The following is a 57,671-nucleotide window of genomic DNA, read 5'->3' as shown; positions in this document are numbered from 1 at the left end:
CTGGTCGCCGCCCTGCTCACTCCGCGCCCGCCGTCACTGATGGTGTTGAACGAACCGGAAACCAGCCTGCACCCGGACCTGCTACCGGCGCTGGGGCGGTTGATCATCGAGGCGTCGAAACATACCCAGGTCTGGGTGGTGTCCCACGCCAGCCGACTGATCGCCACGCTGGAGGAACACCCCGAGTGCAACTGCCTGCACCTGGACAAGGAGTTGGGCCAGACGCGTATCCGCGACCAGGGCATGTTCGATGCCCCAGCCTGGCATTGGCCGGATTGAGAGTACCGACGGGCGCGAGCTCGTCGTAGGAGCGGAGCTTCTCCGCGAAGCTTTTGCCACGGCGTTACCGGCGGGATTCGCGGACAAGGTCCGCTCCTACAGATGGGGGTGTGGTGCTCTTCGTAGGAGCGGAGCTTCTCCGCGAAGCTTTTGCTACGGCGTAACCGGCGGGATTCGCGGACAAGGTCCGCTCCTACGGGTGGGCGGGTGGTGCTCTTCGTAGGAGCGGAGCTTCTCCGCGAAGCTTTTGCCACGGCGTTACCGGTGGGATTCGCGGACAAGCTCCGCTCCTACGGGGGGGGGGTGGTGCTCTTCGTAGGAGCGGAGCTTCTCCGCGAAGCCTTTGCTACGGCGTTGCCGGTGGGACTCGCGGACAAGGTCCGCTCCTACGGGTGGGGGGGTGGTGCTCTTCGTAGGAGCGGAGCTTCTCCGCGAAGTCTTTGCCACGGCTTTACCGGCGGGATTCGCGGACAAGGTCCGCTCCTACGAGAGCTCGATTCCTGGCGGTTTCGCGGGGGTATGTAGGTGAAGAAGGATTGTGAGCATTGGGCGAGCGTACGTCCCATGGTCGAACGCCTTGCAGAGCGCCCCAAGACGGAACGGTCTGTTGGATGGGCAAAAGCCAAGAACTCGCCGGGCCCCAGGCCCGGCGATCTGCCGAAAGTCTCAGCCGATAGGGGCGGAGGACCGGCGAATAGGACTAGTCAGTAAAGAGAGAACCGGGAGGGTCGCGGACGGTGCCCGTGGGTAAAAGCGGGGTAATGCGTGTTCATTTTGCATCTGTGTTGTGGTTGAGCACTCCGCACACGCTTCTTTCCACGGAAGAGAGGCGGAACCGTGCAAGGGTGGAAATACCGGTTACACAGACCCGGCCGGGACGAAGCCCGCCTTGCACCGCCCACCATAGACTGCATGCAGGGAGCACATGAGTCGCCCACTACGTTGCCATGGAGCTACCGCGTCTGTGTAAACAACACCGGGTTTACACGCCAAGGCCACGACAATCGTCGCGACCTGGAGACCTTACCGACGTGAATACAGGCGCAGCAATGCGCGATGCTATAGGCCCGTCCGATGCCTGTGCGGGATTTTTCCCGAGTACGTTGTCGCAATTGCGCAGGAAAATTGCCCCCCAAAGGCTTCGCCCTTCACCGTTATTTCACAGCCATGCCTCGATCATTTCCGGGGCAGGCCAGAGCAATCGGGGCAGCAGCTGTCACTCCCCCAGATAACGCCTGGCATTGGGCGGATTGAACGCGTTGCCTACTGGTAGCTGAAGGTGAAAGTCGCCACGCTTTGCACGTTGCCTGGCACCAGGTCTCCGGTGCGCACATAGCGCGCCGCCAGCGGCACTGTGAGTTTTCCATCCGGCGCCGCACCCAGCGCGATCTGATTCAGTGTTCCGGGAGCGCTGGAGTCCGGGCCGAAGTTCACTGGCGCACCGTCCTTGAGCACCTGAATAGCCACGCCCGACGCCGTCGACCCCGCCGCCAGTCCGAGCCGGTCGGAAGTGTTGGACGTGTTCTGGTTGTCGGTCAGCGTCAGATAAACATTGGAGCCCGACTGGCAGTTGAGCTCCAGGGAGAAATTGCTGACCCTTGGGGAAACGCTGCTCACGCTGGGCAATTCCTTGGGCGTGACGGTGCCCATGTCAACGGACACTGTCTTGGTCGCCACCTGACAGGAGGTGCTCTGGACCACGAAGTCATTGCCGGTCAGCCGGATGTATTCCACACCACTCTCACCCACGAAAAGACTGCCAACGACGCCATTGTCCTGGAAGCGATAGGTCCCGGGGGTAATGGCGCCTGTCTTGATCAACTCCACTGTCACCACCTGATCAGCCGCGAAAGCCGGCTTGGTGTTGGCGGCGTTGGAGCGTCTGACATCCAGCGGACCAAAATCGGTCAGGCTGGCGTGATAACCAATGCCACTGGATGTGGTGGTTACCATTCGGTTGGTCTGAACGGCAGAGGCCCTGTATGCCCAGTAGGTATTCCCCCCGCTGCCATCACAGGTCGCGTACTGCACTCCAGCATTGCCACCCGGCACCGCAAAGGTCGTGCTCCGCAGCACTGCTCCATTAGGAGCGTTGGCCGGTACGGTGATAGGTCCGCCCATCGACAGTGAAACGATACCGCGCGCGCCGTATACCGAACAGCTTGCGGCTGCCGTTCCTGTTATCAGCAGTCCTGCACCGAGCACACTCAACTTCAGCAGCGGATGACGACACGGCATTCAGTAGACCTCATCAAGGCGGATATCAGGATCGGGCAGTCAACGCTCGGACTTGGCGACTAATCCCAGCATAGGCAGCGGGTTGCCTCGCGTGCCGGATGTTCTTTCAATCAATCTGTACTTTCACGGGCCGCCACCAGAGTGGAGAGAACCCAGTGAAGCCCCTCATTTGGTATCCCCATTAGCCCGCGCACACCGCGTCGATGGTTTCGAGGGATGCATCCTTGCCGCCGGCCTGCGTCGCCGGGACGCTGTAAGTGATGCTGCAACGCTTGCTACCTTCACTCGCGAGCAGAACGTGCAGCTTTCCACTGTCGCCGTCCACGCGGACGAAGATCTTGCCGCCCTGCCCCACCACACCGACTTCCTGATTCTTCTCGTTATAGACACTGGCGCCGAAAGGCAGCGGACTTCCGTCGCTCTGGCGGCTCTGGATGAGCAGTGCGTGGCCGCTGACGGTGTCGAACTTGACCATTACCACGGAGCCACTGCGCGGCACGACATCCTGCGCGGTGCTCTTGAGTTCGATGTCATCGGACAGGCCTTTGGGGTCCAGCTCCAGGGTGTTGACCCGGTAAGCCGTCAGGTACGGCACCACGGCCTGCCCCTGGCCATCGAGCTTGACGTTGCTGGCATTGGTGACCTGCGCACCGGCGGCGCCGGGGGCGTCGATGATGGCGATGCTGTCACCCAGGGTCTGGCCGAAGGTCACGCCGTTGGGATGAGCGACCACGGAGCCGGCGATACCCGCCGAGACCTGGCGATAGTCGCTGCCTTGGCTCATGGAGCCATTGAGGGTGCCGAACGAGCTACGGTACTGGGTGTTGCCACTCAGGCTGGCGGCGCCCTGGCTATCGGCCGGGCTGTCGTAGGCGCCGGTGACGCCGTAGTTGATCTGGCCATCCTTGCCGGCAGTGCCGCTCAGCGTGCTCTGCATGTTGCTCGCACCGCTGCTGCTGTGGCTGACGCTGCTGGTGAGGTATGGGCGGTTGCCGCCGACCTTGCCGATGGGCAGGGAGACGCTCAGCAGCACCTGGTTCTCGGATTCGCCAAAGGCGTCCTGGGTCCGGGAGGCGCTGACCGATGCGCTGCCCCAGTTCCAGCTGTGGTTGTAGCCGGCCTGGAACTGGGTATCGGAGCCCGTGTCGTTCCAGTAGTTCTGCACCGAGCCGCTGACGAAGAGATAGCCGCGGCCGATGCTCTGGCTGACGTTGATCTCGCTGCGGCTGCGAGCCCGGCGGATGGCGTCGGCGCCGCCCTCTTCATCACCGTATTCGCGGAGCTGGTCCTGGGCGTTCAGGGCATCGTCGACACCGAAGTAGCCGTCGGTGGAATACCGGTGGGCGGCGACGGTGAAGTGCGTGCCGGTGCTCTGCAGCACCTTGTTGTAACTGATGCGCACCGAGCGGCCAGTGAAGTTCTGGCCGTCGAGATCGGTGCTCGATTGTGTCAGGTCGGCGCCAAAGGCTCCGTATTCAGTGTTGAGCACACCTCCCAGCAGCACCGAGGCGTAACCCTCAGTGAGCGTGCTGCCGGTGTAGGCGGTGACGCTGTTGGTGATGCCGCGCTGGTAGGTGCCCTGGGCGATGTAGGGGCTGTAGCCATAGGTGAGGTCGCGCACCTGGCCGAGGCTGAAGGTGTAGCGCGACACACCGGGACGCAGGGAACGGGCCACGGAGGAAAACGGCACGGTGAAGTGGCTTTCCTGGCCGTTGGCTTCGGTCACGGTGACGTCGAGGTCGCCGTTGTCGCTGGTGGGGTTGAGGTCGCTGATCTCGAAGGCCCCCGGGGCGACGGTTTCCTCGTGGATGATGTAGCCGTTCTGGCGGATGGTGACGCGGGCGTTGGTGGAGGCGATGCCGCGCACGATGGGCGCGTAGCCGCGCTGCGAGTCGGGCAGCATGCGGTCATCGCTGTTCAGGCGCACGCCGCGCATGGAGACCGAGTCGAACAGGTCGCCATCGGTGAAGGCATCGCCCAGGGTCAGTTGCGAGCGAAGCGAATCGACGTCGCGCTGGGCGAAGGTGGCGAGATTCTGCAGGGACTTGCCCTCTTGGCCCCAGTTGAGCGCGGAACGCTGGCGCAAGCGCCAGTCGCCCAGGTTCAGCCCGGCATTGAGGCTGGCATAGGCGCTCTGCTGGGCGACGCCCTGGCTGCTGTTCTGGTATCCGCTCAGGTTGTAGTCGAGGAAGCCGGCGTTGACGCCACGGTCCCAGCGCTCGGGGCTGACATAGCCACGCGGGTTGTGGCGCAGCATGGCCTGCGGAATGCTCAGCTCCAGGCGCTGTTCGCCCACATCGACGCTGGCGCTGGCGCCTTCGATGAGGCTCGCCAGGTCAAGGCAATCACCGGACAGCTTGTCTTCCGGCAGTTGATCGAGCTTGACGCCGAACTGCTCCAGCTGGAGGCGCGAGAAACAGGCCTTGGCATGGCCGGGTTGCTCGCCGGCGACGAAGACGATGTCGCTGGGCCCTACCGGTGTGCCATTGAGTACGATCTCAAGGTTGTAGGTGCCGGGCTCGATCAGGTTGCTCTCGCGAAAACGCGACAGGTTCATGGAGCGCGCACCCTGCCCCCAGAGCATGTCGCTCTCGAACGACGCCACTTCACCCTCGGCGGGCTCGGCCAGGGCGACACCGCTGCAAACACCACCCAGGACGCAAATGGCCAGGGCGATCGGCTTGAGCTGGAAAGCCTGGCGCGTGGGCAACTGGACATGGGATGAGCTGTTCATGGTTGAGCCTCTTGGGTGTCCGGCGGACAGCCCCGTGTTCTCGGGCATAAACGGGCTCCTCCCGGCCTATCGGCGGGTGTTGGGAGGAGCTATGCGGTGGCGGAGGAAGCGGCGAGTGCCGCCTGGATCAGGCCGGGATGAACCGGAAGTCCATACGGCGTCGGCGGCGGGCGGGAGGAAGATTCGGTGGCGTGTTCATGACATGAGCCCTACTGGGAATGGGTCTCCGCCTTGTTGGCAAGTGCGGAAGCGATGGGACAAGTCTCCGCCTTGCACGGAACTCGTCCTACAGTAGATTCCCGATGCGAATGTAGGAATTACCCTAACGATTAGCTAGCTATCCATGTATGAACGAAGAGTCGCCTCTTCTTCGAACGGCGCGCCTGCGCTGGCTGGCAGGCGGCCCGGTGAGGCGGTCCGGGACTGGATTGGCGAGTCTCGGACCGAGAGCTTCAGCGGGGCACGGCGTTGGCCGTCAAGGTTTCAGGGGCTGGGAATGCTCCATCATCGCGCCCAGGTCGGTGATGCTGGTGTATTCCACCTTGCCAGTCGGAGCCGGGCCTTTGAGCGGCATCAGCTTGCGTTCACCGGGCGCCAGCATGGAGGAATTGATATCGAGGGTCGGGCTGACGCTCTGACCGTTGCCGGTCACGCTGACCTTGCCCAGGGAAACGTAGTACGGGCTGTCATTGCGGCACTCCAGAGCCCATTGCGCACCATCGCGCTGCAGGCGCCACTGCAGTTGCTCGGCGGCGGCCATGGCGTTGCCCGGCAACCCCGCGGGCCGGTAGAAGAGTTTGACGCGACTGCGGAAGGCGATCTTCAGCCTGTTCTGGCCTTCAGCCGATGCAGGCGGGACCTCCAGCACGTTGAGCCAGAACAACGACTCCTTGTCCTGCGGCAGGGACTTCTGCCCGGTATAGCGGATGCGCAATGCCTGCCCCTTGCTCGGATCGATGCGGGCAATGGGCGGAGTGAGGACGAACGGTGCGGTCGAAGTATCGGGGGTCGCCTGGACACTGCCTTCATCGATCCACGATTGCACCAGCATGGGCGACTGACCATCGTTGTTCAGCTTGACCGTCACTTCACGCTGGGCGGCGTCATACACCACGCGGGTGCCGGTAATCACGATGGAGGCCTGCGCCTGACCGATCATCAGACAGGCCGCCAGGGCCAACCCCACTACACGAACACCGCGAAAAATGCGTTGCATGGTGTGCCTCACGTTGAATGCTAGGGATCAGGATCGCGAGGGCCGACGTTAAACGAGGCCCCCGCGAGGCATTGCCGGTACTGCGTTCGCCTTACGGGTAGACGATGGAGTAGGTCACGCTCGACTTCACTTCGCCCGCGCTCGGGGTAGCCGAGTTGGAGTAGTACTTCACAGTGAACGGCATGCTGGCGCCGGTACCGGAGATATTAGTGAATGCCGAGGCCGGCGCATTGCCCAGTTGCAGGGCCGAGCCGTTGCGGAAGATGGCGAGGTCGACTTCCTGGGCGCCGCTGCCAATGTTCTTCAGGCGACCTTGAGGGGTGACGTTGGCGCCCGGCTCGAAGAACACCGCTACGCCCGGGTTGCCGCTGACGTCGCTGCCGGTGCAACCGGAGAGGTCGATGGTGAAATTGGTATCGCCACCGGTGTTACCTACCCCCGCCAGGGAGGATTTCGAGACAGTCGGCAGGGTGACGGTGCCATCACCGGTACCGGCGCCGTTGACCTTGATGGTGCAAGTGACGTCCTGGACTTTGCCGTTGAAGTTGATGGTGCCGTCGGACGCTTGCGCTTGCAGCGCGGAAACAGTCAAAGCAGTGAGGGTGGCGAGGGAGATCAGGGACTTTTTCATCGGGTATCCAACTTGAGTGAGTGGGCCCCCTGCACCGGCATTGGTGAAGGAGATGGCCAAATTCTGGTCTCACCCAGGTAGTTGCCCTACCGTAATATCCTCATCGGCATGTAGGAGAAATCTTGTTAGAAACCCTCGGTCCTACAACCTTCAGCCCCCGGCGAACGGTGCTGCACGTCCTGTGGGAGCCCGCATGCGGCGCGGGCTCCCACCACAATCACGCGGCGGCGTCGGCCACTGCCGTTTTCGCCACACCACGGCTCACCCACCAGCCGAAGATGCCGGCGGTGAAGAACATCAGCACACCGTAAATGGCCGCTGGTATCGCCATGGTGCTGTTGTTCAGCAGCATGGGGCTCAACGCCAGGGCGATGGCCAGGGTGCCGTTGTGGATGCCGATCTCCATGCCGATGGCGATGGACTGCGGCTTGGACAGCTTGAGCAGGCGCGGCACCCAGTAGCCCACGGCGAGGCTCAGCAGGTTGAAGCTCAGGGCGGCGGCGCCAACGATGGGGGCGTAGGTCAGGAAGGTCTGCCAGTCCTTGGTCACGGCCACGCCGATGATCACCGCCAGCAGCAGCGCCGAGAGGATCTTCACCGGCTTCTGCAGCGCCGCCGCCACGCTCGGCAGCAGGCGCCGCACGATCATGCCGATGGCGACCGGTCCCAGGACGATGACAAACACCTGCAGCACCTTGCCGAACTGCAGCGGGATGGTCTGGCCGTCGTTCATGAAGTACAGCAGGGACATGTTCACGATCAGCGGCATGGTGAGGATGGCGATCACCGAGTTCACCGCGGTCAGCGTGATGTTCAGCGCCACGTCACCGTGGGCGAGGTGGCTGTAGAGGTTCGCGGTGGTGCCGCCGGGGGATGCTGCGAGCAGCATCATGCCCACGGCCAGCGCGGCTTCGAGGGCAAAGCCGACCGTAATGAGGAAGCACGCCAGGGGCAGCAGGATGACTTGGCAGACCAGGCCGATGAGTACCGGCTTGGGATAGCGCACCACGCGGGCGAAGTCGGCGACGGTCAGGGACAGGCCGAGGCCCAGCATGATGATGCCCAGGGCGATGGGCATGAAAAGCGTCAGCAAGGGATCGTTGGTCATTGTCATTATTCTCCAACTGGGGTGGGCCGATTGTTTCGGCCTCTGATTCGCTTGTAACTGGCCTTGCAGGCCAAAACCACTTCATCGTGTAACAGAATGCGAAGTCTTGTAGCGAACGGGTCGGGATCGTCGGCGGGTACGCTTTTTGTAGGAGCGAGCTTGCTCGCGAACCGCCCAACGCCGAATCGGCCGGTAAATGCGCTCCTACAGGTGATTCATGAAGTAATGGGACTGGGAATGCCCTCTCCCCCGCCCTCTCCCTGAAGGGAGAGGGAGTCATCCTCTGCCACATTCAGTTCGTCGCTCACCTGACGCCATTTCGGTTACAGGAAACGGGGGACGAGCCGGCTAAACGGGCATGTCACCCGCATGCCGAACAGCCCCCTCTCTCTTCAGGGAGAGGGTTGGGGAGAGGGAACACCCGAGCGCACCGCACCCCCGAGACGATCAGATCGCCGTCGCCCCACCATCCACCGGCAGCGCGATGCCCGTGGTGAAGCCGGCGTGGTCACTGCACAGGTACAGCACCGCGCCGGCGATTTCCTCGACGCGACCCACACGGCCCACCGGGTGCATGGCGGCGGCGAACTCGGCCTTCTTCGGATCGGCCTCGTAAGCGCGGCGGAACATGTCGGTGTCGATCACTGCCGGGCACACGGCGTTGACGCGAATTTTCTTTTTCGCGTACTCGATGGCGGCGGACTTGGTCAGGCCAATCACCGCATGTTTGGAAGCCGCGTAGATGCTCATCTTCGGCGCGGCACCCAGGCCTGCGACCGAGGCGGTGTTGACGATGGCGCCGCCGCCCTGCTCCAGCATCACCGGGATCTGGTGCTTCATGCACAGCCAGACGCCCTTCACGTTGACGCCCATGATGGCGTCGAACTCGCTTTCCTCGCCGTCGGCCAGCTTGCCCTTTTCGATCTCGATACCGGCGTTGTTGAAGGCGTAGTCCAGACGACCGTAAGCAGCCACGGTGCCCTCCACCAGCGCCTTGACCTCGGCGTCGCGGGTCACGTCGCAGCGGATGAAGGTAGCCTCGCCGCCAGCGGCGCGGATCAGTTCTACCGTGGCTTCGCCGCCCTTGGCGTCGACGTCGGAAACCACGACCTTCACGCCCTGCTGGGCGAAGGCCTGGGCGGTGGCGCGACCGATACCGTTACCGGCGCCAGTGACCAGGGCAACCTGGCCGGAAAGCAGCTGACTCATGAGCGAACCTCGAAGCGGTAGGAAGATAACCGTCGCAGTCTAGCCAGCGCTCCGACGGCGCGAAGCACTATCAGGCGGGGCGACGTCGCTGCATCCACGGCGATGATGATTCCTGTAAATCCGGATCACTGGAACCGATGGACGAACATTCCTCCGGCGGACGGAACTTGCCCCGACGCGGCAGGCGGACTATCACCTAGGCTTTCCCCCTGACTGAGTCCACTGCCATGTCTGCCCAGATCAACCGCCAGTTCCAGCTCGCCCAGCGCCCGGTCGGCGCCGCCACCCGCGACACCTTCGCCTACGTGGAAACCCCGGTCGGCGAGCCCGGCCCGGGGCAGATCCTGGTGAAGAACCAGTACCTGTCGCTGGACCCGGCCATGCGCGGCTGGATGAACGACGCCAAGTCCTACATCGCCCCGGTGGCCATCGGCGACGTGATGCGCGCCCTGGGTGTGGGCAAGGTGGTCGCCTCGCAGCACCCGGACTTCAAGGTCGGTGACGAGGTAAACGGCGCCCTCGGCGTGCAGGATTATTTCCTCGGCGAGCCGAAGGGCTTCTATAAGGTGGACAGCCAGCGCGCGCCGCTGCCGCTGTATCTGTCCGCGCTGGGCATGACCGGCATGACCGCCTACTTCGGCTTCCTTGATGTCGGCCTGCCCCAGGCTGGGGATACCGTGGTCGTTTCCGGCGCCGCCGGCGCGGTGGGTAGCGTGGTCGGGCAGATCGCCAAGATCAAAGGCTGCCGCGTGGTGGGTATCGCCGGCGGTGCCGACAAGTGCCGCTACCTGGTGGACGAACTGGGCTTCGACGGCGCCATCGACTACAAGGCCGAGGACGTCAACGCCGGCCTCAAGCGCGAGTGTCCCAAGGGCGTGAACGTGTTCTTCGACAACGTCGGCGGCGACATCCTCGACGCCGTGCTGGCCCGTCTGGCGCCCAAGGCGCGGGTGGTGATCTGCGGCGCGATCAGCCAGTACAACAACAAGGAAGCCGTGCGCGGCCCGGCCAACTACCTGTCGCTGCTGGTCAATCGCGCGCGGATGGAAGGCATGGTGGTGATGGATTACGCCCATCGCTTCCAGGAAGGCTTCAAAGACATGGCGACCTGGATTGCCGAAGGCAAGCTGAAGTCGAAGGAGGACATCGTCGAAGGCCTGGAAACCTTCCCCGAGACCTTGGCCAAGCTGTTCAGCGGTGAGAACTTCGGCAAGCTGGTGCTGAAGGTCTGACGCCGTTTTCCCTGTTTTTGTAGGAGCAAGCTTGCTCGCGAGCGTGCACGGCACCGACGGCGTTGGTGAGAGTGCTCACGAGCAAGCGCGCTCCTACGGTCACTCTGCATTTACATAGGAATGCCGTTCGCAATGGCGGGCCGGGCCGGCCTGTCGGCCGGATCGCGGATGAATCCGCTCCTACAAGATCAAAAGCCCCTCACCCTAACCCTCTCCCAGAGGGAGAGGGAACCGTTCGGTGCAGGATGAAATCACGGCATCAGCCGGTACGATCCGCCCTTCGCGCTCTGGAATGGGACCGTTCGGGGCAGGATGAAACCACACCATCAGCCCGCACGATCCGCCCCTCTCACTCTGGAATGGGACCGCTCGGTACAGGATAAAACCGCAGCATCAGCCCGCACGACCCGCCCCTCTCGCTCTGGAGTGGGACCGTTCGGTGCAGGATGAAACCACACCATCAGCCCGCACGACCCGCCCTTCTCGCCCTGGAATGGGACCGTTCGGTACAGGATAAAACCACACCATCAGCCCGCACGATCCGCCCCCTCTCCCTCTGGGAGAGGGTTGGGGTGAGGGAAAGCCCAGCGTCGAAGCCATCGAGAAACACCAACCATGCCATCCCCCCTCTAACTCGATGATTTCCGACAAGCCCTGAAGCGCCTTTCCATCTAATATTTCCCTTGGCCGATTCCAAGGAAGATCCCCGATGTCACTCGCCCGCTGGCTGCCCGGTCTGGACAGCCTGCTGCACTACCGTTCCGACTGGCTGCCGCGCGATGTGCAGGCGGGCCTGTCGGTGGCCGCCGTGCAGATTCCCACCGCCATTGCCTATTCGCAGATCATCGGCTTTCCGCCTCAGGTCGGGCTGTATGCCTGCATCCTGCCGATGCTGATCTACGCCATCGTCGGTAGCTCCCGGCAGTTGATGGTCGGCCCCGACGCCGCCACCGCCGCCATGGTCGCGGCCGCCATCACGCCGCTGGCGGCGGGTAATCCGGAGCGGCTGCTGCAGTTGTCGATGATCGTCGCGGTGCTGGTCGGCGTCCTGTCCATCGCCGCCGGTTTCGCCCGCGCCGGCTTCGTCGCCAGTTTCCTGTCGCGTCCCACCCTAGTGGGGTATCTCAACGGCATCGGCCTGAGCCTGATCGCCGGCCAACTCGGCAAGATTCTCGGCTACCACAGCGAGACCAGCGGCTTCGTCCGGGGCCTGATCGCGCTGATCCGCAATCTCACCGACACGCATCTGCCAACCCTGGCACTGGGTGTCGGCACCCTGTTGTTGATGATCCTGCTGCCTCGCCGCTACCCGAAGATTCCCGGCGCACTGGTGGGCGTGCTGTTCGCCTCGGTCATCGCCGCCCTGTTCGGCCTCGACCAATACGGTATCAAGCTGCTGGGCGAGGTGCCGCAAGGCCTGCCGCACCTGACCTGGCCAAAGACCAGCGTCGAGGAAGCCGGCAGCCTGTTCCGCGACGCCATGGGCATCACCATCGTCAGTTTCTGCAGCGCGATGCTCACCGCGCGCAGCTTCGCCGCCCGCCACGGCTACACCATCGACGCCAACCACGAGTTCATGGCGCTGGGCATGGCCAACATCGGCGCGGGGATTTCCCAGGGCTTCGTCATCAGCGGCGCAGACTCACGCACCGCGGTGAACGACATGGTCGGCGGCAAGAGCCAGATGGTCGGCGTGGTCGCCGCACTGGTCATCGGCGTGGTCCTGCTGCTGTTCAGCAAACCGCTGGGCTGGGTGCCGATGCCGGCGCTGGGCGCGGTGTTGCTGATGGCCGGCTGGGGCCTGATCGACTTCCGTGCGCTGCGCGGCTTCTGGGCGCTGAGCCGATTCGAGTTCGGCCTGTGCGTGCTGACCACGGTGGGCGTGCTCAGCGTCGGCGTGCTGCCGGGAATATTCGTCGCCATCATGCTCGCCCTGCTGCGCCTGCTGTACCTCACCTACCGCCCGCACGACGCGGTGATGGGCTGGGTGCACGGCATCGACGGCCAGGTGGAGATCGAGCAGTACCCCAACGCGCGCACCTTGCCGGGGCTGGTGATCTATCGCTTCGACGCGCCAGTCCTGTTCTTCAATGCCGACTACTTCAAGCAGCGCATCCTCGAGGTCGTGGCCCGGACACCGAACGCCCGCGCCGTACTGCTCAACGCCGAAGGCATCCTCAGCCTGGACATCAGCGGCCTGACCACGCTGCGCGAAGTGCAGCAGACCCTCGACGCCCAGGGCGTTCACCTGTCACTGGCGCGAGTGACCGGCGAGACGCTGGCCCTGCTCAAGCGCTCGCAGTTGCTCGGCGAGGTGAAGCCACCACTGGCGTTCAGCTCGGTGCGCGCAGGTGTCAACGCCTACCGACGCTGGCACCTGCAGCGCAAGCACGAACAGGAAGCCGCCGAGCGCGCCGCGGCGGCGTCACAGCCGGAACTGCCCCACCAGCCCCTGTAGCTCGCGGCTGAGCTGCGCCAGCTCGACGCTGGACGAGGCGGTGGATTCCATGGCCTGCGCCGATTCGTCGGCGATGCCCCGGATGCTGGTGACGCTGCGGCTGATCTCCTCGGCCACCGCGCTCTGCTGTTCGGACGCGGCAGCGATCTGCTGGTTCATCTGGTGGATCACCGCCACCGCCGAGGCGATGGTGCCCAGCGCGGCTTCGGTCTGCACCGCGTCGCCCACGGTCATTTCCACCAGCGCGTGGCTGCGCTGCATGCGTTGAACGGAGGTAGTCGCCCCATTCTGCAGGGCGGCGATCAACGTCTCGATTTCGGCGGTGGACTGCTGGGTACGTCGCGCCAGCGCCCGCACCTCGTCGGCCACCACGGCGAAGCCCCTGCCCTGCTCGCCGGCCCGCGCGGCCTCGATGGCGGCGTTGAGCGCCAACAGGTTGGTCTGTTCGGCGACGTTCTTGATCACCACCAGCACGCTGCCGATGCTCTGGCTCTCGCGGCCGAGCTGCTCGATGCTTTCGGTGGCCGCGCGCACGGCGTCGGCCAGTTGCTCGATGCGGCCCAGCGTCTGGCGCACCACGTCCTGTCCGCTGGCGACCTTGCCGTCGGCCTGTTCGGCGGAACTGGCGGCTTCTTCGGCGTTACGCGCCACATCGTGGACGGTGGCGGCCATCTGGTTCATCGCCGTGGCGACCTGGTCGGTCTCGGCCTTCTGGCTGTTAACCCCGTGCTGGGTGCGCTCGGTGACGCTGGACAGCGCCTGCGCCGAGGCGGTGATCTGCCCCACGCCATCGCTGAGCCGGCTGACGATGCCGCGCAGGCTGTCGGCCATGCTGCCGACAGCGCCCATCAGTTGCCCGACTTCATCCTTGCGCCGCACCTCGACGCTCACGCTCAGGTCGCCCTCGGCGATGCGCCGGGCCATGCCGATCACCTGGCGCAGCGGCCGCACGATCATCCAGGTGATCAGCAGCGAGGCCAGCGCACCGACCAGCAGGGCCAGCACCGCCGAACCGATGATCAGCAGCGCGTTGGTGCGCAGCTGCGCCAGCATCGCCGAGCGCTGCGCAGCATAGGCGTTGTCGACCTGCTGCATGACCTGGGCGGCGCGGTCGTTCATCTGCGCGTGGACCTGTTTCTCTTCCTCCAGCGCGGCGGTGTACTCATCGAGCTTCTCGACGAAGGCGTTGATGTTGGTGATGACGTCCTTGAGCACCGACACGTAGGTCGGGTCGGTGATGCTTTCCTGCAGCTTGGCGGACAGCTCCAGCGCCTCGGCGGCGGACTTGATGCGGCCACCCTCGGCCTTGGCCTCGCTGCCGGCCTCCATGCGCGAGCGCGCCTCGTTCAGGCCCTGCAGCACCAGGCGATAGAGCTGGCTGACCTGGGCAGCCTGCTGCAGCAGTTCCTCGCCTTTCTGGCCCTGGGAATCCTTGAGTTCGTAGGCGCCGTCATCGGCGAGGCTCGATTGCAGGATGTCCAGGCTGTTGGACGCACCGTTCACCGACCAGGTGGCGGCATCCAGCGACAGGCGCCGGCTCTTGCTGGACTTCTCGAATTTGTCGAATGCCGCGAGGTAATCGGCGATGCCCTGCTCCGCCTGCGCCATGGTGGCGGCCTGGTCCGGCTGGGTCTTCAGTCGCGCTACCGCGTCATTCAAATTGCCGGCATGCTCGCGCAGGCGCTTGGCGGAGGCCTCACTGGCATCGATGACGAAATCCTTCTCGCTCTGGCGGATCTCGAGCATTTCACGGTTGATGGTCGACATGTCGCTGAGCAGGTCGAAGCGCTGGGAAATCGCCCGCAACGAGGTCACGCCGATCACCGCCACCACGGCGGTGAGCAACAGCACCAGGCCGAAACCGATGGCCAGTTTCTTCGCTGTACCCATGTCGGCCAGACGACGCTGCACGTAGGCAACCATGGCTTCTCCCCCCATCCGCAAAAGGCGCCGCAGGAAATCCCTAAGGTCTCCTGATCGTTATCGTTGCTTTTGGGCGGAACATTAGGAGCGCCATCGGGTACTGGATAGAGGGTACGGCGGCGATGGCACGGTGATGCTGCACAGAGATACGTGGAGGTCGTATCCAGAACACTAAAAGGAAGTTTCCGAATCGACATTCGGATATAGCCGACATCGACCATGCACCCTGACCGCGCAAATTCCGACACCTGTCTTTCGACTCCAGGTGCTCGGATGAACGCCTTCTACCAATTGATCTCGCAGCGCCCACTCGCTGGATTCACCACCGAACTGATGCTGCCGGAGCTGTACGGCGAACAGCGACGCCTCGATCCGCTACTCCTCAAGCACGGGCTGCTGCCGATTCGCCGCTTCGTCTGTCCGCTGGCGTGCGACGATCAGAAGGGCGAATGGCTGGACTGCTGGTTCGAGGGGAACACCGGCCTGTGCCTGGTACGCGGCATATTCGACCTGATTCACTGCCAGGCCCTGGAACTGCCGCGCCGCCAGGAGCTGCTGTCCGAACTGTTCACGCTCGCCGAACGGCTGGAGGTGGCGCGAATCAGCGGCGTCCCCTGGCAGCTTGGCCTGGAGCTGGAGTTCGCCTGACGCCGGACGCGCCGTTACTTGGGGCGGATCATGCTGAAGGTGTCGCGGGTGTAGCTGTACTGGGTGCCGCCCAGGCGGCCTACCAGATCGAGCCGCGCTGGGTCGATGTGGCGCTCGTCCTGCATCACCGCATCGTCGATGTGCGCCAGCAGCACGCGGGCGAAGATCAGCATGCTGGACGGGTTCTGCGCCGGGTACGGCATGATTTCCGCCAACTGACACTCGAAGGCCACCGGCGCCCCCACTACGCGCGGCGGCGCCACGCGCTCGCTGGGCACGGTGGCGATACCGGTGTGCTCGATTTCGCTGACGCCATGGGGCAACCAGGCGGCGGTGGCGTTCATGTGCTCGGCCTGGGCGGCGCTGACCAGGTGGATCACCAGTTCGCCGGTCTCGCGCACGTTGCGCAGGGTGTCCTTGACGCTGCCGTCTTCGCGCACGCTGGTGTTGATCAGCAGCGTCGGCGGCGCATCGCTGATGACCTGGAAGAAGCTGAACGGCGCGAGGTTGCTGTGGCCGTCCGCGGACAGGGTGCTAACCCAGGCGATGGGGCGCGGCGTGACGGTGGAAGCCAGCCAGCGATAGGCGTCGGTCTTGGACAGTTGGGTGAAGTCGAGTTGCATGGGCTGATCCGGACAAAACGGTGAGCGATGCGGTGGGAAGACGCGGGCCACTTCATGCAGCCCGCCAGCGCGGCAGGCTCAGCGGCCGGCGCGGGACTCCTTGATGTAGAAGCGCGCGCGGCTGGCCTTGTCGGAGCAACCGGTGTAGGCCTCGACCTGCTGCTGGGTCTTGGCGGCGGTCAGCAGGCCCAGGGCCTTGGAGTAGCTGACGGTGCCGGCGAAACCTTCGGCCTTGGCCAGGTCCAGTTCATGCCAGGCCGCGTCCAGTTGCGAGGCGCAACTGTCGCGGTTGACGGTCTTGCCCGAGCAGCCGGCAACGGCCAGCACCAGGGCGATGATCAGGGGAATGCGCGGCATGACGAAACTCCTGGAGATATTCGTGGTGAATCCAGCTTAGAACGCGGCGCAGCGGCCTGCCGGACGGCGCCGCAGTATGCCATCGGACGGATGGCGTTCAAGCGACTACTACACTGTTTCCCCACGGGACATCCCGACAGGAGAAGGATCATGGTGCATCAGGGCAGTTGTCATTGCGGGCAGGTCGCGTTCGAAGTGGAAGGGGATGTCGGTGAAGTCGTGTCATGCAACTGCTCGATCTGCCGGCGCAAGGGCTCGCTGCTCTGGTTCGTGCCACGCGGCAAGCTGAGGATGACGACTCCTGAGAGTGCGATGAGCAGCTATACGTTCAACACCCACCGCATCGAGCACCGCTTCTGCCCCACCTGCGGTTGCGCACCGTTGGCCTACGCCAGCGCGCCGGACGGCACGCCGATGGCGGCGATCAACGTACGCTGCCTGCCTGGCGTGGAATTGTCGGAGCTGACGGTGAAGGAGTACGACGGCAAGAGCCGGTGAGCCCGGCCTCTACCCGGCGCCGCCGGCCCTGCCGGCGGATCGCGGAGAAGCTCCGCTCCTACAAAAGCCACGCAGAACCACCCCGTAGGAGCGGACCTTGTCCGCGAAATCCAGCACGGATAGAGACAGGCCCACCGGGAAACCCCGACAGAATGCGCCCACCCAGGAGCGCACATCCGCCGCGCCAGGCAAACCGCCCGCGGCCGGCGGATCGCGGAGAAGCTCCGCTCCTACAAAAGCCACGCAGAACCACCCCGTAGGAGCGGACCTTGTCCGCGAAATCCAGCACGGATAGAGACAGGCCCACCGGGAAACCCCGACAGAATGCGCCCACCCAGAAGCGCACATCCGATGCGCCAGGCAAACGACCCGCGGCCTGCGGATCGCGGAGAAGCTCCGCTCCTACAAAAGCCACGCAGAATCACCCCGTAGGAGCGGACCTTGTCCGCGAAATCCAACGCGGATGGAGACGGGTCCACCTGGAAACCCCGACGGAATGCGCCCACCCAGGAGCGCACATCCGCCGCGCCAGGCAAACGACCCGCGGCCTGCGAATCGCGGAGAAGCTCCGCTCCTACAAAAGCCACGCAGACCCCACCCCGTAGGAGCGGACCTTGTCCGCGAAATCCAACGCGGATGGAGACGGGCCCACCGGGAAACCCCGACGGAATGCGCCCACACAGGAGCGCACATCCGCCGCGCCAGGCAAACCGCCCGCGGCCTGCAGATCGCGGAGAAGCTCCGCTCCTACAAAAGCCAAACCGAACCCACCCCGTAGGAGCGGACCTTGTCCGCGAAATCCAACGCGGATGGAGACGGGTCCACCTGGAAACCCCGGCGGAATGCGCCCACACAGGAGCGCACATCCGCCGCGCCAGGCAAACCGCCCGCGGCGTGCGGATCGCGGAGAAGCTCCGCTCCTACAAAAGCCACACCGAACCCACCCCGTAGGAGCGGACCTTGTCCGCGAAATCCAACGCGGATGGAGACGGGCCCACCGGGAAACTCCGGCGGAATGCGCCCACCCAGGAGCGCACATCCGCCGCGCCAGGCAAACCGCCTGCGGCCGGCGGATCGCGGAGAAGCTCCGCTCCTACAAAAACCACGCAGAACCCACCCCGTAGGAGCGGACCTTGTCCGCGAAATCCAACGCGGATGGAGACGGGCCCACCGGGAAACTCCGGCGGAATGCGCCCACACAGGAGCGCACATCCGATGCGCCAGGCAAACCGCCCGCGGCATGCGAATCGCGGAGAAGCCCCGCTCCTACAAAAGCCAAAGCGAATCTGCCCCTCGGTTCGCGAGCACGCTCTCTTCTGCGCGGAGCGGCGCACTCAGCGCTCGGCGCGGAACCTCAGGTACTCCACCACCTCGTCCTGCGTCCCACGGAACTCCACGCGCTCGCCTTTGCTCTCGCGCTGGAAGGCATACATCGGGTCGTAATACTCCCCCAGCAGCCCTTCGATCCATCCGCGATGCAACTCCACCGCGCCACTGCGTTTCTGCTCTTCCAGGGCCGCATCCATGATCGCCGCCAACCGCTGGTAACGCTCGCCACCCAGGCGCTTGACGATGCCCGACAGGCTCTTGCGCAGGTACGCGGCAAAAGCGTCGAAACCGCCCTCCTCACCCACCACTTGCACATGGTCGGCGCACAGGTTCACCACGTAATCCTGGAGGATGCGCTCCACGCGCCGCTCGAAGCTGTCTTCCAGCCACACCAACGGGTACTGCTGCATGCCCTGGTACAGCTCCAGCGGTACCGAGCAGCTACCGACGATGCGACCTTCATCCTCCAGCACGAACTGCTCCATGCCGGCGTGACGCTTCTTCAGGATGTCGATGGCCAGGCGGTTCTCGAAATCGATCTGCGCCGGCTGCGGCGTGGCGCGGCGGCCGAAGGCGGAGCCGCGATGGTTGGCGTGGCCTTCCAGGTCCAGGCTGTTGGCCAGTTGGGCGATGACCTCGGTCTTGCCGGTCCCGGTCAGGCCGCCCACCAGCACGAACTGGCACTCCTCGACAGCGGCGAGGGTGGTGTCGAATAGGAAGCCGCGCATCGCCTTGTAGCCGCCGACCACGCGCGGGTACTCGATACCGGCTTCGCTCTTCAGCCACTGCTGGGTGATCTGCGACCGCAGCCCGCCGCGGAAGCAGTACAGGTAACCCTCGGGGTTGGCCTTGGCGAAGTTCGCCCAGGCTTCGATGCGTGCGTCCTTGAGTTCGCCGCAGACCAGCTCGTGGCCCAGGGCGATGGCGGCCTGCTGGCCGTTCTGCTTGTAGCAGGTGCCGACCTTCTGCCGCTCGATGTCGTTCATCAGCGGCAGGTTCACGGTGTGGGGAAAGGCGCCCTTGCCATGCTCGACCGGGGCGCGCACATCCATCATCGGCACGTCGTCGAGAAACAGATCGCGGTAGTGGCGGGTGTTGTCGCGCATCACTCCACCTCGACCGCGTGACGCTGTCGGCCCACCAGTTCGCCGATGGGCGCCAGGTCCAGCCCCAGTTCCTTGGCAGTTGCGAGGAATTCAGCCTGGCCTTCCGGGGCGACCGCCACCAGCAGTCCGCCGCTGGTTTGCGGATCGCACAGCAGCAACTTGCGCAGTTCGGGCAACGGTGCAATGCGTTCGCCGTAGCTGTCGAAGTTACGCAGGGTGCCGCCGGGCACGCAGCCGGCTTCCAGATAATGTTCGACACTGCCCAGGCGCGGTACGGCATCGAAGCGGACGCGGGCGGTCAGCCCGCTGCCGTCGGCCATTTCCACCAGATGGCCGAGCAACCCGAAGCCGGTGACGTCGGTCATCGCCTTCACCCCGGCCAGCTTGCCGAAGCGCGCGCCGGGCTTGTTCAGGGTGCACATCCAGTCGCGGGCGACGCCCACGTCCTCGGCGCGCAGCTTGGCCTTCTTCTCGGCGGTGGTAAGGATGCCGATGCCCAGCGGTTTGGTGAGATACAGCGTGCAGCCTTCGGTGGCGGTGTCATTACGCTTCATGAAGCGCTTCTCGACGATCCCGGTGACGGCCAGGCCGAAGATCGGCTCGGGCGCGTCAATGGAATGCCCGCCGGCCAGCGGGATGCCGGCTTCGTCGCAGACCTTGCGGCCGCCGGCGATCACCTCGCGGGCGATTTCCGGCGCCAGCACGTTCACCGGCCAGCCGAGGATGGCGATGGCCATCAGCGGATCGCCGCCCATGGCGTAGATGTCGCTGATGGCATTGGTGGCGGCGATGCGGCCGAAATCGAAGGGATCGTCGACGATCGGCATGAAGAAGTCGGTGGTGGAGACTACGCCGCGTTCGGCGTCGATAGCATAAACAGCGGCATCATCACGGGAGGCGTTGCCGACCCACAGCTTCGGGTCGAGGTTCTGCGCGCCGCTGCCGGCGAGGATCACCTCCAGCACCTTGGGGGAAATCTTGCAGCCGCAACCGGCACCATGGCTGTACTGGGTCAGGCGGATCGGTTCGCTCATCTCGGGCTCCGGCAGGGGAAATCAGAGCCGGATTCTAGCAAAGGCCGGCTTGGCTCGACCGTTGCGTCCAGCGTATCGTCGACAGGTTCGTAACGGGGAGTTGCCCTATGTCAAAACAGATTGCGCTGGTGCTTGGTTCCGGCGGAGCCCGCGGTTATGCGCACATTGGCGTAATCGAAGAAATCGAACGGCGCGGCTATGAGATCGTCTGCATCGCCGGCTGCTCGATGGGATCGGTGATCGGCGGCATCTACGCGGCCGGCAAACTGCGCGAATACCGCGACTGGGTGGAAAGTCTCGATTATCTCGACGTCTTGCGCCTGCTCGATGTCAGCTTCCGCCTCGGCGCCATTCGCGGCGAGCGGGTATTCGGCAAGATTCACGAACTGCTCGGCGAGATCAACATCGAGGACTTGCCGATCCCCTACACCGCGGTCGCCACCGACCTCACCAACCAGCAGGAAATCTGGTTCCAGGAGGGCTGCCTGCACCAGGCGATGCGCGCCTCCGCGGCGATTCCCAGCCTGTTCACCCCGGTCATGCAGGGTAGCCGCATGCTGGTGGATGGCGGCCTGCTCAACCCGCTGCCGATCGTCCCGGTGGTCTCGACCCACGCCGACCTGATCGTCGCGGTCAACCTCAACGCCACCAACCAGCGCCAGTATTCGCTGCCGGTGATCGAACGGCCGGCGGCGCTGAAAGGCCGCTTCGACGCGGTGATCACCGGCCTGTCCAACAAGCTGAGCTTCTTCCGTCGTGGGGAAAGCGAATCCCCACCGGAGCTGATCGCCGACGCCCTGCTCCACCCGGTCCCGGCCGCCTCGGAGGAGCCTGCCGAACCGGAGATGCAGCAACCCGCCGCCGCGCCCCAGACCAAGGGCTCGCCCCGTTCGGCCACCGGCAGCCACGTGATCGACAGCAGCAGCCCGGCCTCCTTGCTCGAACTGGTGAACCAGAGCTTCGAGGTGATGCAGACGTCGCTCGCGCAGTACAAGATCGCCGGCTACCCGCCGGACATCCTGATCAACGTGCCCAAGCGTGTGTGCCGTTTCTTCGAGTTCTACAAGGCGCCGGAGCTCATCGCCCTCGGCCGGCAGATCGCCAGCGATACGCTGGATCGGTATGAGGCGGAGAATCCGTATTGATCGGTTGATCTGGTGCCGTGCGGTTCGCGAGCAAGCTCGCTCCTACAGAGACCCGGCCTGCGCCGCTCTGGCTCTGGATTTTGAAGACTTCCAGAGCAACCTCAGCACGCTCCAGCCCGCCCCGTTCAGGAGGCCTCGTTGAATTGGAGTTTCAGGGCTTGAGCGACATGGATGTCGCGAGAGCCACGATGGGCCAGGGATGGCCCGTCGTGGGGGGGACGCCTAGTTCGGGCCCCTGAAACTTCGACTCAACGAGGGAATTTTTCGCCTAAGCGAAAAACCGGATGTCCGGAGCAAGCCTTTTTGGTTCCTTTTGGGAGGGCGGCTATCCGACGTTTGCCAAAAGGGATTCGCCCGAGGGGGCGAAACAGGAAGCCAGCGCACACTCCGGCGCGACGCGGGGAACAACGGCGCGGGGCACGCACATCGCGGACACGATGCAGCGGCCGCCACCAGCGAGTATGAGTTCCGCCGCGCGGGATTTCGCGGACAAGGTCCGCTCCTACGGGGGAGCTGGGTGGTCAGGCGTCGCGCAGGCGGTAGCCGACGCCGGCTTCGGTGACGATGAAGCGCGGGTTGGTCGGGTCGTCGGCGAGTTTCTGGCGGAGATGACCGACGACCACTCGCAGATAGTGCGTGTCCTCGGTATGCGTCGGCCCCCAGATGTCCTTGAGCAGTTGCTGCTGCGTCACCACGCGGCCGATATGGCGCGCCAGGGTCGAAAGCACCGCGTACTCCTTGCGCGTCAGCGAGACTTCGTCACCGTCGAGCAGCACCCGGCGGTAGGAGAAATCCACGCTCAGCGGCCCGACCGCCACCACCGCTTCCTGCGTCTCGCCACTGCCGCCCTGGCGCAGCAGCACACGGATGCGCGCCAGGAATTCCTGGATGCCGAAAGGCTTGGTCACGTAGTCGTTGGCGCCGCTGTCGAGCGCCAGCACCTTCTCGCTTTCGCTGGCGCGCACGGAGAGCACCAGCACCGGCACCTGCGACCACTCGCGCAGTTCGCGCAGCACATCCTGGCCGTCCTTGTCCGGCAGGCCGAGGTCGAGCACCACCAGGTCCGGGCGCCCCAGCGCGGCCTGGGCCAGGCCTTCCTCGCCCGTACCGGCTTCCAGCACCTTGTAGCCACCGGCGCTCAGGCTGATACGGAGGAACTTGCGGATCTGCGGTTCGTCGTCGACGACCAGAATGGTGGCGGCGCTGGCGTTCATCGGCAGTCCGGGCTGGCTGGGGGCGTCCAGCTTGAGCCTTTCAGACAGCAGCATCAAGCTGCTCCAGGTCCGGCTGTTGCTGCAACGGCAGGTGAAGCACAAGGGTCGTACCGCGCCCGTCGATGCCGTCTTCCACCGTGATCCGTCCGCCGTGGGCGCCGACCATGCCCTGGCAGATCGCCAGGCCAAGCCCGGTGCCCTGCCCACCTCGGTCGCCGCGCGCGGCGGTGTAGAACATGTCGAAGATCTTCTCGCGCTCGGCCGCCGGAATGCCCGGTCCTTCGTCGCTGACCAGGAAGCGCAATTCGTCTTCGCCCTGCTCCACCGTCACCCGCAGGCGGCCTTGCGGCGGCGAGAAGCGCGCGGCGTTTTCCAGCACGTTGACCAGTGCCTGTTCGATCAGCGCGGCATGCACATACAGCAGCGGCAGTTCTGGCGGCACGCGGGTTTCCACGCGGTACGGCGCCACCACCGCACGCAGACGGTTGAGCGCGCTGCCAACAATGTCACCGGGGGACACCCAGTCCCGCGACAGCTTCAGGCCACCGTGGCCCAGGCGGGTCATGTCCAGCAGGTTCTGGATGTAGCGATCCAGGCGCTCAGCTTCGTCGCGGGTGCTTTCCAGCAGCTCGCGGCGGTCCGGCGGCGGGATCGCGTCGCCCAATGCCAGCAGGCTGTCGATGGCGCCGCGCATGGAAGTGAGCGGCGTGCGCAGGTCGTGGCTGACCGAGGCCAGCAACGCGCTGCGCAGTTGTTCGGTTTCGCCGTGCAGGCGCGCGGCTTCCAGGTCTTCGGCCAGACGCGCACGGGCCAGCGCCTGGCCCAGCGGCTGGCCGAGGGCGGCGAGCAGGCGCCGGCGCGAACCGGGCAGCGGCTGGCCGTCGCGCGGGCTGACGCCCAGCAGCGCCAGCGGGCCGTCCTCGCCGGACAGCGGCCACCACCACCAGCGCCCGCCCGGCAAGGTGCCGGTGCCCAGGCCGGCGGGCTGGTCGTGCTGCCAGGCCCAGTCGGCGGCGGCACGCTCCTGATCTTCCAGCGGGCGATTCAGGCCGCCCTCGACTTTCCATTCACCGTTGACTCGGCCGAGCAGGCAGATGTCCAGCCCGTCCCAGCCACCCAGTTGTTGCGCGGCGGCGGCCATCACCGCCTGGCGGTCGGTGGCGGCGGTGAGCTTGCGCGACAGGTCGAGCATCTGGCTGGTCTCTTCCTGCGTCTCCCGCAGCGCTTGCAGTTGCCGGCGCTGACGGGCGGCAAGGTTGCCGGTGAGGCCGGCCATGAGCAGGAAGAACAGCAGGGTCAGCACGTCTTCTTCGCGCTGGATGGAGAAGGAAAAGTGCGGCGGAATGAACAGGAAGTCGTAGGCCATGAACGACAGCACCGCGCAGGCCAGCGCCGGGCCGAGACTGCTGCGCACCGCCACCAGCAGCACGGCGGCGAGGAACACCAGGGAAATGTTCGGCAGTTCCAGCACGCCGGCCACCGCCCAGGCCAAGGCACTGGCGCAGGCAGCGGCCAGGGCGGCGAGCAGGTAGTTGCCCCAGGGCCAGGGCGTTTGCAGGCGGACCTTGGGCGGGGTGAGATCGGCCTCGCTATCGAGCACGCTGATCTCCAGGCCATCCCCAAGGCGCAGCAGGCGCGCCGCAAGCCCGCCGCCGAACAGCTGGCGATACCAGCGCTGCCGCGAACGGCCGACCAGCAACAGCGTTGCACGGCGTTCCTTGGCGTGCTCGACCAGGGTTCGCGCGACTTCGCCACCGCGCAGTTCGACGACATCGCCACCCAGCCGCTCGGCCAGTTGCTGGGCGCTCTGCAGCTGCATCCGCGACTCTTCGCTGCGCGCATCGCCTGTATCTACATGCACCAGCGACCAGGGCAGATGCCGGCGCTCGGCCACGCGGCTGGCGTGGCGCACCAGGCGTTCGGCGTTGTGTTCGCCGTCCACGCCGACCAGCAGGCGCCCACGCACGGCGGGCGCCTCGCCGCCCTGCTGGCGGTAGCGATGGGCAAGGTCGGCATCGACCCGCGCGGCGGCGGTCTGCATGGCCAACTCGCGCAGCGCGGTGAGGTTGGTCTGGCTGAAGAAGGCGTCGATGGCGGCGCGCGCCTGCTCGGGCACGTAGACCTTGCCCTCGCGCAGGCGCTCCAGCAATTCGCGCGGCGGCAGGTCCACCAGCAGCAGTTCGTAGGCTTCCTGCAACACCCAATCGGGCACCGTTTCGCGCACCTGCACGCCGGTGATGTCGCGGACGTGGTCGTTGAGGCTTTCCAGGTGCTGGACGTTGACCGTGGTGTAGACGTCGATGCCGGCGGAGAGCAGTTCCTGGATGTCCTGCCAGCGCTTGGCGTGGCGGCTGCCGGGAGCGTTGCTATGCGCCAGTTCGTCCACCAGCGCCAGCGTCGGCGGGTCGGCGAGCAGGCCGTCCAGGTCCATTTCCACCAGTTGGATGCCACGGTACTCGGAACGCTTGAGCGCCTGCTGCGGCAGGCCGGCCAGCAGCGCTTCAGTCTCGGCGCGGCCGTGGGTTTCGACGATGCCGACGCGCAGCTTCACGCCCTGGCGCAGCTGGCTCTGTGCGGCCAGAAGCATGGCGTAGGTCTTGCCGACGCCCGGCGCGGCGCCGAGGAACACCTTGAGACGGCCACGGCCCATGGCAGGCAGGTCGGCCAGCAGGGCATCGGCGCGGGTGGGGTCGGTCATGTCGGTATCCTCGGGGCGCTCATGGCGCCCACTGCTGAGAGGATGGGAGCTGGAAAGCCCCTCACCCCAAACCCTCGGCTTTGGCATCCTGCGTCGCCCTACCTCCTGCATCCATGCAGTCGTCTCCCGGAGGGAGAGGGAGCCGTCCTCTGCCGCTGGACGGTACTGCGTTCCTCTACATGCCGTGGCAGAGCTCGGCACTTGGCGCTGGAGTCTAGCGAGGCAGGCTGGCCAGGGCCATGTTCAGCGCCAGCACGTTGACCACGGCCGGGCCGATCAGCGGACGTTCGGTGTGATCTTCCACCAGCTTCATCAGGCTGGCCGCCGGCACGCCACGTTCCAGCGCGATACGCGGTACCTGGTACAGCGCGGCTTCCGGTGGCAGTTGCGGATCGAGGCCGCTACCGGAGGTGGTGACCAGCGCCAAGGGTACGGGTTGGTTGCCGACCTGCTGGGTGGCGGCATCCTTGGCGATACGCTCGGCCAGGGCCGGGTTGCCCGGGGCGAGGTTACTGGCGGAGCTGGAGATGGTGGCGAAGTCGCCAGCCGAGGGGCGCGAGTGGAACCACTGGGCGCCGTCGAACTTCTGCGCGATCAACGCCGAGCCACGCACGTTGCCGTTCTGGTCGCGCACCAGGCTACCGTTGGCCTGGTCATGGAAGGCGACCTGGGAGATGGCGGTGACGACCAGTGGATAGGCCTCGCCGGTGAGCAGCCCGAGCAGGACAAGGGAAACGATGGCGGGACGAAGTTGCTTGAACATGTTGAGTGCTCCTCTGTTGGGTTCGGAGCGCGGGCTTACCCTCGCCCCTGCCCTCTCCCAGAGGGAGAGGGGGTTGTTCGGTGTATCCGGCGAGATCGGCGCTTCCCAATCTCTCAGGACGGTCCCTCTCCCTCTGGGAGAGGGTGAGGGGAAAAGGCGCGCGCCTCAGGCCAGGCCCACCGCTACCAGGATCATGTCGATCACCTTGATCCCCACGAACGGCGCGACCAGCCCGCCCACGCCGTAGATCAGCAGGTTGCGTCGCAACAGCTGCGAGGCGTCGCTGGCCTGCACGCGCACACCGCGCAGGGCCAGGGGGATCAGCGCGACGATGATCAGCGCGTTGAACACGATGGCCGAGAGGATGGCGCTCTGCGGGCTGGCCAGCTTCATCACGTTGAGCACGCCTAGCTGCGGGTAGATGCCGGCGAACAGCGCGGGAAGAATGGCGAAGTACTTGGCCACGTCGTTGGCCACCGAGAAAGTGGTCAGCGCGCCACGGGTCACCAGCAGTTCCTTGCCGACCTGGACCACGTCCAGCAGCTTGGTCGGGTCGCTGTCCAGGTCCACCAGGTTGGCGGCCTCGCGGGCGGCCTGGGTGCCGTCGTTCATCGCCATGCCGACATCGGCCTGCGCCAGGGCCGGGGCATCGTTGGCGCCGTCGCCACACATGGCGACCATGCGACCCTCACCCTGTTCCTGGCGGATGCGCGCCAGCTTCTTCTCCGGCGTGGCTTCGGCAATCACGTCATCCACGCCTGCCTCGGCGGCAATCGCGGCGGCGGTCAGCGGGTTGTCGCCGGTCACCATCACGGTGCGGATGCCCATGCGGCGCAGTTCGGCGAAGCGCTCGCGAATGCCCGGCTTGACCACGTCCTTGAGGTGAATGGCGCCCAGCAGCTTGCCGTCGGCCACTACCAGCAGCGGCGTGCCGCCGCTCTGGGCGATGCGCTCGATCTCCTTGGCGAGACTCTCCGGCATCTGCGCGCGGCCCAGGCCGACGAAGGCCAGCGCGGCGTCCACGGCGCCCTTGCGGTAGACGTGACCGTCCATATCGATACCCGACAGGCGCGTCTCGGCGCTGAAGGCGATCGGCGTCACGCGGTTACGGTCCGGCTCCGGCAGGACGATCTGCGCGCGCAGGAACTCAACGATGGACTTGCCTTCCGGCGTGTCATCGGCCAGCGAGGCGAGGAACGCGCCCTCGGCCAGCTCCAGCGGCTGTACACCGGGCGCAGTGTGCAGCGCGCTGCAGCGGCGGTTGCCGAAGGTAATGGTGCCGGTCTTGTCGAGCATTAGGACATGGACGTCCCCCGCCGCTTCCACGGCGCGGCCGGACTTGGCGATGACGTTCAGGCGCACCAGGCGGTCCATGCCGGCGATGCCGATGGCCGACAGCAGGCCGCCGATGGTGGTGGGGATCAGGGTTACCAGCAGCGCCACCAGGAACACCAGCGGCAGGTTGCCGCCAGCGAACAGGGCGAAGGGCTTCAGGGTCACGACCACCAGCAGGAAGATCAGCGTCAGGCCGATCAGCAGGATGTCCAGCGCGACTTCGTTGGGCGTCTTCTGCCGCTTGGCGCCTTCCACCAGGGCGATCATGCGGTCGAGGGTGGACTCGCCGGGATTGGCGGTGATCTTCACCAGCAGCCAGTCGGAGACCAGACGGGTATTGCCGGTGACGGCCGAGCGGTCGCCGCCGGACTCGCGGATCACCGGCGCGGATTCACCGGTGATGGCCGCCTCGTTGACCGCCGCCACGCCTTCGATCACCTCGCCGTCGCCGGGAATCAGCTCGCCGGCTTCGACGCGCACCACATCGCCCTTGCGCAGGCTGCTGGCGGCGACTTTCTCGAACTTGCCGGTCACCGCCATGCGCATGGCCTGCAGGCCCTGGGTGCCGGCCTTGAGGCTGTCGGCGCGGGCTTTGCCACGACCCTCGGCGAGGGCTTCGGCGAAGTTGGCGAAGAGCACGGTGAACCACAGCCACACGGCGATCTGCACGGCAACGAAGGTGGGTACCGAGTCGCCGCCCACGACGCACAGCACGGTAGTCAGCACAGCGGTCAGGGCCACCACCAGCATCACCGGCGAGCGTTGCAGCTGACGCGGGTCGAGCTTGATGAAGGCCTGCAGCAGCGCCGGCTTCCAGAGGGCAGACAGCGCGGTGGTCGGACGTTTTTCAACGGCCTTTTTCATCGCGAGTTCCTGGGTATGTGCGTTCATTCAAGGAGCTCCTCAGAAACCAAGCGTCAGGTGATCGGCCACCGGGCCCAGCACCAGCGTTGGCAGGAAGTTCAGGCCACCGACCAGCAGGATGGTCGCGGTCAGCAGGCTGACGAACAGCAGGCCGTGGGTCGGGAAGCTGTTGGGGCCAACGGGCGTGGCCTTCTTCGCCGCCAGGCTGCCGGCAATCGCCAGCACCGGCAGGATGTAGCCGAAGCGGCCGATCAGCATGGCCAGGGCGATCATCAGGTTGTGGAACGGCGTATTGGCGCCGAAGCCACCGAAGGCCGAGCCGTTGTTCGCAGTGCCCGAGGTGTAGGCGTAGAGCAGTTGGCTGAAGCCGTGGGCGCCGGGGTTGCTCACCGATGCGGCCGGGCCCGGCAGGCTGGCGGCAATGGCGCCGAGCACCAGCACGCCGACCGGCATCACCAGCAGGGTCGCCACCAGCAGGCGGACTTCGCGGGCTTCGAGTTTCTTGCCCAGGTATTCCGGCGTGCGACCGACCATCAGCCCGGCGAGGAACACCGCGACCAGGACGAACAGCAGCATGCCGTAGAGCCCCGCGCCGACACCGCCGAAGATCACCTCGCCGACCATCATGTTGAGCATCGCCACCATGCCCGACAGCGGGTTGAGGCTGTCATGCATGGCATTCACCGAGCCGTTGGACGCAGCGGTGGTGGTTACCGCCCAGAGCACGCTGGCCGTGGTGCCGAAGCGGCTTTCCTTGCCCTCCAGCGGAGCGGTCTGCTCCACCGGCAGCGCGCTGAGCGCCGGGTTGGGCTGGTACTCGGCCCATAGCGAGGCGCCCAGGCCGAGGGCGAACAGCACCAGCATGCAGCCGAGGATGGCGCGGCTCTGGCGCAGGTCCTTCACGTAGTGACCGAAGGTGAACACCAGCGCGGCCGGGATCAGGATGATCGAGACGACCTCGAACAGGTTGCTCCAGATGGTCGGGTTCTCGAAAGGGTGCGCAGAGTTCACGCCGAAGAAGCCGCCGCCGTTGGTGCCCAGTTGCTTGATGGCGATCTGGCTGGCCGCCGGGCCGAGCGGGATGGACTGGTCGGCGCCCTGCACGGTCAGCGCATGGACATAGTCGGTCAGCGTCTGCGGCACGCCCTGCCAGACCAGCAGCAACGCCAGCAGCAGGCACAACGGCAGCAGCCCATAGAGGGTGGCGCGGGTCAGGTCGACCCAGAAGTTGCCCAGGTTGTTCGTCGACTTGCGCGAGATGCCGCGAGCCAGGGCCACCAGCACGGCCAGGCCGACGGCGGCGCTGACGAAGTTCTGCACGGTCAGGCCGAGCATCTGGCTCAGGTAGCTCAGCGAAGCTTCGCCGCTGTACGCCTGCCAGTTGGTGTTGGTGACGAAGCTCACCGCGGTGTTGAACGCCAGTGTCCACTCCAGGCCCGGCAGGTGTTGCGGGTTCTGCGGCAGCGAGCCCTGCAGCATGAGGATGGCGAACAGCAGCACCAGCCCGACCAGGTTGAAGGCCAGCAGCGCCAGCGTGTAGCCCTTCCAGTCCTGCTCGTTGTCGGCGCGGATGCCGCAGGCGCGGTAGATCAGGCGCTCCACCGGGAGGAAGACCGGGCTGAGGAAGGTGCGCTGGCCCTCCATCACCTTGTAGTAGAAGCGCCCGAGGAAAGGCGCCGGCACCAGCACCAGCGCCAGGAAGGCGACGATCAGCAACACGTCATGACTGTTCATGAACGATCCTCAGGAACGGTCGGCGCGCAGCAGCGCCACCAGCAGATAAATGAACAGTCCCGTGGCCAGGACCAGGGACACACCGTCGAGCACGCTCATGATTGCTTTCTCCTCACGCGGGCGATTCCATCGCTTGATGCGGCGCTTGCCGCCTGACGGAAATTCTCCGCAAGGAACGCGTAAAGGAGCGATTCCCAGCCTCGCCGGACGGCGTAAAGAACGCGTAAAAAACCGCGTGGAAACGGCGCCCGGCGGGCATGTATCGAAACCGATACAGAGCGGACACGCTGGCGACACCCGTCGGCGGCAGCCTCGCCGACCATGGCCCGTGCACGCGTCGACGGGTTAGCATGCGCCCGTCGCATGCCCCTAGCGGCCCTTGGCCACCCTGCCCCACGTCTTCCCGCGACAGGTTTCCTCATGTACCCGACCACTTCCGACGACCCACGCCGCTGGACCACCCGCGCCTTGCTGGTGGATGACGACGAGCCGATCCGTGAACTGCTCTGCGGCTACCTCGCGCGCTTCAACATCGAGGCCCACGGCGTGGCTGACGGCGTGGAAATGCGCCGTGCGCTGGAAAACGACAATTTCGATGTCGTGGTGCTGGACCTGATGCTGCCGGGCGAAGACGGCCTGTCGCTGTGCCGCTACCTGCGCGCCGAATCGGATATCCCGATCCTCATGCTCACCGCCCGCTGCGAGCCGGCGGACCGCATCATCGGCCTGGAGCTGGGCGCCGACGACTACATGGCCAAGCCCTTCGAACCGCGCGAGCTGGTGGCGCGTATCCAGACCATCCTGCGCCGCGTGCGCGGCGGCAACCTTCCCGGTGAAGAAGGCATGCGCGGCGAACCGCGCGCCCAGGTGCGCTTCGACCACTGGCGCCTGGACAGCGTGCTGCGCCAGCTGCACGCACCGGACGGCCTCGTGGTGCCATTGTCCAATGCTGAATTCCGCCTGCTCTGGGTGTTCCTCGAACGCCCACGGCGGGTGCTCAACCGCGAACTGCTGCTGGACGCCGCCCGAGGCCGTACCATCGAAGCCTTCGACCGCAGCATCGACCTGCTGGTGTCGCGCCTGCGGCAAAAGCTCGGCGACGATCCGCGCTCGCCCCGGCTGATCAAGACCGTGCGCGGCGAAGGCTACCTGTTCGATGTCCGCGACATCGCCTGAGTCCACGCCCGATGGCGTGAAGGAAAAACCGCTGGAGCGCGCCGACAGCCTGTTCGCCCGACTGTTCGGCGTGTTCCTGCTGGCCATCGTGATCGCCCACCTGCTGGCGTTCGCCTGGTTCCACCACTACGGGCCGCGCCACGAGCCGCCACCACCGCCACCAGCGGGAGCAGGTTTCGAACGCGGACCGCCACCACCGGGCATGATGCCGCCACCACCGCCCGGCCCACGCCTGCCGTTCTGGAGCGTGCCGTTCGCCTTCCAGTTGCTGACCTTGATCCTCGCCGCCTACATCGGCGCGCGCCTGCTGGCCCGCCCGGTGCAGCATCTGGGCGACGCTGCGCTGCGCCTCTCCGAAGACCTGGACAGCCCGCCCCTGCCTGAGACCGGCACGCGTGAAGCGCGCCTGGCCGCCCGCGCCTTCAACCGCATGCGCGAGCGCATCCGCGAACAGGTGCAGCAGCGCAGCCGTATGCTGGTGGCGGTCTCCCACGACCTGCGGACCCCGCTGTCGCGCCTGCGCCTGCGCGTCGAGGAAATCGACAACCCGCAGCTGCGCACCCGCATCGGCCAGGATCTCGCCGAGATGATCGGCATGCTCGACTCCACCCTGCACTACCTGCAGCAGGAACGCGCCAACGAGCCGCCACAGTGGTTCGACGTCAAGGCGCTGGCCGAATCGCTCGCCGAGGACGCCTGCGAACGCGGCGCCGACGTCGGCGTGGTGGGTTACTGCGCGCCGCTCAAGGTGCAACCCATGGCGTTGCGCTCGTGCCTGAACAACCTGTTGGACAACGCCCTGCGCTACGCCGGCGACGTCTGCATCGAGTTGCGCGACGGCACCCGCGAACTGGAAATCCGCGTACGCGACCACGGCCCGGGCATTCCCGCCGAGCTGCGCGAGCAAGTGTTCGAACCGTTCTTCCGCCTGGAAGGCTCACGCAATCGCAACTCCGGCGGCGTCGGCCTGGGCCTGGCCATCGCCCGCGATGCCGCGCGGCGCCAGGGCGGCGACCTGACCTTCGAGGAAACTCCTGGCGGCGGCGCCACCGCCGTGTTGCGCCTGCCGCGTGCCTGAAGGCTCGTTGTAGCCCGCCGCAAACAAAGCGCACAAACCCGCGACACACAGAAGCCCGAGGCTGCCATGACCGGAGAACCCTCCGGTCCGGCAACCACGGAGACATTCCCATGATCAGCGGCGTGAGCAGCAGCTATGCGAGCTACTACACCAACTCGGCGCTCGCCAGGACCCAGACCGCCAGCAGCACCACCGGCAACCAGGCCGGCAGCGGCGCTTCCCAGGGCGCGGCGAAATTCCAGCAGGACCTGTTCAAGTCCATCGACAGCGATGGCGACGGCAGCATCAGCAAGGACGAACTGACCAGCGCGCTGTCGTCCGGCGACGACCAGGACAGCAGCGACATCGACATCGATGCCCTGCTCGGCGAGCTGGACAGCGACGCCAGCGGCGGCATCTCCCAGGACGAACTGTCGGCGGCCATGCCTCCGCCACCGCCGCCCGGCGGCATGGGGGGAATGGGTGGCGCGGGCGAGTCCGCCGACGACCTGATCAGTGCACTGGATACCGATGGCGACGGCAGCATCAGCAGCGACGAGCTCGCCGCCCTGGGCAACCGCGACGATAACAGCGAACGCCTGAGCGCGCTGTTCAGCCAGCTCGACAGCGACGGTAGCGGCGCCATCAGCAGCGATGAGCTGTCCAGCGCCCTGCAGGCCAACCGTGGCGACGGCCCGCCACCACCATCGGCGTCCAGCGGTTCGTCCGGGGATTCACCCGCCGGTTACTCGGACAGCGCCACGGCCACCGCGCCCACCAGCGCCTCGGGCAACGCCAATACCGGCGCCGCCTACCAGAAGCTGGTGGCCAACCTGCTCAAGCAATACCAGAGCAGCGAGGTCACCTCGCTCCAGGCCACCAGCGGTAGCCTGGTCAATATCGCGGCCTGATCCGGCTGCGATGCCGCCGCCGGAACGCCCCCGTTCCGGCGGTCTTCCCGCGTTTGCATCCCTCCCCGGCTTTGTCCTAGGCTTGGCTTCCAAATTCATCCGATGATTGGATGTTTCCATGCCAAGCCCGATTCAGAAGCGCTCCCTGGTCGACATCGCCCTGGAGCAGATAAACCTGCGTATCGATGACGGTACCTGGCCGCTGGGCCAGCGCTTGCCGCCGGAACCCGACCTGGCCGATACCCTCGGCATGAGCCGCAACACCGTGCGTGAAGCGGTGCGCGTGCTGACCTTCTCCGGCGTGCTGGAAGTGCGCCAGGGCGACGGCACCTACGTGCGCGCCTGCGCCAACCCGCTGGACGCCATGCTGGTGCTGGCCCGCAGCTCGGTCGAACAGGCACTGGAAGCGCGCGGCATCATCGAGGTCGAAGCCAGCCGACTGGCCGCCGAGCGCCGTACAGAGTCCGATCTCGCCGCGTTGCGCGAAGCCCTGGCAGCCTCCGCCGTCCATCACGGCGGCGATCTGGATGCCTACATCGCGTATGACCTTGCGTTCCACCAGCGCGTGGTGGACAGCGCCCACAATCCGGTTCTGAGCGAGCTTTACCGCTACTTTTCCCAGGTGATCCGCGCCGGCCTGGAGCGCACCATCGGCGACCCCGACCGCCCGCAGCCGAGCTTCGAGCTGCACCGCGAACTGCTGGACGCACTTGAGCGCGGCGACGCCGAAGGCGCGGCCAACGCGAACCGCGCGCTACTGATCTGACCCTGATTTCTCTGCCTTGCCTGGAATGCCCACCATGTCCCTGCCCAATGATCCGAAAGATGCCGAGCACAAGGTGTCCTGCCCGCCCGAAGAACTGCTGATCGACGCCGAGGACGACAGCGCGCCGACACCCGAACGCCGTCCGCAACGCACCTGGTTGTTGCTGCTGGGCCTGGTGCTGGTGGCGATGAACCTGCGCCCGGCGCTGTCCAGCCTTGCGCCGTTGCTCAACACCGTGCGGGACGGCACCGGCCTTTCCGCCGCCGCAGCGGGCCTGCTGACGACCCTGCCGGTACTCTGCCTGGGCCTGTTCGCGCCGCTGGCGCCGATGCTCGCCCGCCGCCTGGGCGCCGAACGCACCGTGCTGCTGATCCTCTTCACCCTGGCCGGCGGCATCGTGCTGCGCAGCCTGTTTCCGGTGGCCGGGCTGTTCCTTGGCAGCCTGGTGGCCGGCGCCAGCATCGGCATCATCGGCGTGCTGCTGCCGGGTATCGTCAAGCGCGACTTCCCGCACATCGCCGGGACCATGACCGGCGTCTACACCATGGCCCTGTGCCTGGGCGCCGCCACCGCCGCGGGTGCCACCGTGCCGCTGGCCGGACTGATGGATGGCAGCTGGCAACTGGCGCTGGCGTTCTGGGCAATCCCGGCCATCGTCGCGGCGGCGATCTGGCTGCCGCAGACTCGCCAGAACCACCACGCCCACCGCGCGGTGTACAAGGTGAAAGGCCTGTGGCGTGATCCGCTGGCCTGGCAGGTGACGCTGTACATGGGGCTGCAGTCGTCGCTGGCCTACATCGTCTTCGGTTGGGTGCCGTCGATCCTCATCGACCGCGGACTGAGCGCTGTCGAAGCCGGGCTGGTGCTGTCCGGTTCGGTGATGGTGCAGCTGTTCAGCGCGCTGGCCGCACCCTGGCTGGCCACCCGCGGCAAGGACCAGCGCATCGCCGTGGTGATCGTCATGACCCTGACCCTGGCCGGCCTGCTCGGCCTGCTGTTCGCCCCGCTCTCGGGCATCTGGGGCTGGGCGGTGGTCCTGGGCCTTGGCCAGGGCGGCACCTTCAGCATCGCCCTGGCGCTGATCGTGCTGCGCTCGCCGGACTCCCATGTCGCCTCCAACCTCTCCGGCATGGCCCAGGGTGTGGGTTACACCCTGGCGGCCTGCGGGCCTTTCCTGGTCGGCGTGGTGCACGATGCCACCGGCGGCTGGGCAGCGACCGGCGTGATTTTCGTGGTGGTGACGGTGGCCGCGATCGTCTTCGGCCTGGGCGCCGGGCGGGACAAGCTGGTGCAGGTGAAGAGCGAGCATGTCTGACCTGCAAGTCCGTGGGGCGCAAACCTCGCTCGGGATTGCGCCCTACTTGTAGGAGCGAGCTTGCTCGCGAACAGCGTTCGAGGCTGACTGCGGAGCGGCCTTATTACCCTCACCCCAACCCTCTCCCGGAGGGAGAGGGAGCCGTTCGGCGCAAGAGCTGTTTGCGGCGTCAGCCGGAGACCTCCGATAGGCGCAAACCTCGCTCGGGATTGCGCCCCACTTGTAGGAGCGAGCTTGCTCGCGAACAGCGTTCGAGGCTGCCTGCGGAGCGGTCGTATTACCCTCACCCCAGCCCTCTCCCGGAGGGAGAGGGAGCCGTTCGGCGCAAGGGGCTCCTCATCGAGTCAACCGGCATACGACGAGCTGCCAAAGCGCATAGGCCGGTCCCCTCTCCCTCCGGGAGAGGGTTAGGGTGAGGGCAGCCCCGACTCCTCAAGCCACCGGCGGTGGCGGCGGTCGGTGCGAGCTCTCGACCCAGGCGCTGATCAGGTTGTACACCACCGCCAGCAGCACCGGCCCAAGGAACAGGCCGATGAAGCCGAAGCTGAGCAGCCCGCCGAGCACGCCGAGCAGCACCACCACCAGCGGCAGGTTGCCGCCGCGACTGATCAGGTAAGGCTTGAGGATATTGTCCACGCCGCTGATCACGAAGAAGCCCCAGATCGCCATGAACGCGCCGTAGCCATAGCTGCCCTGGTAGAACAGCCAGAGCGTGGCCGGCCCCCACACCAGCGGCGGCACCATCAGCAGGCTGCATGCGAAGGTCAGCAGGCCGAGCACGAAAGCCCCCGGCACGCCGGCGATGAGAAAGCCGATGGTGGCCAGCACGCCCTGGGCGGCGGCGGTGCCGATCACGCCGTTGACCACCCGCTGCACGGTTCCGGCGATGAGGTCCATGTAGTGCTGCGCGGCTTCGCCGATCAGCCGTTCCAGCATCCCGTGGGCGAATGCCTGCAAACGCAGGCCATCGCGGTAGAAGAAGAAGATCAGCACCAGGCTCAGCACCAGTTCGAAGATGCCGACACCCAGCTTGGCGCTGCGCGCCAGGGCCCAGTTACCCACTTCGCCCATGTACGGCTTGAGGGCGGAAAAAATCGCCACGCCCTGCTGGTCGACCTGATACCACCAGCCCACCAGACGGTCGCCGATCAGCGGAACACCCGCCATCCATTGAGGCGGCGGCGGCAGGCCGGACACCTGGAGGTTCTTCACCAGTTCGACGCCTTCGCGCATCCGGTCCACCAGGCCGAAACCCAGCCACACCAGCGGCAACGCCACCAGCACGATCCAGCCCACGGTCAGCAGACCCGCCGCCGCCGCTTCCCGACCACCCAGCCATTGGGTGAGCAGGCGCATCAGCGGCCAACTGGCGAAGGCCAGCACGGCGGCCCAGAACAGCGCCGACCAGAAAGGCAGCAACACCCAGATGCTGGCCCCCAGCAAGCCGAGCAGCAGCAGGCGCAGCAACAGGCGATCATTGTCGAACATCGGAACTCCGAGAGGGCTCGTGGAGCGCCCAGTGTAGGGCGCTTCTCTCTTCAGCGCAGGAAGATTCAGCGTAGGCGAATCAGCGCAGCCACGTCAGGTGCAAGCCGTCGCTCTCGTCCTTGCCCTGCTCCAGGCGTGCATCGCGCACGCCCTGGGCCGTGAGCGCCGAGCGCCAGTCACCGGCATGCTTGCCGGCCAGTTCCACGCGCACGCCGGTGTCCAGGCGCAGGGTGCGTACCAGCAGGTCGAGCCAGGCGCCGCCCGGCTCTTCCGGCACGTGGCTGAGCGTCAGCTCGCCGTTGGCCTTGAGCAGGCGCATCAGGGTCGCCGGGCTGGGCAGCAGTTCGCCCAGCTCCGTACCGCTGTCGAGCTGTTCGGCATGCAGATAGGCGCGGCGGTTGCCGCGAGTGATGGTGTAGACCGCCAGCAGGCTGTTCTCGTGGGGCGCGGCAAGGCGCACCAGCAGATAGGCCTGCTGGTCGTCCGGGCCGAACAGCTTGGAATTGCCGAACACCGAATTGGCCAACAGGTTGCTGGAGCCGCAATCGCGGCTCTCGCACCAGAACAGCGGCGTGGCGTCGGCCTTGAGCAGGTCCTTGCGCGCGGCGGCGAAGGCGCTCTGGCTGGAGTCCTCTTCGGGCAGGCGATAGGTCACGGCGGTCAGCTCGCCAATGGCGCGCACCTCGCCTTCCATGCGCAGGCGCCCGCTGATGCGGCTGATCGAACCTTGCGGGTAGATGCGTTCCTGGCTGGCCGCCTGGTTGAAATCGACGATTTCCGAGCGCGGGAAGCGCGGGAGGATGTCCAGGTCGTGGCTGTCAGGCAAATCAGCGGCGCCGGCTGCGGCACTGGCGCCGAGCAGGCCAGAGAAGATCAGGGAGTGAAGGAGCCGCGAAATCCGGGCCTTCTGCGCGTCCGCCGGAAGGGTTTTGCCGTCTTGGCGCGCGGTGGTCTGGACGTCGAGCATGCACAATCTCCCTGAAACGATCCGTGCAGACTCGCGGCAGGCCCCGCTTTAGTCAAGCTGCCCGCCGCTACAGGGTGTTGCTCAGTCCGCCAGCAGGAATGGCCGGAAGATCGCGGCGACCGCTTCGGCCCCGGCCTCGTCGTCCAGGTGCAGGTGGTGCTGGCCGGGCAGTTCGTGGACCTCGAAGGGCCGGTCTTTCAGCAGTTCGCGGGTGGCCGGCTCGACCATCATCAGCCCCTGCTGGGCCAGGACCAGGCTGGTCGGGCATTGCACGGACTGGACGAATTGTCGCGCATGGGCGCGGGTCAGGCGCAGCGGCGATGGCAGCGTCAGGCGCGAATCGGTACGCCAGGTGTAGCCACCGGGCACCGGCACCAGGCCACGGGACGCCAGCAGCTCCGCTGCCTCGCGGCTCACCGCGCCGACGCCTTTCATGCGCGCTTCCACGGCGCGGTCGATGGCCTCGTACACCGGTTTGCGCTTGTTCGGCAGCGCCAGCTGCGCGCGCAGGGCTTCGCCGAGCTTCTGCGGCGAGGTGTCCGGTTCACCGGTGTAGGGCACCAGGCCGTCGATCAGCGCCAGGCGCTCGATGCGCTCGGGCATGGCGCCGGCGAGCAGGACCGAGACGATGGCGCCCATGGAATGACCGAGCAGCGTGAAACGCTCCCAGCCCATCTGGTCGGCCACCATCAGCACGTCCAGCGCATAGTCCCACAGCAGGTAGCTGGCGCCCGGCGCACGGTGTGCCGAGTGGCCGTGGCCGGCGAAGTCCAGGGCGAGGATGCGCACGCCCTCCAGCTTCGGCGCCAGGCGAGCGAAGCTCATGGCATTGTCCAACCAGCCGTGCAGGGCGATCACCGGACGGCCATCCTCCGGGCCGAACAGGTGCGCGGCCAGTTCGATGTGCGGCAGGTTCAGGCGGATTTCCTGGACTTTGGCGGTCATGGCGATTCCTTAAGCGTTGGCGCGCTGTTGCCAGCGGGCGAAGACGGTCTTGAGCAGCGCGGCGGTGTCTTGCGGGCGCTCCAGCGGGAACATGTGGCCACCGGGCAGCGACAGGCTTTCTCCCATGGGAATGCGACCGATCAGCCGGGCATGGTGCGGAAGGACTACCCGGCTGTGGCGGCCGCGCACCATGGTCAAGGGTACGGCGAGCTGCTTCGCGCGGCCGGGGCTGGTGTGCGGCACGTTGCGGTAGATGGAGATTTCCGTGGCCGGATCGAACTTCAACCGCAGGCCCTGTGCGGCATTCGGCGCAAGGCCATGGCGTACGTAAGCTTCCAGGCAGTCGCGGTCAAAACGCTTGAACAGCGGCTTGCCGGCGAAGTATGCCAGCGCCTCGGCAACGTCATCGAAGTCTTCGCGCCGGCCCAGCGTGCGGCCAGCGGGCGTCAACCGGTCGATGAAGCCGAAGCGCTTGGCGGCGCGGATCACCAGTTGATCGGCAAAGGTCAGCAGCGGCGAATCGAGCATCACCACGCCACGGTACAGTTCGGGTTTGCGCAGCGCGGCGTGGTAATGCAGCACGCCGCCCAGGGAATGACCGACGCCCCAGACCGGTTCGTCGAGCGCCTCCAGGTGATGCAGCAGCTCTTCCACGAGGTTTTCCCAGTTGGCGTTCACCGGGAAGCGCGGGTCGTGGCCGTGCATGTCCAGCCGGTGGACCCGGTAATCCGGCTCCAGGGCGTCGAACAACTTGCCGTAGGTGCCCGAGGGGAAACCATTGGCGTGGGCGAAGAAGACCGCTTGGGACATGCTGCGCGAACTCAGGAGAATGACAGCCTGGATTTTCCGACAGCAATACGGGTGCGGCAATGACCCGCACTCCCGCGAATGACGGCACTACGGCCAAAGTCCATGGCGCTCCGGCGGATTTGCCCTGCTAACGCCCCCTCTCCCTTCAGGAAGAGGGCTGGGGAGAGGGTGTTTCCACACCTAGCCGCCCCTGGGTGCGCAACGGCAAACCTCAGACCCAATGCGCCGCGTGGTTCACCACGCTGAACAGGATGCCACCCGCCACCAGCAGGAACACCAGTCCGCAGGCGCCATCGATGACCGGAACCGCGCGCAGCAGGCGCTTCTGCCAGACCGGTCGGGTGAGCATCACGCTGAGCAGGCTGAACCAGAGAAAACCGGTGCCGAACAGCATCACGGCCACCGACACCTTGCCGGGGGTCGACATGTCGGCGGGAATCAGGCTGGTCAGCAATGCAAGGAAGAACACCAGCGCCTTGGGATTGAACAGGTTGGTCGCCAACCCACGCAGCCAGGGACCGAGCTTCGACTCGGCCAGCTCGCCATCGATCCGCCCCGCCCCGCCTGGTTTGCGCAGCGCCCGCAAGGCACCCACACCCAGCCAGCCGAGGTAAGCCGCGCCCACCAACTGCAACGCGCTGAACAATAGCGGCGAGCGACTGAGCAGCAGCGACACGCCGGTCAGCACCAGCGTGCCGTGGACCAGGATGCCGCTGGCCAGTCCCAGGGCGCTGAGCACACCGGCGCGGCGCCCCTGGTGCAAAGCGGTGCGCACCACCAGCGCGACATCCGGGCCGGGGCTGACCAGGGCGACGGCGAACACGGCGGTGAGCATGAGCAAGACGTGAACCTCCTGCATGGCAGGATTCTCCAGTGGAAAGGAAACGGAATGGGGAAGAAGGATCAGCGCTGGCGTAGTCGCGCGGGCGGCAATCCGTAGGTACGGCGGAACAGGCGGCTGAAGTGCGCCTGGTCATAGAAGCCCAGGCTCAAGGCGATCTCCGACAACGGCTGGCCCTTGAGCACCCGCGGCAAGGCGCGCTCGAGGCGCAGGTGCGTCAGCCACTGGTGCGGCGGCAATCCGCACTGGTGGCGGAAGCGACGCAGCACCTGCCAGGGGCTGAGGTCGCAGAACTCGGCGATTTCCTCCAGCGTCGGCGGCGTTTCCAGGCGGGATTCCAGCCATTCGCGGATACGCGCCCAGGTCGGCGCGTCGAAGCCCTGCCCCGGCTCACGGATGCGCAGGCTGGAGGCGCGTTCCAGCAAGGCGGCCAGCGCCTGCCACAATTGGCCTTCCTGCTCCAGCCGCTCGCCACCCAGCATCAGGGCATGGGCTTGTTGCAGTTCGGCCTGCAGCCGTGGATCGCGCAGTTGCGCGGCCGTCAGGCGTGGCGCGCCCTGGCGGCCATCGCTGAAGGCGCGGCAGGCGTCGTCCAGCCATTGCGGGTCGATGGACAGCACGCGGATGCGGTAGCCGTCGTCACCCTCGCTGGAGCCATCGTGGATGCTCTCGGGGCTCATCAGCAGGATATCGCCGTTCCCGGCCAGCGAGCGCTCACCGCGATGGGTGTAGCGCTGGCGACCGTCAAGCATCAGCCCGACGTGGTAGTCGAGATGAAAGTGCCGGGGAAAGGCGAAACGGCGGTACTCAGCGTCGATGAAACGGACGCCGGGCAGACCGCTGCTGTGGTGTTCGATGCGTTCCATGCGCCTACTTTACCGGCACGGGAATGGCGGGTCTTGGACAAAATTGCGAGTGGTGCCAGCCGGCAGTGCTCTTGTCAGGAGCGGACATCTGCTCGCTCTCATCGAATAGGGAGGTGAAGCCCTCCGACCGTCGGCCTATCGGCCGGATCGCGGACAAGGTCCGCTCCTACATAAGCTGCGCTGGGCTCACCCTGTAGGAGCGGACCTTGTCCGCGATTGGCCAAGATTCGCGCAAAAAACGCTCAACGCTCCAGCGGCACCACGGCCATGGTCAGCCGCGAAATGCAGCTCGGCTTGCCGTCATCCCCGTGCAGGCGGATTTCCCAGACATGGGTCGAGCGGCCGATGTGCACCGCCTTCGCCACCGCCGTCACCCGCCCGCTGCGCAGGCCGCGCAGATGGTTGGCGTTCACCTCCAGGCCGACGCAGTAGTACTTGCTGTTGTCTAGGCACAGGTAGCTGGCGGTAGAGCCGACGGTTTCCGCCAGCACCACCGAAGCACCGCCATGCAGCAGGCCGTAGGGCTGGTGAGTGCGCGAATCCACCACCATGCTGGCGGTCAGCGAGTCGTCGTCGAACGCCTCGAAGCGAATGTCGAGCACTTCACCGATGGTGTTCTTCAGGTTCGCGTTGAGCTTTTCCAGATCGGGCGTGGTGCGCCAGGTCATGCCATTCCCCTCAATTCATCTCATTCATGCCATTGCACCGCCTCGCGGCGCTCCGCCCATTCATTGAAGCGCTGTCCGTAGGTGCCTTCCACCACGTTGCGCTTGATCTTCAGCGTGGGCGTGAGGAAACCGTTATCCACTGTCCAGACATCCTTGACCAGCACCAGCCCGGCCAGGCGCTCGTGCTTGTCCAGCGCCTCGTTCACCTCCGTCAGCAGCGCCTGCAGGCTCTGCTCAAGCTCCATGCGCGAGCCGTTGGCGGCTTCCTGGCGGCCCACCTCGGAGAGTACGCACAGTCCCAGCGGGGCGATCAGTCCGTCGCCGACCACGCAGATCTGCTCGATCCGCGAATGCACGGCCAGGCGGTTCTCGATGGGCGCCGGGGCCACATACTTGCCCTTGGCGGTCTTGAAGATTTCCTTGATGCGCCCGGTCAGGCGCAGGTGGCCCTCGGCATTCTGCTCGCCCTTGTCGCCGGTACGCAGGAAACCGTCCTCGGTGATGGTTTCGGCGGTGCGCTCCGGGTCCTTGAAGTAGCCGACCATGGTCGCGCCACTGCGCACCTGCACCTCGCCCTCGTCGCTGATGCGCACTTCAACGCCAGGACTGTTGCGGCCGATCCAGCCGGTCTTCTGCTCACCCGGCCTGCAGACGTGGGAGTACCCACAGTTCTCGGTCATGCCGTACACCTCGAGCACGCTCAGCCCCAGGCGCTTGTACCAGTCCAGCAGCGCCTCGGGCACCGGCGCCGCACCGCACAGCGCGTAGCGCACGGCGTCCAGGCCAAGCCCGGCGAGCACCTTGCGACCGACCAGCCGGCCGACGATGGGCAAGCGCAACAGGCGATCGAGCTTCTTCGCCGGCATCTGCGCATAGACACCCATCTGGAACTTGGTCCAGATACGCGGCACGCCAAAGAACACCGTGGGCCGCGCGCGGCGCATATCGGCGACGAAGGTGTCGAGGCTTTCGGCGAAGAAGATCGTCTGCCCTGCGTAGATCGACGCCATCTGCACGAACATGCGCTCGGCCACGTGGCACAGCGGCAGGTAGGACAGCAGACGGTCCTCCTCGCCCACACCGAACAGATCGATGGCGTGACTGGCAGCGAAGGCGAAATTGCCGAAGGTGTGCATCACACCCTTGGGCGTGCCGGTGGTGCCGGAGGTGTAGATGAGGGTTGCCAGGGTGGTGGCGTCTGGGCGCGGATCGTCGCGGATCGGCGATTGCGCCTGCAGATCGCTCCACTGATGGTCGAAGCGCCCTTCCGGGTGCAGCGGCAGCGCCACCGTGGGCACGCCCTCGGGAATGCCGTCGACCATCGACGGCCAGTCGTCCAGCTTGCCGATGAAGGCCACCCGCGCTTCGGAATGGGTCATCACCTGGCGCACGGAATCGGCGGTGAGATTGGGATACAGCGGCACCGAGACGTGGCCGGCCATCCAGATGGCGATGTCGGCGACTATCCAATGCGCGCAGTTCTTCGAAATGATTGCCACCCGGCTGCCTTGCGGCAGCTCCAGGCTGCGCAGCCAGGCGGCGGCGCGGCGCGCCTGGTCGCCGACTTCGCCCCAGGTCAGGGTCTGCACGTCGCCGCCGGTGAGCGGCTGCACCAGGTAGCGTTTGTTTGGGTGGCTCTTCTCGCGCTGATAGAACAGGTCGAGTGGTAATCGGACTGCTTTAACCACGTGCCCCTCCTTTGTTCTTTTTGTCAGAGGTGTAGCTCAGGGATATAGCGATGGATCAACCAAGCACTTGCTTGGTTGAATATTCCATGCAGCGCAGCGGCAGACAAGACCGATCGTGTGAACTTTTGTAGGAAGCGTCCTGGCAATCAGACGCAACCGCTCTGCGCCGGGCTTCACACCGAAACATTCGGCCACGAAATACCGGCGCCGCCAATGAAAAGGCCCCTTTCGGGGCCCTTGGGGTGCTGCCAATCCGGCTCAGGAATGCCGCGGATGGTAAAGCGACACCAATTGCATCAAGCCCGCCACCGGTACCTCGCCTTCCAGCTCGGCCAGGGTGGCGGTACTGAAAGGCACGGCGTCGCTGCGGCTGCCGTGCACCAGCAGTCCCGCCAGTGCGCCCACCAGCGGTTGATGGGTGACTAGCAGCAGATTCCGCTCGCCCCGGCCATCGAGGAAGCGCAGTACGTCCTTCGGGTCATCGTCCGGCGTCAGCCAGGGCGCGGTGCCGACCGACCCCTCGAATCCCAACGCCTCGCGGACCAGTTCGGCGGTTTCCTGGGCGCGCACGTAAGGGCTGGCGAGGATGCCGTCCAGCGGATGGCCGGCCAGCTGGGCGGCGCTTTTCAGCGCCTCCTTGATGCCATGGGCCGTCAGCCGGCGCTCGGAGTCGCGGCGGGCCTGGGGCTCGGCTTCGCCATGGCGCAGCAGCCAGAGCTTCAAAGCTTGGGCTCCTCGTCACGCACCGGGTGCGGCGCTGGCGGCACGTCATGCGGGGTCTCACCTTCCGGGGAATGGGCGGTGGGCCAGTCGGAGAACGGCCAGGGCTTCTCTTCGGTCTGGAAAGTGCCGAAGCGGCCGATCTGCGCGAAATACTGGCTCAGGCTATCGCCAAAGCCCATCAGGCTGCCGCTGGGCGCACCGTAGATGATGCGGTAGATCAGCTGGATGATCACCACGGCGCCGAGGATCATCTCGGCGACGAACCAGACCAGCGCAAAGACCAGCATCCAGACGACGCGCAGGACCAGGGATTCCTTCTCTAGACGGTCAGCGGGCTGACGTTCAGCGGACATGGCGAAACCTCCTCAGAAACCGGTGGTGGGAATGAAGTCGACGTCGGTCTTCGGCTCACCGCTCATCAGCGCGCCGATGACCTGCTCCAGGGTGCGGCCGCCGAACAGGATGGCATTGAGGCCGGCCACCAGCGGCATATAGACCTGCAGCTCGTCGGCCTTGGCCTTGAGTACCTTGAGCGTGTTCACGCCCTCGGCAGTCTCGCCCATGCGCGCCACGGCGTCTTCCAGGGTCAGGCCCTCGCCCAGGGCGAAGCCCACCTGATAGTTACGGCTCTTGGGTGACGAACAGGTGACGATCAGGTCGCCCACACCGGCGAGGCCGAGGAAGGTCATGGGGTTGGCGCCGAGCTTGACGGCGAAGCGGGTCATTTCCGCCAGGGCGCGGGTGATCAGCATGCCCTTGGTGTTTTCGCCCATGCCCAGCGCGGCAGCCATGCCGGCAATAATGGCGTAGACATTCTTCAAGGCGCCGCCCAGCTCGACGCCGAAGCGGTCGCCGCTGGCATAGACGCGGAAAGTGCGGCCGTGCAGGGCTTTCTGCACCTGTGCGCAGATGTCCTCGTCCTCGCTGGCGACCACGGTGGCGGTCAGCTCATGCTCGGCGATCTCGCGCGCCAGGTTGGGACCGGAAATCACCGCAATCCTGGATTTCGGCGCGATTTCCTCGAGCACCTGGCTCATCAGCTTGAAGGTCTGCGCCTCGATGCCCTTGGTCAGGCTGACCAGCATCTTGCCCGCCAACTCCTCGCTACGGCCCTCGAGCACCTTGCGCAGCGCGCTGGACGGCACCGCGACAAAAATCATCTCGCATTCGGCCAGGGTCGCCGCCAGGTCGGTGGTCGGCTCCACGCCGGCATGGATGGGCACACCCTTGAGGTAATTCGGGTTCTCACGCTGGGTGCGGATCGCCTCGGCCTGTTCCTCGTCGCGCATCCACTGACGAACGCGCTGTCCGTTTTCTGCCAGCAGGTTGGCGAAGGCGGTGCCGAAACTGCCACCACCGAGGACGGCGATCGGTTGCTGCTGTGTCATGTCTGTTCCATTGGTGGCCGCCCCGCGGCGGCGATTGGGGCATTATAAGGCCGCGTCGGCGACCGGCCAGTCCGGATCGCCGGGCTGGCAATCAGCGCTGCCTCGTTTAACATCCGTCGTGTGGAAAACGTCTAGCCGTAGACATTGACCGAACCAATAAAAACCGAGAACAAGGCCGTTCCGTGCAATATCCCGTCCGCGCTCCCCTGTCGCTCTCCCTGCTTGCCGCGCTGCTGGCGGGCAAGGCCGTGGCGGGCGACCTGTTCGTGGACCGCCTGGACGTTCCTGAAGTTCTGACCGCGACGCGGCTGAAACAATCCCCCGCCGAAGTCCCCGGCAGCATGACAGTGCTCGACCGCGACCTGATCAAGGCCTCGGGCGCCCGCGACATCCCCGAGCTGATGCGCCTGGTGCCGGGCATGATGGTCGGCTACCTCTCGGGCAACCAGGCCACGGTGAACTACCACGGCACCAACGTCACCGAGGCCCGCCGCCTGCAGGTCCTGGTGGATGGGCGCTCGGTGTACCGTCCAGGCCTGGCTACGGTGGACTGGAGCGACATCCCGGTCGCCATCGAGGACATCGATCGCATCGAGGTCTTCCGTGGCCCCAACGCGGTGAGCTACGGCGCCAATGCACTGATGGGCGTGATCAACATCCTCACCCGCAACCCGGCCGACAGCCAGGGCACCCGGCTGAAATACACCGCCGGGCAGAACGGCATTCGCGACTGGTACGCCAGCCAGGGCCTGCACGACCGCTCCGGCGACTACCGGCTATCACTCTCCGGCCAGGAAGACGATGGCTTCGACCATGACCAGTTCGGCAACGACTACCGCGACAGCCGGCGCCTGAACCGCTTCAACCTGGTGGCCAGCCACAGCCTCGACCTGCGCAACAGCCTCGACTGGCAGGTCGCCGCGAAGGAAGGCAGCAACCAACGCCCCTACAGCTACGAACCGATCTTTGGCGACATCGCCGCCGGCGACGACAATTCCGACCTGACCGCCCGCGACTACGCAGGCTCGATGCGCTGGACCTTCGACGTCAATCCACAGCACAGCTTCTACGTGCAGGGCTATGCCGAGCACTGGGAACGCCTGCAGGATTTCCGCGCCTGCGAAGCGCAGATCGCCTTCAGCCCGCAACTCGCGCAACTCTGGACACTGAGCCCGGCGTACGTCGACGATCTCGCCGACTCCCTGCCAAGGATTCCCCGCGGCACCGCACAAGAGCAGGCGTTGGCCGGCCAGGTGCTGCGGCAGCTGGTCGCCGGGGCATACCTGCCGGTGTGTGGGCAGGTGAACCAGAACATCCGCGAAACCCGCTACGACCTGGAAATCCAGGACACCCTGAGCATTTCCGAGGGCGTGCGGCTGGTCAGCGGCATGAGCTACCGCCACGACCAGGCCACCTCGGAAACCTACTTCGACGGCACGGTGAACAACGACATCTGGCGCCTGTTCGGCCAGCTCGAATGGCATTTGACGCCGCACTGGCTGCTACAGGGCGGCGCGATGGTCGAAGACGACCAACTGGCCGGAAGCTCAGTCAGCCCGCGCATCGCGCTGAACTACCTGATCAACCCGCGCCACAGCCTGCGCGCGGTGTACTCCGAGGCCGTGCGCTCGCCGGACATGTACGAGAACGACGTGAACTGGAGCTACAAGGCGCGCAACATCACCCCGCTCGCCTACGGCCAGCCCAGCGCGTACTACTTCGCCCGCGCCCACGGTCCGGGCGACCTCGACCAGGAGCGGATGCGCTCGCGGGAAATCGGCTACAACGGCCAGTTCGACGAACTCGGGCTCGCCCTGGACATCAAAGCCTACTACGACGAAATCCATGGGCTGATCAGCGACCCCTTGCAGGTATCCGACTTTTACCCCACCAACGACAACGAAATCCGCTTCAGCGGCACGGAGACCCAACTGGATTGGCGCCTCTCCCGCGCGGATCGCGTGCGTCTGACGTACGCCTATGTCGACTACGATGCCAGCAGCCGCTTCGACCAGCGCCTGACCGCCCGCAACAGCGGCTCGGCAGGCTGGATGCGCGACTGGGGGCGTGGCTGGTCCAGCTCGATCTTCTATTACGGCGACGATGCGCTGAACCAGCGCCGTTTCGAACGCGTCGACCTGCGCCTGGCCAAGCGCATTCCCCTGGGTCGCACCGCCCTGGAGCTGGCCGGCGTGCTGCAACAGCGCCTCGACGACGAGCCGCTGACCTGGCCGGAGAACCGCTACGACAGCCGCCACCTGCTCTACTTCAGCGCAGAGGTGGCCTTCTAGCATGTTTGCCCGCCGCTCAAGGATGAGCCTCGGAGTCCGTCTCGCCCCCCTGCTGTTCTGGCTGGCCTGCCTGTTCGCGGGAACGGTCCAGGCGCGCGATATCCTGCTGGTCAGCAACGAAAGCAGTCCCGCACTGCAGGACTTCGCCCAGGCGCTGGCACAGCGCCGCCCCCAGGACAGCGTTCGGCTGGAATCGCCTGACAACCTGCCGCCCGCCGCCCGCCTCGACGGAGAGACGCGTCTCCTGCTGCTGGGCACCGCCGCGCTGAACTGGCGCATCGCCAGCGACCATGCGCCGCCCGCGTTGACCCTGCTGGTCAGTCGCGTCGAAGCCCGGCAGGTCCTGGGCAAGCGCGAGCCAGCCGACCTGAGCCTGCTGTGGAGCGATCCGCCGCCCGCCCGCCAATTGCAACTCGCCCTGCAGCTCACGCCCAGGCCGAAGCGCATCGGCGTGCTGCTCGGACCGACCAGCGAATTCCTCCTCGACGAGTTGGCCCGCGCCGCCGAGAAGCTTGGCGTGGAGCTGGTCAGCGCTCTTCAGGTGCGCGCCGACGACACCCGTCCCTTGCGTGAATTGCTCGGTCACAGTGACCTGTTGCTCGGACTGGACGACAAACAGCTTTACAACGCCCAGACCATCAAGGGACTCCTGCTCAGCGCCTACGCCGAGAATCACGCGCTGATCGGGCCTACCGCTGCCTTCGTCAAGGCCGGCAGCCTGGCCAGTACCTACAGCGACCAGAACGACTGGCTCGATACTCTCGATCCGCTGCTCGACCAGGCTCCGGCGCAATGGCCCCGGAGCCTCTATCCCGAACGCTTCAAGGTGCAGAGCAACCGCCAGGTGGCGCGCTCGCTCGGCATCGACCTGCCGGACGACGCGCAACTCGCGCAGCGCCTGGCCGAAGGAGAAAAACCATGAGTTCGCGCAAGAGCTGGAACATCCAGACGCGCATGCTGGCCATCAGCCTGGGGCCGGCGCTGCTCCTGACGGTATTGCTGACCGGTTACTTCACCTACTCGCGTCTGCAGGACCTGCGCCTGGAGTCCAACCATACCGGCCAGTTGATCGCCAACCAGCTCGCCCCGGCGGCGGAGTACGGGGTGATCTCCGGCAACCTGCCCGTGCTGCAGAGCCTGCTGCGGGCAACCCTGAGCACCGCCCACGTGCGCTTCATCGAAGTGCGCGACCGGGGCGACAATATCCTCGTCTACGTCGAGCATGCCGCCGATCCGGCGCAGGCCAGCACCAAGGTGGAAATCTTCCACGCCTCGATTCAGCGCGAGAACATCGCCATCCATGACGGCGAACTCGGCGCCTCCAACGACATGCTGCCGGCGGCCGCAGCGCCCAGCGGCGATTACCTGGGACGCGTGGTGGTCGGCATGGCCAGTGACGCCTTCAGCGAGCGGCAACAGGAAATCCTCCTCAAGGCCAGCCTGCTCGCGCTGTTCGCGCTGATCCTCACCTATTTGCTGGCGCGCCGCCTCGCCCGCCGCCTGGCCGCGCCGATCCGCACCATGGGCCGCGCCGTGCAGGCGATCCAGACCGGCGACTACCACACCACCCTGCCGGTACCGGACGACGGCGAAGTCGGCGACCTTGCCCGCCATATCAACAACCTCGCCCGCGGCCTGCAGCAGGCCAGCCTGGAGCAGGAGCGCAGCATCGCGCAGCTGGTGGCGGCGCGGGAGGAAGCGGAAGAAGCGAACCGCGCCAAGTCCGACTTTCTCGCCATGATGAGCCATGAACTGCGTACGCCGATGAACGGCGTACTGGGCATGCTGCAACTGCTGGAAACCACCGAGCTGAACCAGGAGCAGGCCGAATACAGCGCGCTGGCGACCGAGTCCACCGAGCACCTGCTCAAGGTGATCAACGACATCCTCGACTTCTCCCGCGTCGAGCGCGGTGCGCTGGAACTGGAACGCATCCCGTTCAACCTGCTGGAACTGATCCAGAGCTCCATCCAGGTCTTCCAGCACAGCGCGCAGCAGCGCGGCCTGGCCCTGGAGATGAACGTCCTCGATGGGCTCGACAACCTCGAGGTGCAGGGCGACCCGACTCGAATCAGGCAGATCCTGGTCAATCTGCTGGGCAACGCGCTGAAATTCACCGAAGAAGGTGGCGTGCGCCTGGAAGCCACCTGGCAGGCACTGGACGCCGAAGTGCTCTGGCTCAGTTGCTCCGTCCAGGACAGCGGCATCGGCATCTCCCGCGAGCGCCTGGAGCACATGTTCGAGGCCTTCCAGCAGGCGGACTCTTCGACCTCCCGCCGTTATGGCGGCACCGGGCTCGGCCTATCCATTGCCCGAACGCTGGCCGAGCGGATGGGCGGCACCCTGAGCGCCGTCAGCGAAGAAGGCTGCGGTTCCACCTTCACGCTGGAAATTCCCTTGCCCTTCCGGGAGCGCCAAAGTGCCGCAGAGGATGGCGCGAACGGTGCCGATACGCTTGCCACTGGTCAGTCCGTGCTGCTGGTTGAGGACAACCCGGTGAATCAAACGGTCATAGAAGCTATGTTGCGCAGCCTGGGTTATCGCGTCACGCTGGTGGGCGATGGCGTCCAGGCGGTTCGCACCTCGGAGCGCAACGAATTCGCGGCGATCCTGATGGACTGCCGCCTGCCGGTACTCAACGGCTACGAGGCCACCCGGCAGATTCGTGCCCGGCCGGGCGGCGAGCAGGTACCGATCATCGCCCTGACCGCCAACGCGCTGCAGGGTGACCGCGAGGCCTGTCTGGAGGCCGGGATGAACGACTACCTCGCCAAACCGTTCAAACGGGCCGAGCTGCAACGGATTCTGCAGCGTTGGGTTGCTCCAGGTCGTTGATCCGCAAGGGCGCTTGCCCGCAAACTGCGGGCCGGCACGGGGCCGGTGCCCCAACAGGGAAAACGTGGCAGCAAATAAAAGTGAACAAGCGTTCGCCGGCTGCTGTGACTTTCACTTAAAGGCAATAGTCTATGACTAGGCTGCCGTGTGACACCGTGACAATAACAACGGAACGCGGCGCCGCAGGCAGAAGCCAACAACGCCTGCTATCCAGGATTTTTGAGGAGCTCGCATGACCAAACAAAACGCCTTCACCCGAGAAGACCTGCTGCGCTGCAGCCGCGGCGAGCTCTTCGGCCCGGGTAATGCGCAACTGCCCGCCCCCAACATGCTGATGATCGACCGCATCACCCACATCAGCGAAGTCGGCGGCAAGTATGGCAAGGGCGAACTGGTCGCCGAGCTGGATATCAACCCTGACCTGTGGTTCTTCGCCTGCCACTTCGAAGGCGACCCCGTCATGCCGGGCTGCCTGGGCCTCGACGCCATGTGGCAGCTGGTAGGCTTCCACCTCGGCTGGCAGGGCAACCCCGGCCGCGGCCGTGCCCTGGGTTCAGGCGAAGTGAAGTTCTTCGGCCAGGTCCTGCCGACCGCCAAGAAAGTCACCTACAACATTCACATCAAGCGTACGATCAATCGTTCGCTGATCCTGGCCATCGCCGACGGCACCGTCAGCGTCGATGGCCGCGAAATCTACAGCGCCGAAGGCCTCCGCGTCGGCCTGTTCACTTCCACTGACAGCTTCTAAGGGTATCCGCATGCGTCGCGTCGTGATCACCGGTCTGGGCATTGTTTCCTGCCTGGGCAATGACAAAGACACCGTCTCCGCCAACCTGCGTGCAGGCCGTGCTGGCATCCGCCACAACCCGACCTACGCCGAGATGGGCCTGCGCAGCCACGTGTCCGGTTCGGTCAACCTGAACCTGGAAGAGCTGATCGACCGCAAGGTCTTCCGCTTCATGGGCGACGCCGCCGCATACGCCTACCTGGCGATGGAACAGGCGATCAAGGACTCCGGCCTCAGCCCCGAGCAGATCTCCAACCCGCGCACCGGCCTGATCGCCGGCTCCGGCGGCGCTTCCACCCTGAACCAGATGGAAGCCATCGACACCCTGCGCGAAAAGGGCGTCAAGCGCATCGGCCCATACCGCGTCACCCGCACCATGGGCAGCACCGTTTCCGCGTGCCTGGCCACTCCCTTCCAGATCAAGGGCGTGAACTTCTCCATCTCCTCGGCCTGCGCCACCAGCGCGCATTGCATCGGCCAGGCCATGGAACAGATCCAGCTGGGCAAGCAGGACGTCGTCTTCGCTGGCGGCGGTGAGGAAGAACATTGGAGCCAGAGCTGCCTGTTCGACGCCATGGGCGCCCTCTCCACCCAGTACAACGAAACTCCGGAAAAGGCCTCCCGCGCCTATGACGCCAAGCGTGACGGTTTCGTCATCGCCGGCGGCGGCGGCATGGTCGTGGTCGAAGAACTGGAACACGCCCTCAAGCGTGGCGCCAAGATCTACGCCGAAATCGTCGGTTACGGCGCTACCTCCGATGGCTACGACATGGTCGCTCCGAGCGGTGAAGGCGCCGTGCGCTGCATGCAGCAGGCCCTGTCGACCGTCGACACTCCGATCGACTACCTGAACACCCACGGCACCTCCACCCCGGTTGGCGACGTTGCCGAGATCCGCGGCGTGCGCGAAGTGTTCGGCGCCAATGCCCCGGCCATCAGCTCCACCAAGAGCCTGTCCGGCCACTCCCTGGGCGCCGCGGGCGTGCATGAGGCGATCTACTGCCTGCTGATGATGGAAGGCAACTTCATCGCCGGCTCCGCGAACATCGACGAACTGGACCCGGAAGTCGCTGACATGCCGATCCTGCGCGAGACCCGCGAGAACGCGAAGATCGACACCGTCATGAGCAACAGCTTCGGCTTCGGCGGCACCAACGCCACCCTGGTCCTGAAACGCCACAACGGCTGATCGGTGATTCAAACAAAAAAGGCGCCCTAGGGCGCCTTTTTTGTTGTCTGCGATTCCCGTCTACCCGCCGGCTTTCAATCAGGTCAGGATGGGCAGACTGGATAACAGGGACTATGCAGATGGATTTGGCAATTAGAAGGGCTTGTAGCGAAGACGCTGCTGCAATCAGCCAGGTAATAGTGGCGGCCGTGAGGGAGAGCAATGGTCAGGATTACCCGGCAAGCGTTATCGAGTCGGTCGTGGTGCATTTCACGCCAGAGCGCGTAATCGAGTTGGTGAAACAGCGTCTGGTCTTCGTCGCATTGCTCAGCGGCAGGATCGTCGGCACTTGCGCCCTGGATGGCAACGCCGTACGCAGCCTCTTCATAGCCCCACAGCAGCAACGCAAAGGCATCGGTCAACTCCTGATGGCCCGAATCGAGGAAGCAGCCCTGCAGCGCGGCCTGGACACCTTGATGGTGCCCTCCTCCCTCACAGCACAAGCCTTCTATGCTCGCCTCGGCTATCGCGCTGTGCGAGAACAACACTACGGCGAAGAACGCACGATCATCATGAGCAAGCCGCTGACGCTTTCGTAGAAGCGGACCTGATCCGCGAAGCCACGCTCTTTGCATGCTCCGTATGTATCGGCTAACACCGCCAGCTGCGAGACCGCCTATTTTCCAGCCCCAAAGACAAAGCCCCCGACCAGCTCTCGCTGATCAGGGGCTTTGGAATTAGAAGCTTGACGATGACCTACTCTCACATGGGGAGACCCCACACTACCATCGGCGATGCGTCGTTTCACTGCTGAGTTCGGGATGGGATCAGGTGGTTCCAACGCTCTATGGTCGTCAAGCAATTCGGTTGGATGCTCGCCTTGGCGCTCATCGGAATTCGGTTTGCTTACACTAATAAGCAAAGCCCCCGGCCAGCTTTCGCTAACCAGGGGCTTTGGGATAGGAGCTTGACGATGACCTACTCTCACATGGGGAGACCCCACACTACCATCGGCGATGCGTCGTTTCACTACTGAGTTCGGGATGGGATCAGGTGGTTCCAACGCTCTATGGTCGTCAAGCAATTCTTTCGGACGCTCGTGGCTTGCGCACACGCTCATCCAGATTCGGGTATGTGACAGGTATTTGCGGTTCACACGAACTTTCGGTTCGTTACGTCTTCACCGTCTAACACACAAATTGTTTGGGTGTTATATGGTCAAGCCTCACGGGCAATTAGTATCGGTTAGCTCAACGCCTCACAGCGCTTACACACCCGACCTATCAACGTCGTAGTCTTCGACGGCCCTTTAGGGGAATCAAGTTCCCAGTGAGATCTCATCTTGAGGCTAGTTTCCCGCTTAGATGCTTTCAGCGGTTATCTATTCCGAACATAGCTACCCGGCAATGCCACTGGCGTGACAACCGGAACACCAGAGGTTCGTCCACTCCGGTCCTCTCGTACTAGGAGCAGCCCCTCTCAAATCTCAAACGTCCACGGCAGATAGGGACCGAACTGTCTCACGACGTTCTAAACCCAGCTCGCGTACCACTTTAAATGGCGAACAGCCATACCCTTGGGACCGGCTTCAGCCCCAGGATGTGATGAGCCGACATCGAGGTGCCAAACACCGCCGTCGATATGAACTCTTGGGCGGTATCAGCCTGTTATCCCCGGAGTACCTTTTATCCGTTGAGCGATGGCCCTTCCATACAGAACCACCGGATCACTAAGACCTACTTTCGTACCTGCTCGACGTGTCTGTCTCGCAGTCAAGCGCGCTTTTGCCTTTATACTCTACGACCGATTTCCGACCGGTCTGAGCGCACCTTCGTACTCCTCCGTTACTCTTTAGGAGGAGACCGCCCCAGTCAAACTGCCCACCATACACTGTCCTCGATCCGGATAACGGACCAGAGTTAGAACCTCAAGCATGCCAGGGTGGTATTTCAAGGATGGCTCCACGCAGACTGGCGTCCACGCTTCAAAGCCTCCCACCTATCCTACACAAGCAGGCTCAAAGTCCAGTGCAAAGCTACAGTAAAGGTTCACGGGGTCTTTCCGTCTAGCCGCGGATACACTGCATCTTCACAGCGATTTCAATTTCACTGAGTCTCGGGTGGAGACAGCGCCGCCATCGTTACGCCATTCGTGCAGGTCGGAACTTACCCGACAAGGAATTTCGCTACCTTAGGACCGTTATAGTTACGGCCGCCGTTTACCGGGGCTTCGATCAAGAGCTTCGCTTTCGCTAACCCCATCAATTAACCTTCCGGCACCGGGCAGGCGTCACACCCTATACGTCCACTTTCGTGTTTGCAGAGTGCTGTGTTTTTAATAAACAGTCGCAGCGGCCTGGTATCTTCGACCGGCATGGGCTTACGGAGTAAATCCTTAACCCTCGCCGGCGCACCTTCTCCCGAAGTTACGGTGCCATTTTGCCTAGTTCCTTCACCCGAGTTCTCTCAAGCGCCTTGGTATTCTCTACCCAACCACCTGTGTCGGTTTGGGGTACGGTTCCTAGTTACCTGAAGCTTAGAAGCTTTTCCTGGAAGCATGGCATCAACCACTTCATCATCTAAAAGATGACTCGTCATCAGCTCTCGGCATTAAGACCCCGGATTTACCTAAGATCTCTGCCTACCACCTTAAACTTGGACAACCAACGCCAAGCTGGCCTAGCCTTCTCCGTCCCTCCATCGCAGTAACTAGAAGTACAGGAATATTAACCTGTTTCCCATCGACTACGCTCTTCAGCCTCGCCTTAGGGACCGACTAACCCTGCGTCGATTAACGTTGCGCAGGAACCCTTGGTCTTTCGGCGTGGGAGTTTTTCACTCCCATTGTCGTTACTCATGTCAGCATTCGCACTTCTGATACCTCCAGCAAGCTTCTCAACTCACCTTCACAGGCTTACAGAACGCTCCTCTACCGCGCATCTTGCGATGCACCCGTAGCTTCGGTGTATGGTTTGAGCCCCGTTACATCTTCCGCGCAGGCCGACTCGACTAGTGAGCTATTACGCTTTCTTTAAAGGGTGGCTGCTTCTAAGCCAACCTCCTAGCTGTCTAAGCCTTCCCACATCGTTTACCACTTAACCATAACTTTGGGACCTTAGCTGACGGTCTGGGTTGTTTCCCTTTTCACGACGGACGTTAGCACCCGCCGTGTGTCTCCCACGCTGACACTTCCAGGTATTCGGAGTTTGCATCGGTTTGGTAAGTCGGGATGACCCCCTAGCCGAAACAGTGCTCTACCCCCTGGAGTGATACGTGAGGCGCTACCTAAATAGCTTTCGAGGAGAACCAGCTATCTCCGAGCTTGATTAGCCTTTCACTCCGATCCACAAGTCATCCCCTACCTTTTCAACGGGAGTGGGTTCGGTCCTCCAGTCAGTGTTACCTAACCTTCAACCTGCTCATGGATAGATCGCCCGGTTTCGGGTCTATACCCAGCGACTAAAACGCCCTATTAAGACTCGCTTTCGCTACGCCTTCCCTATACGGTTAAGCTCGCCACTGAATATAAGTCGCTGACCCATTATACAAAAGGTACGCAGTCACCTAACAAAGTAGGCTCCCACTGCTTGTACGCATACGGTTTCAGGTTCTATTTCACTCCCCTCTCCGGGGTTCTTTTCGCCTTTCCCTCACGGTACTGGTTCACTATCGGTCAGTCAGTAGTATTTAGCCTTGGAGGATGGTCCCCCCATATTCAGACAAAGTTTCTCGTGCTCCGTCCTACTCGATTTCACTTCAAAGAACCTTTCACATACGGGGCTATCACCCACTATGGCCGCACTTTCCAGAGCGTTCTGTTAGATTCAAAGAAGCTTAAGGGCTAGTCCCCGTTCGCTCGCCACTACTAAGGGAATCTCGGTTGATTTCTTTTCCTCAGGGTACTTAGATGTTTCAGTTCCCCTGGTTCGCCTCTTACACCTATGTATTCAGTGCAAGATACCCAGGTTATCCCGGGTGGGTTTCCCCATTCAGAGATCTCCGGATCAAAGTCTGTTTGCCGACTCCCCGAAGCTTATCGCAGGCTACCACGTCTTTCATCGCCTCTGACTGCCAAGGCATCCACCGTATGCGCTTCTTCACTTGACCATATAACCCCAAGCAATCTGGTTACTGTCTCGAACGTGAAGACGACATTCGCCGAAAATTCGCGCTTGAACTCGCAAATTTTACCTTGACTTGAATAATCACCAGTGAAAGAGATTATTCAGTCTACTTCTATCACATACCCAAATTTTTAAAGAACAGTTCTGGCACAAAGACCAGACATCAATGTTCGTTCAACCTGAACATTCATGTCTGAGCTTTCGACGATTTAATGGTGGAGCCAAGGAGGATCGAACTCCTGACCTCCTGCGTGCAAAGCAGGCGCTCTCCCAGCTGAGCTATGGCCCCTTATCGGATCAGCAGCACACCACAACAATTGGTGGGTCTGGGCAGATTCGAACTGCCGACCTCACCCTTATCAGGGGTGCGCTCTAACCAACTGAGCTACAGACCCAATCGTCTAACCAGTGAATCAAGCAATTCGTGTGGGAGCTTATGAAGAAGCTGAGATCTTCGATTAAGGAGGTGATCCAGCCGCAGG

45 protein-coding genes, 2 tRNA genes and 4 rRNA genes (2 of these 51 only partly in view) are annotated in these 57,671 nt (G+C 64.8%); 17 read left to right on the top strand and 34 right to left on the bottom strand.

From position 1 onward, the window contains the following. Positions 1-279: the final stretch of an AAA family ATPase gene (locus JVX91_RS15210; protein WP_205335040.1), read on the top strand. Its footprint begins 885 nt before the window's first position; the window shows 279 of its 1,164 coding nt (coding positions 886-1,164); its start codon lies off the left edge, out of view; it ends in the stop codon at positions 277-279. A 1,263-nt stretch (positions 280-1,542) separates the two neighbouring features. Here JVX91_RS15210 and JVX91_RS15205 read toward each other — a convergent pair. The 6 genes from JVX91_RS15205 to JVX91_RS15180 form a co-directional block, all read right to left on the bottom strand. After that, positions 1,543-2,517: a fimbrial protein gene (locus JVX91_RS15205; RefSeq protein ID WP_205335039.1), complete on the bottom strand. Its 975-nt coding sequence runs from the start codon at positions 2,515-2,517 to the stop codon at positions 1,543-1,545. Positions 2,518-2,698: 181 nt separating this feature from the next. Next, positions 2,699-5,251 carry a fimbria/pilus outer membrane usher protein gene (locus JVX91_RS15200; RefSeq protein ID WP_205335038.1) on the bottom strand — a complete coding sequence of 851 codons (2,553 nt, stop codon included), beginning with the start codon at positions 5,249-5,251 and terminating at the stop codon, positions 2,699-2,701. A gap of 475 nt (positions 5,252-5,726) precedes the next feature. Continuing rightward, positions 5,727-6,467: a fimbria/pilus periplasmic chaperone gene (locus JVX91_RS15195; protein WP_205335037.1), complete on the bottom strand. Its 741-nt coding sequence runs from the start codon at positions 6,465-6,467 to the stop codon at positions 5,727-5,729. Between the two features lie 91 nt (positions 6,468-6,558). Continuing rightward, the gene (locus JVX91_RS15190; protein WP_205335036.1) at positions 6,559-7,098 is read right to left on the bottom strand and encodes a fimbrial protein; all 540 of its coding nucleotides are present in this window, start codon (positions 7,096-7,098) and stop codon (positions 6,559-6,561) included. Between the two features lie 217 nt (positions 7,099-7,315). Beyond that, positions 7,316-8,206 (bottom strand): bile acid:sodium symporter family protein, encoded by an 891-nt coding sequence (locus JVX91_RS15185; protein WP_205335035.1) that lies wholly within the window; start codon positions 8,204-8,206, stop codon positions 7,316-7,318. 447 nt (positions 8,207-8,653) lie between these two features. Further along, a complete protein-coding gene (locus JVX91_RS15180) occupies positions 8,654-9,415 on the bottom strand; it encodes an SDR family oxidoreductase (protein WP_205335034.1) in 762 nt (253 codons plus the stop codon). 227 nt (positions 9,416-9,642) lie between these two features. Here JVX91_RS15180 and JVX91_RS15175 point away from each other — a divergent pair, with 227 nt between their 5' ends. Both JVX91_RS15175 and JVX91_RS15170 read left to right on the top strand, forming a co-directional pair. Beyond that, positions 9,643-10,647 (top strand): NADP-dependent oxidoreductase, encoded by a 1,005-nt coding sequence (locus tag JVX91_RS15175; RefSeq protein WP_205335033.1) that lies wholly within the window; start codon positions 9,643-9,645, stop codon positions 10,645-10,647. A gap of 709 nt (positions 10,648-11,356) precedes the next feature. Beyond that, complete coding sequence (locus tag JVX91_RS15170) at positions 11,357-13,105, top strand: SulP family inorganic anion transporter (RefSeq protein ID WP_205335032.1); 1,749 nt, start codon at positions 11,357-11,359, stop codon at positions 13,103-13,105. On the opposite strand, the gene JVX91_RS15165 is transcribed toward JVX91_RS15170, so the two are convergent. Next, positions 13,073-15,028 carry a methyl-accepting chemotaxis protein gene (locus JVX91_RS15165; protein WP_205335031.1) on the bottom strand — a complete coding sequence of 652 codons (1,956 nt, stop codon included), beginning with the start codon at positions 15,026-15,028 and terminating at the stop codon, positions 13,073-13,075. The genes JVX91_RS15170 and JVX91_RS15165 overlap by 33 nt on opposite strands. A 273-nt stretch (positions 15,029-15,301) precedes the next feature. Here JVX91_RS15165 and JVX91_RS15160 point away from each other — a divergent pair, with 273 nt between their 5' ends. Continuing rightward, entirely contained in the window at positions 15,302-15,676 is a 375-nt protein-coding gene (locus JVX91_RS15160) for a hypothetical protein (protein WP_205335030.1), read from the top strand. Between the two features lie 14 nt (positions 15,677-15,690). Here the strand turns inward: JVX91_RS15160 and JVX91_RS15155 are convergent, their stop codons facing one another. After that, positions 15,691-16,299, bottom strand: coding sequence for a flavin reductase family protein (locus tag JVX91_RS15155; RefSeq protein WP_205335029.1), 609 nt, complete (start codon positions 16,297-16,299; stop codon positions 15,691-15,693). A 78-nt stretch (positions 16,300-16,377) separates the two neighbouring features. After that, positions 16,378-16,656: a hypothetical protein gene (locus JVX91_RS15150; protein ID WP_138525195.1), complete on the bottom strand. Its 279-nt coding sequence runs from the start codon at positions 16,654-16,656 to the stop codon at positions 16,378-16,380. Between the two features lie 150 nt (positions 16,657-16,806). Between JVX91_RS15150 and JVX91_RS15145 the strand changes: the two genes are divergently transcribed. Further along, entirely contained in the window at positions 16,807-17,154 is a 348-nt protein-coding gene (locus JVX91_RS15145) for a GFA family protein (protein ID WP_205335028.1), read from the top strand. 1,334 nt (positions 17,155-18,488) lie between these two features. Here JVX91_RS15145 and mnmH read toward each other — a convergent pair. Together mnmH and selD are read right to left on the bottom strand one after the other, a co-directional pair. Continuing rightward, positions 18,489-19,589 (bottom strand): tRNA 2-selenouridine(34) synthase MnmH, encoded by a 1,101-nt coding sequence (mnmH, locus tag JVX91_RS15140; RefSeq protein ID WP_205335027.1) that lies wholly within the window; start codon positions 19,587-19,589, stop codon positions 18,489-18,491. After that, on the bottom strand, positions 19,589-20,623 hold the full coding sequence (selD, locus tag JVX91_RS15135) for a selenide, water dikinase SelD (protein ID WP_205335026.1): 1,035 nt from the start codon (positions 20,621-20,623) through the stop codon (positions 19,589-19,591). The genes mnmH and selD overlap by 1 nt, the downstream gene beginning before the upstream one ends. A gap of 107 nt (positions 20,624-20,730) precedes the next feature. On the opposite strand from selD, the gene JVX91_RS15130 reads away from it, so the two are divergent. After that, positions 20,731-21,768, top strand: a complete 1,038-nt coding sequence (locus tag JVX91_RS15130) for a patatin-like phospholipase family protein (protein ID WP_205335025.1) — start codon at positions 20,731-20,733, stop codon at positions 21,766-21,768. Between the two features lie 521 nt (positions 21,769-22,289). On the opposite strand, the gene JVX91_RS15125 is transcribed toward JVX91_RS15130, so the two are convergent. From JVX91_RS15125 to kdpF, 6 genes are all read right to left on the bottom strand, one after another. Beyond that, on the bottom strand, positions 22,290-22,982 hold the full coding sequence (locus tag JVX91_RS15125) for a response regulator (RefSeq protein WP_205340018.1): 693 nt from the start codon (positions 22,980-22,982) through the stop codon (positions 22,290-22,292). A 40-nt stretch (positions 22,983-23,022) separates the two neighbouring features. After that, entirely contained in the window at positions 23,023-25,680 is a 2,658-nt protein-coding gene (locus JVX91_RS15120; RefSeq protein ID WP_205335024.1) for a sensor histidine kinase KdpD, read from the bottom strand. A 214-nt stretch (positions 25,681-25,894) separates the two neighbouring features. Continuing rightward, on the bottom strand, positions 25,895-26,443 hold the full coding sequence (kdpC, locus tag JVX91_RS15115) for a potassium-transporting ATPase subunit KdpC (protein WP_205335023.1): 549 nt from the start codon (positions 26,441-26,443) through the stop codon (positions 25,895-25,897). A gap of 165 nt (positions 26,444-26,608) precedes the next feature. Beyond that, positions 26,609-28,669, bottom strand: coding sequence for a potassium-transporting ATPase subunit KdpB (gene kdpB, locus JVX91_RS15110; RefSeq protein WP_205335022.1), 2,061 nt, complete (start codon positions 28,667-28,669; stop codon positions 26,609-26,611). A gap of 12 nt (positions 28,670-28,681) precedes the next feature. Then, positions 28,682-30,376: a potassium-transporting ATPase subunit KdpA gene (kdpA, locus tag JVX91_RS15105; protein WP_205335021.1), complete on the bottom strand. Its 1,695-nt coding sequence runs from the start codon at positions 30,374-30,376 to the stop codon at positions 28,682-28,684. Positions 30,377-30,385: 9 nt separating this feature from the next. After that, positions 30,386-30,475: a K(+)-transporting ATPase subunit F gene (kdpF, locus tag JVX91_RS15100; protein WP_009618573.1), complete on the bottom strand. Its 90-nt coding sequence runs from the start codon at positions 30,473-30,475 to the stop codon at positions 30,386-30,388. 321 nt (positions 30,476-30,796) lie between these two features. Here kdpF and JVX91_RS15095 point away from each other — a divergent pair, with 321 nt between their 5' ends. The 5 genes from JVX91_RS15095 (at position 30,797) to JVX91_RS15075 (ending at position 35,601) form a co-directional block, all read left to right on the top strand. Then, complete coding sequence (locus JVX91_RS15095; protein WP_205335020.1) at positions 30,797-31,552, top strand: response regulator; 756 nt, start codon at positions 30,797-30,799, stop codon at positions 31,550-31,552. Further along, a complete protein-coding gene (locus JVX91_RS15090; protein ID WP_205335019.1) occupies positions 31,533-32,630 on the top strand; it encodes a HAMP domain-containing sensor histidine kinase in 1,098 nt (365 codons plus the stop codon). The genes JVX91_RS15095 and JVX91_RS15090 overlap by 20 nt, the downstream gene beginning before the upstream one ends. Positions 32,631-32,740: 110 nt before the next feature. Next, complete coding sequence (locus JVX91_RS15085) at positions 32,741-33,520, top strand: EF-hand domain-containing protein (protein ID WP_205335018.1); 780 nt, start codon at positions 32,741-32,743, stop codon at positions 33,518-33,520. Between the two features lie 118 nt (positions 33,521-33,638). Continuing rightward, positions 33,639-34,286, top strand: a complete 648-nt coding sequence (locus JVX91_RS15080; protein WP_205335017.1) for a FadR/GntR family transcriptional regulator — start codon at positions 33,639-33,641, stop codon at positions 34,284-34,286. Between the two features lie 34 nt (positions 34,287-34,320). Next, positions 34,321-35,601 (top strand): CynX/NimT family MFS transporter, encoded by a 1,281-nt coding sequence (locus JVX91_RS15075; RefSeq protein ID WP_205335016.1) that lies wholly within the window; start codon positions 34,321-34,323, stop codon positions 35,599-35,601. A 432-nt stretch (positions 35,602-36,033) separates the two neighbouring features. Here the strand turns inward: JVX91_RS15075 and JVX91_RS15070 are convergent, their stop codons facing one another. The 11 genes from JVX91_RS15070 to JVX91_RS15020 all read right to left on the bottom strand — a co-directional run bounded on the left by JVX91_RS15070 (position 36,034) and on the right by JVX91_RS15020 (position 45,985). Next, positions 36,034-37,089, bottom strand: coding sequence for an AI-2E family transporter (locus tag JVX91_RS15070; RefSeq protein WP_205335015.1), 1,056 nt, complete (start codon positions 37,087-37,089; stop codon positions 36,034-36,036). A 79-nt stretch (positions 37,090-37,168) separates the two neighbouring features. Beyond that, positions 37,169-38,056, bottom strand: a complete 888-nt coding sequence (locus JVX91_RS15065; RefSeq protein ID WP_205335014.1) for a DUF4892 domain-containing protein — start codon at positions 38,054-38,056, stop codon at positions 37,169-37,171. Positions 38,057-38,137: 81 nt separating this feature from the next. Further along, positions 38,138-39,001 carry an alpha/beta fold hydrolase gene (locus tag JVX91_RS15060; RefSeq protein WP_205335013.1) on the bottom strand — a complete coding sequence of 288 codons (864 nt, stop codon included), beginning with the start codon at positions 38,999-39,001 and terminating at the stop codon, positions 38,138-38,140. A gap of 9 nt (positions 39,002-39,010) precedes the next feature. Continuing rightward, positions 39,011-39,811 carry an alpha/beta hydrolase gene (locus tag JVX91_RS15055; protein WP_205335012.1) on the bottom strand — a complete coding sequence of 267 codons (801 nt, stop codon included), beginning with the start codon at positions 39,809-39,811 and terminating at the stop codon, positions 39,011-39,013. Positions 39,812-40,022: 211 nt separating this feature from the next. After that, positions 40,023-40,670 (bottom strand): LysE family translocator, encoded by a 648-nt coding sequence (locus JVX91_RS15050; protein WP_205335011.1) that lies wholly within the window; start codon positions 40,668-40,670, stop codon positions 40,023-40,025. 44 nt (positions 40,671-40,714) lie between these two features. After that, positions 40,715-41,518 (bottom strand): AraC family transcriptional regulator, encoded by an 804-nt coding sequence (locus tag JVX91_RS15045; protein ID WP_205335010.1) that lies wholly within the window; start codon positions 41,516-41,518, stop codon positions 40,715-40,717. A 242-nt stretch (positions 41,519-41,760) separates the two neighbouring features. Then, complete coding sequence (locus JVX91_RS15040; protein WP_081519161.1) at positions 41,761-42,186, bottom strand: hotdog fold thioesterase; 426 nt, start codon at positions 42,184-42,186, stop codon at positions 41,761-41,763. 20 nt (positions 42,187-42,206) lie between these two features. Further along, complete coding sequence (locus tag JVX91_RS15035) at positions 42,207-43,874, bottom strand: AMP-binding protein (protein ID WP_205335009.1); 1,668 nt, start codon at positions 43,872-43,874, stop codon at positions 42,207-42,209. Positions 43,875-44,132: 258 nt separating this feature from the next. After that, a complete protein-coding gene (gene sixA / locus JVX91_RS15030; RefSeq protein WP_205335008.1) occupies positions 44,133-44,597 on the bottom strand; it encodes a phosphohistidine phosphatase SixA in 465 nt (154 codons plus the stop codon). Continuing rightward, positions 44,594-44,950 carry a DUF4389 domain-containing protein gene (locus JVX91_RS15025; protein ID WP_205335007.1) on the bottom strand — a complete coding sequence of 119 codons (357 nt, stop codon included), beginning with the start codon at positions 44,948-44,950 and terminating at the stop codon, positions 44,594-44,596. Before JVX91_RS15025 ends, sixA begins: the two co-directional genes overlap by 4 nt. 12 nt (positions 44,951-44,962) lie before the next feature. After that, complete coding sequence (locus JVX91_RS15020; protein WP_205335006.1) at positions 44,963-45,985, bottom strand: NAD(P)H-dependent glycerol-3-phosphate dehydrogenase; 1,023 nt, start codon at positions 45,983-45,985, stop codon at positions 44,963-44,965. Between the two features lie 182 nt (positions 45,986-46,167). Here JVX91_RS15020 and JVX91_RS15015 point away from each other — a divergent pair, with 182 nt between their 5' ends. From JVX91_RS15015 to JVX91_RS14990, 6 genes are all read left to right on the top strand, one after another. Then, entirely contained in the window at positions 46,168-48,276 is a 2,109-nt protein-coding gene (locus JVX91_RS15015; RefSeq protein ID WP_205335005.1) for a TonB-dependent receptor, read from the top strand. 22 nt (positions 48,277-48,298) lie between these two features. Continuing rightward, the gene (locus JVX91_RS15010; protein WP_205335004.1) at positions 48,299-49,198 is read left to right on the top strand and encodes an ABC transporter substrate-binding protein; all 900 of its coding nucleotides are present in this window, start codon (positions 48,299-48,301) and stop codon (positions 49,196-49,198) included. Then, positions 49,195-51,111 carry an ATP-binding protein gene (locus JVX91_RS15005; RefSeq protein WP_205335003.1) on the top strand — a complete coding sequence of 639 codons (1,917 nt, stop codon included), beginning with the start codon at positions 49,195-49,197 and terminating at the stop codon, positions 51,109-51,111. The genes JVX91_RS15010 and JVX91_RS15005 overlap by 4 nt, the downstream gene beginning before the upstream one ends. Before the next feature lie 232 nt (positions 51,112-51,343). Beyond that, complete coding sequence (fabA, locus tag JVX91_RS15000; RefSeq protein ID WP_138216449.1) at positions 51,344-51,859, top strand: 3-hydroxyacyl-[acyl-carrier-protein] dehydratase FabA; 516 nt, start codon at positions 51,344-51,346, stop codon at positions 51,857-51,859. 10 nt (positions 51,860-51,869) lie between these two features. Next, positions 51,870-53,087: a beta-ketoacyl-ACP synthase I gene (gene fabB, locus JVX91_RS14995; protein ID WP_205335002.1), complete on the top strand. Its 1,218-nt coding sequence runs from the start codon at positions 51,870-51,872 to the stop codon at positions 53,085-53,087. A 119-nt stretch (positions 53,088-53,206) separates the two neighbouring features. Further along, positions 53,207-53,665 carry a GNAT family N-acetyltransferase gene (locus JVX91_RS14990; RefSeq protein WP_205335001.1) on the top strand — a complete coding sequence of 153 codons (459 nt, stop codon included), beginning with the start codon at positions 53,207-53,209 and terminating at the stop codon, positions 53,663-53,665. 144 nt (positions 53,666-53,809) lie between these two features. On the opposite strand, the gene rrf (JVX91_RS14985) is transcribed toward JVX91_RS14990, so the two are convergent. The 6 genes from rrf (JVX91_RS14985) to JVX91_RS14960 all read right to left on the bottom strand — a co-directional run. Then, positions 53,810-53,925: ribosomal RNA gene (gene rrf / locus JVX91_RS14985) — 5S ribosomal RNA — on the bottom strand. A 106-nt stretch (positions 53,926-54,031) separates the two neighbouring features. Next, positions 54,032-54,147 (bottom strand): 5S ribosomal RNA (rrf, locus tag JVX91_RS14980). Between the two features lie 133 nt (positions 54,148-54,280). Further along, positions 54,281-57,172, bottom strand: a 23S ribosomal RNA gene (locus tag JVX91_RS14975). Positions 57,173-57,402: 230 nt separating this feature from the next. Beyond that, positions 57,403-57,478 (bottom strand) — tRNA-Ala (locus JVX91_RS14970). Between the two features lie 29 nt (positions 57,479-57,507). Then, positions 57,508-57,584, bottom strand: a tRNA-Ile gene (locus tag JVX91_RS14965). Positions 57,585-57,648: 64 nt separating this feature from the next. Further along, a 16S ribosomal RNA gene (locus tag JVX91_RS14960) occupies positions 57,649-57,671 on the bottom strand (it continues 1,514 nt past the right edge of the window). The 16S, 23S and 5S rRNA genes sit together here with 2 tRNA genes alongside, the layout of an rRNA operon.

The sequence above is a fragment of the Pseudomonas sp. PDNC002 genome, from assembly GCF_016919445.1.
Taxonomy (GTDB): domain Bacteria; phylum Pseudomonadota; class Gammaproteobacteria; order Pseudomonadales; family Pseudomonadaceae; genus Pseudomonas.
Note: the sequence above shows the minus strand (reverse complement) of the source record. Positions and strands in the feature narration are given on the sequence as shown.

What these genes read in the sequence shown, in the direction of transcription:
- JVX91_RS15205 (WP_205335039.1), bottom strand. Translation starts at nt 2,517, where the DNA reads ATGCCGTGTCGTCATCCGCTGCTGAAGTTGAGTGTGCTCGGTGCAGGA.
- JVX91_RS15200 (WP_205335038.1), bottom strand. Translation starts at nt 5,251, where the DNA reads ATGAACAGCTCATCCCATGTCCAGTTGCCCACGCGCCAGGCTTTCCAG.
- JVX91_RS15195 (WP_205335037.1), bottom strand. Translation starts at nt 6,467, where the DNA reads ATGCAACGCATTTTTCGCGGTGTTCGTGTAGTGGGGTTGGCCCTGGCG.
- JVX91_RS15190 (WP_205335036.1), bottom strand. Translation starts at nt 7,098, where the DNA reads ATGAAAAAGTCCCTGATCTCCCTCGCCACCCTCACTGCTTTGACTGTT.
- JVX91_RS15185 (WP_205335035.1), bottom strand. Translation starts at nt 8,206, where the DNA reads ATGACCAACGATCCCTTGCTGACGCTTTTCATGCCCATCGCCCTGGGC.
- JVX91_RS15180 (WP_205335034.1), bottom strand. Translation starts at nt 9,415, where the DNA reads ATGAGTCAGCTGCTTTCCGGCCAGGTTGCCCTGGTCACTGGCGCCGGT.
- JVX91_RS15175 (WP_205335033.1), top strand. Translation starts at nt 9,643, where the DNA reads ATGTCTGCCCAGATCAACCGCCAGTTCCAGCTCGCCCAGCGCCCGGTC.
- JVX91_RS15170 (WP_205335032.1), top strand. Translation starts at nt 11,357, where the DNA reads ATGTCACTCGCCCGCTGGCTGCCCGGTCTGGACAGCCTGCTGCACTAC.
- JVX91_RS15165 (WP_205335031.1), bottom strand. Translation starts at nt 15,028, where the DNA reads ATGGTTGCCTACGTGCAGCGTCGTCTGGCCGACATGGGTACAGCGAAG.
- JVX91_RS15160 (WP_205335030.1), top strand. Translation starts at nt 15,302, where the DNA reads ATGAACGCCTTCTACCAATTGATCTCGCAGCGCCCACTCGCTGGATTC.
- JVX91_RS15155 (WP_205335029.1), bottom strand. Translation starts at nt 16,299, where the DNA reads ATGCAACTCGACTTCACCCAACTGTCCAAGACCGACGCCTATCGCTGG.
- JVX91_RS15150 (WP_138525195.1), bottom strand. Translation starts at nt 16,656, where the DNA reads ATGCCGCGCATTCCCCTGATCATCGCCCTGGTGCTGGCCGTTGCCGGC.
- JVX91_RS15145 (WP_205335028.1), top strand. Translation starts at nt 16,807, where the DNA reads ATGGTGCATCAGGGCAGTTGTCATTGCGGGCAGGTCGCGTTCGAAGTG.
- mnmH (WP_205335027.1), bottom strand. Translation starts at nt 19,589, where the DNA reads ATGCGCGACAACACCCGCCACTACCGCGATCTGTTTCTCGACGACGTG.
- selD (WP_205335026.1), bottom strand. Translation starts at nt 20,623, where the DNA reads ATGAGCGAACCGATCCGCCTGACCCAGTACAGCCATGGTGCCGGTTGC.
- JVX91_RS15130 (WP_205335025.1), top strand. Translation starts at nt 20,731, where the DNA reads ATGTCAAAACAGATTGCGCTGGTGCTTGGTTCCGGCGGAGCCCGCGGT.
- JVX91_RS15125 (WP_205340018.1), bottom strand. Translation starts at nt 22,982, where the DNA reads ATGAACGCCAGCGCCGCCACCATTCTGGTCGTCGACGACGAACCGCAG.
- JVX91_RS15120 (WP_205335024.1), bottom strand. Translation starts at nt 25,680, where the DNA reads ATGACCGACCCCACCCGCGCCGATGCCCTGCTGGCCGACCTGCCTGCC.
- kdpC (WP_205335023.1), bottom strand. Translation starts at nt 26,443, where the DNA reads ATGTTCAAGCAACTTCGTCCCGCCATCGTTTCCCTTGTCCTGCTCGGG.
- kdpB (WP_205335022.1), bottom strand. Translation starts at nt 28,669, where the DNA reads ATGAACGCACATACCCAGGAACTCGCGATGAAAAAGGCCGTTGAAAAA.
- kdpA (WP_205335021.1), bottom strand. Translation starts at nt 30,376, where the DNA reads ATGAACAGTCATGACGTGTTGCTGATCGTCGCCTTCCTGGCGCTGGTG.
- kdpF (WP_009618573.1), bottom strand. Translation starts at nt 30,475, where the DNA reads ATGAGCGTGCTCGACGGTGTGTCCCTGGTCCTGGCCACGGGACTGTTC.
- JVX91_RS15095 (WP_205335020.1), top strand. Translation starts at nt 30,797, where the DNA reads ATGTACCCGACCACTTCCGACGACCCACGCCGCTGGACCACCCGCGCC.
- JVX91_RS15090 (WP_205335019.1), top strand. Translation starts at nt 31,533, where the DNA reads ATGTCCGCGACATCGCCTGAGTCCACGCCCGATGGCGTGAAGGAAAAA.
- JVX91_RS15085 (WP_205335018.1), top strand. Translation starts at nt 32,741, where the DNA reads ATGATCAGCGGCGTGAGCAGCAGCTATGCGAGCTACTACACCAACTCG.
- JVX91_RS15080 (WP_205335017.1), top strand. Translation starts at nt 33,639, where the DNA reads ATGCCAAGCCCGATTCAGAAGCGCTCCCTGGTCGACATCGCCCTGGAG.
- JVX91_RS15075 (WP_205335016.1), top strand. Translation starts at nt 34,321, where the DNA reads ATGTCCCTGCCCAATGATCCGAAAGATGCCGAGCACAAGGTGTCCTGC.
- JVX91_RS15070 (WP_205335015.1), bottom strand. Translation starts at nt 37,089, where the DNA reads ATGTTCGACAATGATCGCCTGTTGCTGCGCCTGCTGCTGCTCGGCTTG.
- JVX91_RS15065 (WP_205335014.1), bottom strand. Translation starts at nt 38,056, where the DNA reads ATGCTCGACGTCCAGACCACCGCGCGCCAAGACGGCAAAACCCTTCCG.
- JVX91_RS15060 (WP_205335013.1), bottom strand. Translation starts at nt 39,001, where the DNA reads ATGACCGCCAAAGTCCAGGAAATCCGCCTGAACCTGCCGCACATCGAA.
- JVX91_RS15055 (WP_205335012.1), bottom strand. Translation starts at nt 39,811, where the DNA reads ATGTCCCAAGCGGTCTTCTTCGCCCACGCCAATGGTTTCCCCTCGGGC.
- JVX91_RS15050 (WP_205335011.1), bottom strand. Translation starts at nt 40,670, where the DNA reads ATGCAGGAGGTTCACGTCTTGCTCATGCTCACCGCCGTGTTCGCCGTC.
- JVX91_RS15045 (WP_205335010.1), bottom strand. Translation starts at nt 41,518, where the DNA reads ATGGAACGCATCGAACACCACAGCAGCGGTCTGCCCGGCGTCCGTTTC.
- JVX91_RS15040 (WP_081519161.1), bottom strand. Translation starts at nt 42,186, where the DNA reads ATGACCTGGCGCACCACGCCCGATCTGGAAAAGCTCAACGCGAACCTG.
- JVX91_RS15025 (WP_205335007.1), bottom strand. Translation starts at nt 44,950, where the DNA reads ATGTCCGCTGAACGTCAGCCCGCTGACCGTCTAGAGAAGGAATCCCTG.
- JVX91_RS15020 (WP_205335006.1), bottom strand. Translation starts at nt 45,985, where the DNA reads ATGACACAGCAGCAACCGATCGCCGTCCTCGGTGGTGGCAGTTTCGGC.
- JVX91_RS15010 (WP_205335004.1), top strand. Translation starts at nt 48,299, where the DNA reads ATGAGCCTCGGAGTCCGTCTCGCCCCCCTGCTGTTCTGGCTGGCCTGC.
- JVX91_RS15005 (WP_205335003.1), top strand. Translation starts at nt 49,195, where the DNA reads ATGAGTTCGCGCAAGAGCTGGAACATCCAGACGCGCATGCTGGCCATC.
- fabA (WP_138216449.1), top strand. Translation starts at nt 51,344, where the DNA reads ATGACCAAACAAAACGCCTTCACCCGAGAAGACCTGCTGCGCTGCAGC.
- fabB (WP_205335002.1), top strand. Translation starts at nt 51,870, where the DNA reads ATGCGTCGCGTCGTGATCACCGGTCTGGGCATTGTTTCCTGCCTGGGC.
- JVX91_RS14990 (WP_205335001.1), top strand. Translation starts at nt 53,207, where the DNA reads ATGGATTTGGCAATTAGAAGGGCTTGTAGCGAAGACGCTGCTGCAATC.